The organism is Streptomyces sp. NPDC028305, assembly GCF_055569495.1.
Window position 1 is genome coordinate 830,114 of record NZ_JBVHTN010000003.1, and the last position, 57,671, is coordinate 887,784.

The 57,671-nt window shown below is 74.5% G+C and carries 16 protein-coding genes and 1 tRNA gene (2 of these 17 running past the window's edge); 10 read left to right on the plus strand and 7 right to left on the minus strand.

Annotated elements, in window-relative coordinates; genetic code table 11:
* A protein-coding gene (locus tag ACZ4WQ_RS15135) for a M20/M25/M40 family metallo-hydrolase (protein WP_311725254.1) crosses the window boundary here: on the minus strand, positions 1-528 show its beginning. 810 nt of this gene lie to the left of the window's left edge; the window shows 528 of its 1,338 coding nt (coding positions 1-528); its start codon is at positions 526-528; the stop codon falls past the left edge of the window.
* 255 nt (positions 529-783) lie between these two features.
* Between ACZ4WQ_RS15135 and ACZ4WQ_RS15140 the strand changes: the two genes are divergently transcribed.
* The 3 genes from ACZ4WQ_RS15140 (at position 784) to ACZ4WQ_RS15150 (ending at position 2,282) form a co-directional block, all read left to right on the plus strand.
* Positions 784-868 (plus strand) — tRNA-Leu (locus ACZ4WQ_RS15140).
* Between the two features lie 171 nt (positions 869-1,039).
* A complete protein-coding gene (locus ACZ4WQ_RS15145; RefSeq protein WP_398371892.1) occupies positions 1,040-1,678 on the plus strand; it encodes an ATP-dependent Clp protease proteolytic subunit in 639 nt (212 codons plus the stop codon).
* A gap of 1 nt (position 1,679) precedes the next feature.
* Positions 1,680-2,282 carry a ClpP family protease gene (locus tag ACZ4WQ_RS15150; protein ID WP_398371890.1) on the plus strand — a complete coding sequence of 201 codons (603 nt, stop codon included), beginning with the start codon at positions 1,680-1,682 and terminating at the stop codon, positions 2,280-2,282.
* Between the two features lie 84 nt (positions 2,283-2,366).
* Here ACZ4WQ_RS15150 and ACZ4WQ_RS15155 read toward each other — a convergent pair whose 3' ends face one another.
* Both ACZ4WQ_RS15155 and ACZ4WQ_RS15160 read right to left on the minus strand, forming a co-directional pair.
* Positions 2,367-2,798 carry a helix-turn-helix domain-containing protein gene (locus tag ACZ4WQ_RS15155; protein ID WP_398371888.1) on the minus strand — a complete coding sequence of 144 codons (432 nt, stop codon included), beginning with the start codon at positions 2,796-2,798 and terminating at the stop codon, positions 2,367-2,369.
* Between the two features lie 67 nt (positions 2,799-2,865).
* Positions 2,866-3,015, minus strand: a complete 150-nt coding sequence (locus ACZ4WQ_RS15160; RefSeq protein WP_385350233.1) for a hypothetical protein — start codon at positions 3,013-3,015, stop codon at positions 2,866-2,868.
* 348 nt (positions 3,016-3,363) lie between these two features.
* Here ACZ4WQ_RS15160 and ACZ4WQ_RS15165 point away from each other — a divergent pair, with 348 nt between their 5' ends.
* A complete protein-coding gene (locus tag ACZ4WQ_RS15165; RefSeq protein ID WP_311725241.1) occupies positions 3,364-4,008 on the plus strand; it encodes a DNA-binding response regulator in 645 nt (214 codons plus the stop codon).
* On the opposite strand, the gene ACZ4WQ_RS15170 is transcribed toward ACZ4WQ_RS15165, so the two are convergent.
* Together ACZ4WQ_RS15170 and ACZ4WQ_RS15175 are read right to left on the minus strand one after the other, a co-directional pair.
* Positions 3,914-5,113, minus strand: coding sequence for a hypothetical protein (locus ACZ4WQ_RS15170; RefSeq protein ID WP_311725240.1), 1,200 nt, complete (start codon positions 5,111-5,113; stop codon positions 3,914-3,916). The two genes, ACZ4WQ_RS15165 and ACZ4WQ_RS15170, sit on opposite strands and share 95 nt — an antisense overlap.
* Positions 5,106-6,296, minus strand: a complete 1,191-nt coding sequence (locus tag ACZ4WQ_RS15175; RefSeq protein WP_398371885.1) for a sensor histidine kinase — start codon at positions 6,294-6,296, stop codon at positions 5,106-5,108. Before ACZ4WQ_RS15175 ends, ACZ4WQ_RS15170 begins: the two co-directional genes overlap by 8 nt.
* Positions 6,297-6,611: 315 nt before the next feature.
* Between ACZ4WQ_RS15175 and ACZ4WQ_RS15180 the strand changes: the two genes are divergently transcribed.
* Positions 6,612-6,827: a DUF5988 family protein gene (locus ACZ4WQ_RS15180; RefSeq protein ID WP_311725238.1), complete on the plus strand. Its 216-nt coding sequence runs from the start codon at positions 6,612-6,614 to the stop codon at positions 6,825-6,827.
* A gap of 138 nt (positions 6,828-6,965) precedes the next feature.
* Here the strand turns inward: ACZ4WQ_RS15180 and ACZ4WQ_RS15185 are convergent, their stop codons facing one another.
* Together ACZ4WQ_RS15185 and ACZ4WQ_RS15190 are read right to left on the minus strand one after the other, a co-directional pair.
* On the minus strand, positions 6,966-7,706 hold the full coding sequence (locus ACZ4WQ_RS15185) for an AfsR/SARP family transcriptional regulator (protein ID WP_311725237.1): 741 nt from the start codon (positions 7,704-7,706) through the stop codon (positions 6,966-6,968).
* Between the two features lie 66 nt (positions 7,707-7,772).
* On the minus strand, positions 7,773-8,537 hold the full coding sequence (locus tag ACZ4WQ_RS15190) for an AfsR/SARP family transcriptional regulator (RefSeq protein WP_311725236.1): 765 nt from the start codon (positions 8,535-8,537) through the stop codon (positions 7,773-7,775).
* A 730-nt stretch (positions 8,538-9,267) separates the two neighbouring features.
* Here ACZ4WQ_RS15190 and ACZ4WQ_RS15195 point away from each other — a divergent pair.
* From ACZ4WQ_RS15195 to ACZ4WQ_RS15215, 5 genes are all read left to right on the plus strand, one after another.
* Positions 9,268-17,892 carry a type I polyketide synthase gene (locus ACZ4WQ_RS15195; protein WP_468022217.1) on the plus strand — a complete coding sequence of 2,875 codons (8,625 nt, stop codon included), beginning with the start codon at positions 9,268-9,270 and terminating at the stop codon, positions 17,890-17,892.
* Positions 17,893-17,906: 14 nt separating this feature from the next.
* A complete protein-coding gene (locus ACZ4WQ_RS15200) occupies positions 17,907-24,620 on the plus strand; it encodes an SDR family NAD(P)-dependent oxidoreductase (protein WP_468022218.1) in 6,714 nt (2,237 codons plus the stop codon).
* A gap of 188 nt (positions 24,621-24,808) precedes the next feature.
* Positions 24,809-36,805, plus strand: coding sequence for an SDR family NAD(P)-dependent oxidoreductase (locus tag ACZ4WQ_RS15205; RefSeq protein ID WP_468022219.1), 11,997 nt, complete (start codon positions 24,809-24,811; stop codon positions 36,803-36,805).
* 20 nt (positions 36,806-36,825) lie between these two features.
* Positions 36,826-48,519: an SDR family NAD(P)-dependent oxidoreductase gene (locus ACZ4WQ_RS15210; RefSeq protein ID WP_468022220.1), complete on the plus strand. Its 11,694-nt coding sequence runs from the start codon at positions 36,826-36,828 to the stop codon at positions 48,517-48,519.
* A gap of 45 nt (positions 48,520-48,564) precedes the next feature.
* Positions 48,565-57,671: the 5' portion of an SDR family NAD(P)-dependent oxidoreductase gene (locus ACZ4WQ_RS15215; protein ID WP_468022221.1), read on the plus strand. 2,767 nt of this gene lie beyond the right edge of the window; the window shows 9,107 of its 11,874 coding nt (coding positions 1-9,107); its start codon is at positions 48,565-48,567; its stop codon lies beyond the right edge, outside the window.

Sequence of the window (57,671 nt, forward strand, 5' to 3'; positions counted from 1 at the left end):
GAGGTCCCGGTGGTTGTCGACGAGGTGCCGCGCGCCGTACACCCCGCCCGCCTCCTCGTCGGCGAGGAAGGCCAGCACGATGTCGCGCGGGGGCTTGCGGCCGCTGCGCAGCCGGTCGCGTACGACCGCGAGCGTCATCGCGTCCATGTCCTTCATGTCCACCGCGCCACGGCCCCAGACGCATCCGTCCGCGATCTCGCCGGAGAAGGGGTGGTGGGTCCAGTCGTGGGCGTTGGCGGGGACGACGTCGGTGTGGCCGTGGATGAGCAGCGCGGGGCGCGAGGGGTCCTCGCCCGCGATCCGTGCGACCGTCGACGCCCGGCCCTGGTCCGACTCGAAGATCTGCGGCTCGAGCCCCACCTCGGCGAGCTTCTCCGCGACGTACTCGGCGGCCGCGCGCTCGCCCGGGCCCGAGTTGTCGCCGTAGTTACTGGTGTCGATCCGGATCAGGTCACGGCACAGGTCGACGACCTCGTCCTCACCACTGACCGTGCCGGTCGCCCTCGCGGCCGAAGTCGACTCGCTCACACTGCCTCCTCAAGGTTCTGCTGCCGGGCCCTGCCCGCGCGCGGGCAGGGCCCGCGACAGGGGTCCTCCGCCATCCTCCCCCGCACACCCGTCCAGCCCAAGGCGGAAATACCGCCGTCACACCCCGTCCACACTTCCCGCGCCCCGGCCCGCCGCGGGGGCCGCCCGGGGCGCGGGTACGCGTGATCGAGCACGTCCGGATGTTTGCTATGGTTTTCCCGTCGGAACGGCCCAGGGCCGGACGGCAGACACCTTGTCCGGGTGGCGGAATGGCAGACGCGCTAGCTTGAGGTGCTAGTGCCCTTTATCGGGCGTGGGGGTTCAAGTCCCCCCTCGGACACTCACCATATGTACATGGTTATGAGGGTTGTGATTCAACGATCACAACCCTCTTTTTTGTGTCGAAGACTCTGCCCGTGGCGAATCTGCGGCGGGCAGAGTAACCGCATCCGGGGATCTCCCGAGGTCAAGAGTGGAGTCGATGGCATCCCCACCTCGACAAGGAGACCAGATGACTCCACTCACCACGCTCCCGCCCCGCGCGGGGGAGGGCGAGACACCGCCCAGCCGCTTCGACGACCATCTCGCGGCACAGCTGCTCGCCCAGCGGATCGTCCTCCTCGGCACACAGGTCGACGACGTGTCGGCCAACCGGGTGTGCGCGCAGTTGCTGCTGCTGTCGGCGGAGGACCCGCGCACCGACATCAGCCTGTACATCAACAGCCCCGGCGGGGCGGTCACCGCGGGCCTCGCCATCTACGACACCATGCGGCTCATCCCGAACGACGTCTCGACGCTGGCGATGGGGTTCGCCGCCAGCATGGGCCAGTTCCTGCTCACCGTGGGGGCGCCCGGCAAGCGGTTCGCGCTGCCGAACGCGCGGATCATGATGCACCAGCCCTCAGCGGGCATCGGTGGCAGCGCCGCGGACATCGAGATCCAGGCGGAGAACCTCCAGTTCACCAAGAAGGCCATCGAGCGGATCACCGCCGAGCACACCGGGCAGAGCGAGGAGACGATCGCGCGGGACGGCGACCGGGACCGCTGGTTCACGGCCGAGCAGGCCAGGGAGTACGGGATCGTGGACCGGGTGGTGGAGTCGGTCGCCGACATCCGCCCGGCCGCGTCGCGCCGACGGATGGGGTTGTGACATGGGGTCGTACACGGTTCCCTACGTCATCGAGCGGACCGCGCAGGGCGAGCGGTCCTACGACGTCTTCAGCCGGCTGCTGAACGAGCGGATCATCTTCCTCGGCACCGAGATAGACGACGGGGTCGCCAATGTGGTCATCGCGCAACTCCTGCATCTGGAGTCGGCGAACCCGGAGCGCGAGATCTCGATCTATCTCAACTCGCCCGGTGGATCGTTCACTTCGCTGATGGCGATCTACGACACGATGACGTTCGTGCAGGCGCCGATCTCCACGTTCTGCGTCGGTCAGGCGGCCTCGACGGCGGCGGTGCTGCTGGCCGGCGGAGATCCCGGGCGACGGTTCGTGCTCCAGCACGCGCGGGTGCTGCTCGGCCAGCCGGCCAGCGGCGGCCGGCAGGGAACGGTCTCCGACCTCAGCCTCGCGGCCAAGGAGATGGTCCGCATCCGCTCGCAGGTGGAGGAGGTCCTGTCCCGGCACACGCGTCATGACGTGGCGACGCTGCGCGCGGACATGGACCGGGACAAGGTGCTCACCGCCGAGGAGGCCGTCGCCTACGGGCTCGCCGACGAGGTGCTGAGCCGACGGCTCGCGTTCGTCTGACCCCGCGAGGCCGTGGCCGAAGGCCGACGAGCCGGCCGGTACGACGGTGGTGCGCCCCGTCGTACCGGCCGTCGGTTCGTTCGGTCAGGCGGCGAGGCAGAGGCCGTCGTACCGCGCCGTGGGCGACGTGCGGCCCCGGCCCACGCGGCTCCGGGCGTGCCGGGCCAACTCGTCCTGGGCGAGCGAGAGCAGGTCGGCGAGGCCGAGCCCGAGGGCCTGGGCGGCGGCCGCGAGCACCTCGGAGGAGGCCTCCTTGCGTCCGCGCTCCAGCTCCGACAGGTACGGCATCGAGATCCGGGCCGCCTCCGCGACGTCCTTCAGCGTGCGCTCCTGGGCGAGCCGCTCGCGCCGCAGCGCACCGCCGACGAGGTCGCGCCACAGGGGTTCCCTCGGCGCGGGTGTCTGTGGGGCTCCCGCCGGTCGCTGCGGGGCGCGGGTCGCCTCGCCGGAACCGGGTGGCGAGGCCTGCGGGCGCAGGGGGATGACGTGGGCTTCGTTCGGCGCATGAGTGCTCACCTCCTCAGCCTAGGGATCCGGGGCGCCGGGGGAAGGGAGCGGCGTTCTGCCCTGGGTGAAGCCGTGCTCAGCAGATACCTGCTATCTGCGCATCGCCGCGGAGGACCGTGTCACCGAGAACGCTCTCGCCCGCCGCTATGACCTCCCGCCGGGCCAGCTGGCCCGGCTCCTGCGCCGCATCGCAGTCGATGGGCTTCAGCCACAACTCCTTCTTCATCGGCGTCGTCGTGGTGACGGCGCCGTTTTCACGTTCACCGGGACGTACGCCGGGATGTGCGCCGCGCGGCGGGCAGGGGGTGGACGGGACCGGGCACCGGCTCGACTCGGGCAAACGTTCCCATGCCGAACAAGCGTTCATTAACGGAATCTTTCGCCACGCTTCCGCATTCGAGGTGTAAAACCCGGGGAGCCTTTGGGCAGGCTCGGATCCGATTGCGCGGGAACCCCAAGCATGACGTGAAGCATCACAGCAAGCGAGTCCATTCCACACAACCTCAAGGCACATCAGTTTGTCTACTCCTTATACAGGTTCGTCACGAATAGGTAGGTGGGCGTGGAGTTAGGGATGGCCCTCAGCGTCGTGTTGGTCGATGATCACCCCGTGGTACGCGCGGGCATCGCGGCCTGGTGTGCCGCCGCCCATGTGCCGATCAAGGTGGTGGCCGAGGGGTCGGAGCTTTCGGTGGCCCTCTGCGGTCCGGGCCGGGGCGCGGACGTCGTGGTCATGGACCTGCTGTTGCAGAACGGGCGACCCGCGTACGAGGAGTTGCAGGTGCTGGTCGCGCAGGAGCGCAAGGTCGTCGTCTACACGATGCGGGACAGCCAGGAGGCGGCGTTGACCTGCATGGACCTGGGTTCGGCCACCTACATCACCAAGGCGGAGGGGCAGCGGCACCTGGTCAAGGCGATCCAGGCCGCCGCCGCGGACATCCCCTACACACCCCCGTCGCTGGCCGGCGCGTTCGGCAGCGACACCCGGCAGAGCCGCCCGGTGCTGTCCGTGCGGGAGGTGGAGGTGCTGGTGGAGTGGTTCCAGTCCGAGTCGAAGGCCATGGTGGCCAAGAGCCTGGGGATCTCGGAGCGCACGGTGAACACCTATCTGGACCGGGTGCGGATCAAGTACGCGAACGCCGGCCGCCCGGCGACCACGAAGGCCAAGCTGGTGGCCAGGGCGGTTCAGGACGGTCTGATCGCGCTGGACGAGCTGTGATCCGGCACGCGGCCTCCACGAGGAGACGGTCCTCCGCGCGGACCGTGCGCACCCGGATCCCGCTCGCGGCCGGCTCGGGCAGCCGATCCCGCAGCGCGTCCACCACCACGCCCACGCGTACCTGATTCTCGCCGCGCACCACGGTGACGCGCGCCGTCTGCCGGGCGGCGGCCAGTGCGGCGATGACCGGGTCCAGGAGCGCGCGGCGCAGCGGCAGCGGCAGTTCGAGGGGGTCGCCGCGGACGGCGAGCTGCACGGTGGTCCCGTTGCGCTCGGCGACGTCGATACAGGCCCGCATCTCGTGGACCAGCGGGTCGAACGTACAGTCGCTCTCCGCGAACAGCCGCCTCAGCCGGGCGGCTTCCAGCGCGCAGGCCCGCCGCACCTCGTCGTCCCGTGGGTCCAGGGAGCCGTTGGCGAGGCCGGTGAGCAGGGGCAGCACGGTCGCGTTCAGCTCGGCGTAGCGCCGGCGCTGGTCCGTCTGGATCTGGGTGGCGACGGCGATGCGGGTGCGCACCCGCTCCTGCACCTGGAGGGCCTCCCCGATGGCGGTGCTGCTGTTGAGCAGCAGCTTCGCGCCGGCGGCGATGGTCATCTGGAAGCAGCAGGCGGACAGGGCGCTCGCGGCCATGCCCGCGGCGATGGGCCGCGAGGGGACGTCGGCCGTCAGCAACTGGGCGGTGTTGACGGCCAGATGGCAGCCGATGAAGGCGCCGAACGCCATGGGTCCCCGGTGGCCGAGCAGGACGACGGCGAACCAGCCCACGAGGGTGAAGGACCAGTGGGAGGCGCCGACGAAGTACTGGCTCGCCGGCACCTGGGTGGTGGCGGCCACCGAGGCAGCGAAGGCGCCGGCCAGCGCCGTCGGCACCCAGCCGCGCGGCCAGGGGCGCCCGTCGAGGCCGAGGAGGACGCTGCCGCCGAGGATCACGGTGAGCAGTCCGTAGGCGGTCACAGGGACCCAGGGGTGCCGGTACTCCTCCAGGCTGCTCAGGAGGCCGGGCAGCGCGAGTGCGAAGTGGAGGGTGACCAGGATGACCAGTGCCCCGGCGCGGATGCCGCGGAGCTGGTGACGGGTGATCAGCTGACGCAGGTCCTCAGGCACGCGGCCACTCCAGACGTACCGTCGTGCCGCACCCCGGCCGGGACTCCACGGTGCCGCGGCCCCCCACGCTCGCCATCCGCCCGCGGATGGAACGCTGGATCCCGATCCGCTGGGCGGGAACGCGCCCGGTGTCGAACCCCACCCCGCTGTCCGTGATGGTCACGACCACGGTGTGGCGGGTGCGCACCGCCGTGACCCGCACGGCGCCCACCCCCGCGTAGCGCTCCACGTTGCGCAGCGCCTCGCCGAGGCCGCCGCGCAGCGCCGCCGCGGCGGGGCGCCAGACCGTGCCGAGATCCGGGTCGAACAGCGTGGTGGCCCGGAGGGGATGCGCGGCGATCTCGGCGGCCAGCTCGACGGTCAGGTCCACCTCCCCCGCGGCGGACTGCTCGGTGCGCAGTCGGACGAGGTCGCTCGCGGCCTGGGCGCGCAGCGTCTCCGGCCGCATCGACGCCCATGGCGCCGAGGCGATCAGCAGGGTCGCGCAGGCGGTGTCGTGGAGCGCGGCCAGGTGTTCCCGCTCCGCCGCGCACCGGGCCTCCGCCGCCTCGCCCTGCCGGCGCGCCCGCGCGGCCCGGTCGGCGGCCTCGTCGGCCGTCCGGCTCTCGCCGAACACCAGTCGGACCACGGCCTGGGCCAGGACGATGTTCACCAGCACCCAGCCCAGGCTGTACGCGACGTCGGTCAACTCCTGGCGCGGGTGCAGCGCGGCGCCCGCCAGGTCCGCGCAGCACAGCCAGAGCGTCGCCAGAATCGCGACGAGGGGCGGCTGCATGAGCTGGTAGGCCACGGCCGTGAAGTTGAGGGACACCAGGATCCAGGTGCTGCCGTGGCCGGTCGGCGCGTCGGGGACGGTGAGCCACTGGCTGAGACACAGCGCGGTCATGACCGCCAGGTCGAGGGCGAGCAGCCGCCCCGGCCGTAACGTCGAGGCGTTGGCGAGCCACAGGTGGATCCAGCTCCAGGCGAACGCGGCGGACGCGATCGCCGCCGCGACCGGCATCTTCCCCGCCGGCATGCCCACCACGGCCAGCACCGCGCAGGCGCTCATCACCCCGGCGCGGCCGTAGAGCGCCAACTGCCGGTTGAACGCGACGTATTCGCGCGCCCAGGGCCCGGATGACTCGGGTAAGCGCCTCAGGCCCGGCAGCTGGACGCGGAGCGGAAGTGAGGGAAGCGGCATGGGTCATCCATCCTCGGCGACCGTCTGTGTGACACGGCGATGGCGGGAACCTCACGATCCGTGAGGGGGGAACCTCTTTGTCGGTCGTTTCGTCGTCGTTTTGTCGGTCGAACGACCCTCACACCGCATGACCCTGCGCGTCTACGCTGGACCAGGCGCAGCGGGTCCGGGGGAGCAGGTCGGGGCGATCTGCCATCTCACCCAAGTCGGGCCCCCACAAGACCTTTGTGAACAAGGGGTTTGTCACACATCGGCGCGCTTTCACCTCATGCCAACCTTCTCTTGAAATGTATAGCGAAGGGAATGCAGTCGCTTATGTCCGCATCCGCACCCAATGCCATCCTGCGCGGGGGTCCCACGCAGCTGACCGATCAGTCGTGCGCGCGGTATGTCCACGACACCGACTCGACCTTGAAGCTCCTCGTCGGCAACGCCTACGAACACTTCCGGCCCACAGCTCGGTTCGAGGAGCACCAGGGGCAGCACCTGCGGGTCTTCGAGTGGATTCGCCGGACCTACGTCGCCGAATGACCCGGGGCCCGGAATCATCGCCGGTGGGCTCGCCCGCGCCGTGCGCGGGAGGCCCCCGGCGAGTTCGGGCCGGCCGGACAGACGGACCGACAGACGGACGGACGGGGCCGGGGCCCGGGTCACCGTCGGCCCGCTCCGTCAGGTCGAGGCGAGCACGGTGTGGCGGAGCTCTCTGAGCTTCCGCCCGGGTTCGAGCCCCAGCTCGCGGTCGAGGACGCGCCGGGCGGACTCGTATATGCCGAGCGCCTCGGACTTCCGGTCGGAGCGGTAGAGGGCCAGCATCAGCTGGCCGTAGAACGTCTCCCGGAGCGGGAACTCGTCGACGAGGGACCGCAGCCGGCCGACCAGCTCCCGGTGGCGGCCCAGTTCGAGCTGGGCCTCCGCGGACATCTCCGCGCACTCGATGCGCATCTCGGCCAGCCGCTTGAGGAAGCCCGCCATGATCGGTCCCGGCTGGACATTGCCGAACGCCGGGCCCCGCCACAGCGCCAGGGCCTGTTCGAAGCGGGTGGCCGCCGCCGCGGGCTCCCCGCCCCTGAGGCACTTGCGGCCGTCCGCGACCAAACGCTGGAAGACATCGAAATCACATTCGCTCGACGCCCGGCGCAGCATATATCCACCGGGACGCGTGACGATGGGATCCGGCTGGCCGGGCCGGCTCAGGAACTTGCGGAGCCGCGAAATGCAGACGTAGATGCTCGCGGTGGTCCGCCGCGGGGGCAGCTCGCCCCAGATCTCCCTCGTGAGCTGATCCGCCACGACAACCTGATCCGAGCGGATCAGCAGAACCGCGAGAACCGTGGCGAGTTTCTGCGCTCTGAGCAGTGAACTGCCCTTTTCATCGACGACGTGGAGAGGTCCTAAAATCTCGTACCGCACTGAATTTCCCCCTGCACTCGGTCGGCACTGAATTTACCTGGGCGCTACTCCGCACCACTTCGCCGGCTAGGCGGCTTCGAGCTCCGGCGCATCGACGAGCACGGCGTGATGCAGCCGCTTGAGAGTGGCGGACGGCTCCAGCCCGAGTTCCTCCCCCAGGACCGTCCGCGCCGACTGATAGACGCTCAGGGCGTCCGCTCTGCACCCCGAACGGTAGAGCGCCAGCATGAGCTGCCGGTAGAACGCCTCGTGCAGCGGAAGCTCCTCGATCCGCGCATAGAGATAGCTGACGAATTCACGGTGGCGGCCGATTTCCAGGCCGGCGTCCACGAACGACTCGACACATTCCAGCCGGGCCTGCTCGGCCCAGCACACGAAGCCGTTGACGATGGCCCCGTCACGCAGGTCCTCGAGCACCGGGCCGCGCCAGAGGTCGAGCCCCTCCTCGTACGCCTCGCACGCCTCCTGGGTGCGCCCGGCCTGCCGCGCGGACCGGCCCTGGCGCACCAGGTCCTGGAAGACGTGGAAGTCCAGTTCGTCCGCGCCGAGACGCAGCACATAGCCGCTGCGAGCGGTCACGATGGGGCTCTCGGTCCGGTCGGCGGAGCGCCTGAGGAACTTGCGGAGCTGGGACACGTAGACGTGGAGCGTGGCCACGGCTTGACGCGGTGCGCGAGTACCCCAGATCTCCTTCACGAGATCCTCACTGCTCACCACGTCGTCCGCACGCACCAGCAGAGCGGCCAGCAGCACCTCGATCTTCCGGGCGCTGAGCGAGGTCGTGGACGTGCCGTCCACGACGCGCAGCGGGCAGAGTATCTCGTACCTCATGACGCGCGACCCCCCACCGTGGTCGGCGCCATGCCGGCCCTGGGGCACTCACCATTGCGTTCGAATTTGGTCAGCATTCGAAATTCACCCCGATTTTATGTTCGAACCTGTCGACCATACACAAGACGGCCCGAAGCCTTTATGGTAGCGCTTCGGACCTCAGTGGTGACGTCTTACCCACGCCGTGGACAGCTTAGCCAGAGCGAAGCCACGTCTGCACTTTACACGCGGATACAACATTGCCCCCAGTTCGATATTGGCGTCGGGTGAGAGTGGGCTTCTCGGCTATGAAGATCGACGGACGCTTTGCGATCGGCGGGTGCGCTGAATCATCGTGCACCACTGCGGCCGGCGCCGGGGACGCCGATTGGCGCTGACGGCGGAACAATCGGCAACAGAGCTCGCAGAGAAAGCAGCATCGCCGCATCCTAACGGCGCACGGCGCGACAGTGTGAGGGTCGATCTACCGACAACCAAATGGGCATATACGGCGATTCATCGACCGGTGACCGTCGCCGCCCCGGTTGCTCGGGCCACGATCACCGGGTGTCGGGCCCCGGTGCGGCAGATCATCGACGCGATCTTTACCCCGGCGCGGTCAACCCCGTTGTCAACCCGCCCGGAGTGCTTTCGGTTAGATCAACTTTAGGCCGGATTCCCAGAATGAACACCGTTCGGGGCATGTCGCGAGCCATAACCAGCGGTTTTGCAATTCAGGTATGGGGGTTTCATGGCCGGGAGCAGCCCGACCCGCTCACCGCAGGCGAAGTCTCCCGTCGCGATCGTGGGCCTGGCCTGTCGACTGCCGAACGCCCCCGACCCGGAGGCGTTCTGGGATCTGCTGCGCACGGGTGGGAGCGCCGTCGTTCCCGTACCGGCCGGCCGCCTGCCCGCGCGGCCCGGCTCCGCGCCGTACTTCGCCGGGCTCCTGGAGCGCGTCGACACCTTCGACGCGCGGTTCTTCGGCATCTCGCCGCGCGAGGCCGTGGCGATGGATCCACAGCAGCGGCTGATGCTCGAACTGGCCTGGGAGGCCATGGAGGACGCCGGTTTCGGCCCCGACACCCTGGCGGACGGCCGCACCGCCGTGTTCACCGGCGCCATCTGGGACGACTACGCCACGCTCCTCCACCGGCACCGGCCCCATGACATCACCCGTCACACGATGACGGGTCTGCACCGCGGCATCATCGCCAACCGGATCTCCCACCGCCTGGGCCTGCGCGGCCCGAGTCTCACGGTGGACGCGGCGCAGTCCTCCGGGCTGGTCGCCGTGCACCTGGCCTGCGAGAGCCTGCGCCGGGGGGAGGCCGATCTGGCGCTGGCCGGCGGGGTGAACCTGATCCTCGCCGAGGAGAGCATGCGGGTGGCCGAGGCCCAGTTCCAGGGCCTCTCACCGGACGGCCGCTGCTACACCTTCGACGCGCGCGCCAACGGCTTCGTACGCGGCGAGGGCGGCGGCATGCTGCTCCTCAAACCGCTGGCCGCGGCCGTCAGGGACGGCGACCCGGTGTACTGCGTGATCGAGGGCAGCGCCGTCAACAACGACGGCGCCACCGACGGGCTGACCCGGCCGAGCGCCGAGGCGCAGGCGGATGTGGTGCGGCAGGCGTGGCAGGCGGCCGGAGTGGCGCCCGCCGAACCGCAGTACGTCGAACTCCACGGCACCGGCACACCCGTCGGCGACCCGATCGAGGCCGCCGCGCTCGGCGCCGCGCTCCGCGGGCGGCGCCCGGCGGACACCCCACTGCGGGTCGGCTCGGTCAAGACCAACGTGGGCCACCTGGAGGCCGCCGCGGGCATCGCGGGGCTGCTGAAGACGGCCCTGAGCATCCATCACCGGCGGCTTCCGCCGAGTCTCAACTTCGCCACCCCCAACCCGGACATCCCGCTGGACGAGCTCGGCCTGCGCGTCCAGACCGAGCTCGGGCCCTGGCCGGACGAGCGGCGGCGGCTCACCGCCGGGGTCAGCTCCTTCGGCATGGGCGGCACCAACTGCCATGTCGTCCTGGCCGAGCCGCCCGCCACGGCCACGGCCACGGCATCGGCGCGGCCGACGCCGCCACCGCCCGGGGACGCGTCCGCGCGCCCCGCCCCGCCCGTCACGCCGTGGGTCGTCTCGGCGGCGAGCGCGGAAGCCCTGCCGGCCCAGGCCGCCGCGCTGCGCGAACACCTGCGCGCACACCCCGGGCTGCACCCGGTGGACGTCGGCCACGCGCTCGCCACGACGCGGACGGCGTTCCCCCACCGGGCCGTCGTCCTGGGCACGGGCATGGGCACGGGCACGGGCACCGACGGCGGTGAACTCCTCGGTCGTCTCGACGCGCTGGCCGCCGGGGCGGACGCGACGGGGGTGTTCCGTGGCCGCGCGGGCGGCGGCCGGGTCGCGTTCCTGTTCAGCGGCCAGGGCAGCCAGCGCCCCGGCATGGGCCACGAGCTCTGCGCGGCGTACCCGGTCTTCGACGCCGCGCTGCGCGAAGTGTGCGCGCATCTGGACCCCTGGCTCGACACCCCGCTGCTGGACGTCATGTTCGCCGAGGCGAGGCCGGGTGCCGAGGCTCCGCTGGACCGGACCGAGTACACCCAGCCCGCGCTGTTCGCGTTCGAGGTGGCCCTCTACCGCCTGGTGACGTCGTGGGGCCTCACGCCCGACCATCTGATGGGCCACTCGGTCGGCGAGATCACGGCCGCGCACGTGGCCGGGGTGTTCTCGCTGCCCGACGCCTGCGCGCTGGTGGCGACCCGGGGCCGCCTCATGCAGTCGGTCGCCATCCCTGGGGCGATGGCCGCCTGGCAGGCGACCGCCGAGGAGGCCGGGCACGCGCTGGAGGCACACGGCGGACGGGTGGGCCTCGCGGCCGTCAACGCACCCGCCTCCGTGGTGGTCTCCGGCGACCGCGACGCCGTGGTGGCGGCCACCGCCGCGTGGCGGGAGCAGGGCCGCAAGGCCACCGTGCTGAAGGTCAGCCACGCGTTCCACTCCCCGCACCTGGACGGCGTGCTCGGGGAGCTGCGCGCGGTCGCGGCCGGGCTCGCCTTCGCCGCGCCCGCCATCCCCGTGGTGTCGAACGTGACCGGCCGGCCGGCCACCGACGCCCAGCTGCGCTCGCCCGACTACTGGGCCGACCACGCGCGGCAGGCCGTGCGGTTCGACTCCGGTGTGCGGCACCTGTGCGACGCGGGGGTCACCACCTTCCTGGAACTCGGCCCCGACGCCTCGCTGACGGGCATGGCGCGGGAGAGCGCCACGGCCTGGGCGGGCGACGCGCCCCGCCCGGCGGCGGTGGCGGTGCAGCGCCGCGAACGGCCGGAGGCGCACAGCTTCGTGGCGGCGATGGCACAGGCGCACGTACGAGGCGTGGCCGTCGACTGGGCGGCGGGCTTCGCCGGGCACGAGCCCCGGCGGGTGCCCCTGCCGACCTACGCCTTCCAGCGCGAACGCCACTGGCCCGACGACGCCTTGAACGACGCCCTGGACGAGGCCGCGGACGGGCGGCGGGCAGCTCCGGCTTTGTCATCGGGCCCGGCCGCCGCCCCGGCCGCCGCCTCCGCCGACAATGGAGGCTCCCCCGGCGAGCCGCTGGCCCTCGTCCGTACGCACGCGGCCCTGGTGCTGGGACACGACAGCCCCGACGGCATCGACCCGAGCCTGACCTTCAAACAGCTCGGCTTCGACTCGCTGGCCGCCACGGAGCTGAGCGAACGCCTCAGCACGGCCACGCGGATCCCCCTGCCCGCCACCCTCACCTTCGACCACCCCACGCCGAACGCCGTGGCCGCCTGGCTGCGCGCGGCCCGCGACGGGCGGCCGGCCACCGCCCCCGCCCCGACGCGCCGGTCGGCCACGGCCGACGACCCCATCGCCGTAGTGGCCGTCAGCTGCCGCTACCCGGGCGGGGCCGACTCCGGCGAGGCGCTGTGGCGGCTGGTGGACGAAGGCACCGACGCCGTGGGTGAGTTCCCGGGCGACCGGGGCTGGGACCTGGCCGACCTGTTCGGCCGAAACCCGGACAGCAGCGGCGGCAGCGGCGGCAGCGCGACGGGCCGGGGCGGCTTTCTCCACGACGCGGGGGACTTCGACGCGGAGTTCTTCGGGATCAGCCCGCGCGAGGCGCTGGCCATGGATCCGCAGCAGCGCATCCTGCTCGAACTCTCCTGGGAGCTGCTGGAACGGGCCGGCATCCCGCCGACCTCGCTGGGCTCCAGCGCGACCGGCGTCTTCGTGGGGGCGACGGCCGTGGACTACGGGCCACGGCTGCACGAGGCCACCGCCGAGATCGACGGGCATCTGCTGACCGGCTCCACACCGAGCGTGGCCTCCGGCCGGGTGGCCTACACCCTCGGCCTGGAGGGACCGGCGCTCACGGTGGACACGGCGTGTTCGTCGTCGCTGGTGGCGCTGCACCTCGCCGCGCATGCGCTGCGGCAGGGCGAGTGCGACCTGGCGCTCGCGGGCGGGGCCACGGTGATGGCCACGCCCGGCATGTTCACCTCCTTCTCCCGGCAGCGCGGCCTGGCCCCGGACGGGCGGTGCAAGCCGTTCGCCGCCGCCGCCGACGGCACCGGCTGGAGCGAGGGTGCCGGGCTCGTCCTGCTGGAACGCCTCTCCGACGCCCGCCGCAACGGCCACCAGGTGCTCGCCGTCATCCGTGGCTCGGCGGTGAACCAGGACGGCGCGAGCAACGGCCTCTCCGCGCCCAACGGCCCCTCGCAGCAGCGCGTCATCCGGCAGGCCCTGGCCACGGCCGGGGTGGACCCGGCGGACGTGGACGCGGTCGAGGCCCACGGCACGGGCACCACGCTGGGCGACCCGATCGAGGCCCAGGCCCTCCTCGCCACCTACGGACAGAACCGCCCCGAGGACCGGCCCCTGTGGCTCGGGTCCATCAAGTCCAACCTTGGCCACACCCAGGCGGCGGCGGGTGTCGCGGGCGTCATCAAGATGGTGATGGCCCTGCGCCACGGCCGACTGCCCGCCACCCTGCATGTCGACGCGCCCAGCCCGCACGTCGACTGGGCCACCGGAAACGTCCGCCTTCTCACCGAGGCCGCCCAGTGGCCCGACACCGACCGGCCGCGCCGCGCCGCCGTCTCCTCCTTCGGCATCTCCGGCACCAACGCCCACCTCATCCTCGAACAAGCCCCTGAGCAGCCTGGATCGCCCGCTACGGAGACCTCTTCCGAGGGTGGCGTGGTGCCCTGGGTGCTGTCCGCGCGTACCGCCGAGGCGCTGCGCGCCCAGGCCGGGCGCCTGGCCGAGTGGGTGTCCGACGGCGCCTCGCCCTCCCCGGTGGACGTGGGGTGGTCGCTTGCCACCACGCGGTCGGCGGACCGGCACCGCGCCGTGGTCAGCGGCGCGGACCGGGACGAGCTGCTGTCCGCACTGCGGGCGGTGGCGGACGGACCGCCGGCCGTCGCCGTCTCCGCGGAGGCCGCGCCAGGCCCGGTCATGGTGTTCCCCGGGCAGGGTTCGCAGTGGCGCGGCATGGGCGTGGAACTGCTTGACTCCTCCCCCGTCTTCGCCGCGCGCGTCGCCGAGTGCGAGGCGGCGCTCGGCGAGTTCGTCGACTGGTCGCTCACCGCCGTGCTGCGCGGCGCGCCGGGGGCGCCGGAGCCGTCCCGGGTCGATGTCCTCCAGCCCTGCCTGTGGGCGGTGATGGTGTCGCTCGCCGCTGTCTGGGAGAGCTTCGGCGTGACGCCCGCCGCGGTGGTCGGACACTCGCAGGGCGAGATCGCCGCCGCCTGCGTCGCCGGGGGCCTGTCCCTGCGGGACGGCGCCCGGGTGGTGGCGCTCCGCTCCCGGGCCCTGCGGGCGCTCGCCGGCCACGGCACCATGGCCTCGGTCGCGCTGAGCGCCGAGGAGGCCGAGCGCTTCCTCGCGGACCGGGGCGCGGCGGCCGCCGAGGTGACGGTGGCGGTGTTCAACGGGCCGTACTCCACGGTGGTGTCGGGGCCCGCCGACCAGGTCGCCGCGGTGGTGGCCGCGTGTGAGGCGGCCGGCCACCGGGCCCGGACGATCGACGTGGACTACGCCTCGCACGGCCCGCAGGTCGACCTGCTCGCCGACACGATCCGCGCCGACCTGGCCGACCTCGCCCCGCGCGCCTCGGGCGCCGCCTTCTACTCCGCCGTCACCGCCGCCCGGCAGGCGACGGAGGAGCTGGACGCCGACTACTGGTTCACCAACCTGCGGCAGCCGGTGCGGTTCGCCCCGGCGATCGACACCCTGCTGGACGCCGGATACCGCGTGTTCATCGAGGTCAGCCCCCACCCGGTGCTGATTCCCGCGCTACGGGAGTGCTTCGAGGAGGCCGATGTCGCGGCGGCCACCGTGCCCACGCTGCGCCGGGACCAGGGCGGCCCGGATCAGGTGGCGCGGGCGCTGGGGGACGGCTTCGCGGCGGGACTCGCGGTCGACTGGAGCCGCTGGTTCGCCGATGGCGAGGGCCACCGGCCGCGTACGGTCGAGCTGCCCACCTATCCGTTCCAGCGGCGGCGTTACTGGCTGACGCCGGACCAGGGCCGTCGCGAGCGGCTCGCCGCCGGGGCCGGGACCCGCCCGGCCGGACACCCGCTGCTGTCCTCGGCGGTCGAACTGGCCGACGGCGGCCTGGTGCTCAACGGGCGGCTGCCCGACGACACGGCCTGGCTCAACAGCCACACCGTGGCGGGTGTCGGGCTGGTGCCCGGCGCGGTCCTGGTCGACTGGGCGCTGCTGGCCGCCGACGAGGCGGGCGGGGCGTCGCTGGAGGAGCTGCTGCTGCGTGCGCCGCTGGAGCTGTCGGGTGCGCCCGGGGGCGTGTTGGCGCAGGTCGCGATCGCGGCGCCGGACGGGTCCGGCCGCCGTGGGATACGGATCTCGTCCCGGCCCGCCGACGCCGGTGGCGGTGTCGGCACCGGTGGGGAATGGACGTGTCACGCGGTGGGGTCGCTGGTCCCCGGGGGCCGGTCCGGCCCGGCGGCGGCCGGAACGCCGGTCGTCCCGTGGCCGCCCGCGGGCGCCGAGGCCCTGGATCCGGCGGAGCTGTACGAGCGGGCCGAGCGGCGCGGCTACGGCTACGGGCCCGCGCTGCGCGGCGTACGGGCGCTGTGGCGGGACGGCGCCGACCTGGTCGCCGACGTGGCGCTGCCCGACGATGCCGGTGATAGCGGTGACAACGGTGGAGGTGGTGAGGACACGGCCGGGTTCGGCATCCACCCGGTGCTGCTGGACGCCGCGTTGCAGCCCGCGCTGCTGACCGCCCCCGACGACGCTGAGGCCCGGGTATGGCTGCCGTTCGCGTGGAGCGGGGTCCGGCTGTGGGCGACCGGGGCGCGCGCCGCGCGGGTCCGGGTGTCGCCGTTGGACGAAGCAGACGAAGAACGCGAGCTGCGGATTGAGGTGTCCGACCCGGCCGGGGCGCCCGTGCTGAGCATCGAGTCGGTGGTGCTGCGCCCGCGTGGCGTACGGCAGATACGCGAGGCGAGCGGGGCCGCCGCGGGTGGTCTCTTCGCCGTCGACTGGACCGCGGTGGCCCCCGCGGAGCCCTCCGGCGCCGAGGACGACACGGGGCGGGTGGCCGTGTTGGGCGAGGCGCTGACGGAGTCGGAGTCGGAGACGGAGTCGGCCGACGCGAACGCCGATCGGTACGCGGACCTTCCGGCGCTGCTGGCCGCGCTGGACGCCGGAGCGCCCGCGCCGTCCTTGGTGCTGTGGCGCACACCGGCCGCTCACCCCGGGGCCGCGCCGGACGAGGCGGCGCTGTCCGCCATACGGGGCGTCGCGGCGCTGCTGCGCGGCTGGTGTGCCGAGCCGCGGCTGGCGGTCAGCCGGCTCGCGGTGCTCACCCGGGGCGCGGTGGCGCCCGACGGCTCCGAGGGCGATCCGGTGGACCCGGCCGCGGCGGCGGCCTGGGGGTACGCAAGCGGTGTCCAGGCCGAACATCCCGGCCGCTTCCTGCTCATCGACACCGACACCGACACCGGCATCGGCGCCAAGGCGGGTCCGGCGGCCGTGGCGCGGGTGGCCGCGCTCGACGAGCCGAGGGTCGCGCTGCGCGGGGACACACTGCTCGCGCCACGCCTGGCGCGCTCCGCCGCGGCCCCGGGCGACGGGGCGTTCGACGCGGAGGGCACGGTCCTCGTCACGGACGCCGGAAGCCCGCTCGCCGAGGCTGTCGCCGAGCATCTGGCCCGCGCCGAGGGCGTCCGGCGGCTGCTACTGGTCCGCTTCGGCGGCGCGGAGAGTACGGACGACGGCGGGAGCGGTGAGGAGCGGTGGGGCGCGCGGGTGCGCGTGGTCACGGTCGACCCGCTCAACGCCGCCGCGCTGGAACGGGTGGTGGCGCGGGTCGAGCCGGCCCATCCACTGACCGGCGTCGTCCACGTCGCGGGGCTGTCGTCCGCCATCGAGCCGGTCGCCGTCGAGTCGGCGGGTGACACGGTACGAGGGTGGGCCGCGGTGGCCGGGGCGGTGACGGCGTTGCAACGGGCCACCGCCGGACTGCCGTCGGTCCGGTTGGTCACCCTGTCGGACGCCGCCGCGACCTGGGGCGGTCCGGTGTCGCCCGAACGGGCCGCGGCCGGTGCGTTCTGCGACGCCGTGATGGCGGCGCGGCGCCGGGCCGGGCTGCCCGGCCTCGCGGTGGCGTTCGGGCCGTGGGCCGCTGCCATAGGCGCCGATGCCGGTTCCGGGGCTGGCTCCGGCGGGCGCTGGGCGGGGGTGCTCGGCGCGGACCGCGGGGCGGCGCTGTTCCGGGCCGCCTGCCACGCCGACCGCCCCGGGCTGGTGGTGGCCGACATCCGGGTCCGGGCCCTGGCCGCCCGTCCGGGCCACGAGCTGCCGGCCGCGCTGCGCGCACTCGCCGCGAGCGCGGGTGGCCGGGCACCGGTCCGGCCGGTGGCCGCGGCCCCGGGCCGCACCGCCGACTTGGCGAGCCGGCTGGCCGGCCTCGGGCCCGCCGAACGGCGCCGCGCCGTCCTGGAGCTGGTGCGCGACCACGCCGCCGCGGTGCTCGGGCAGAGCGACCCCAAGGCCGTGCGCGGCGACTCGTCGTTCAAGGAGCTGGGCTTCGACTCGATGACCGCCGTCGAGCTGCGCGACCGGCTGGTGGCGGCCAGCGGGCTGCGGCTGCCCGCCGCCGTCATCTTCCGGCACCCCACGCCGGAGGCGCTGGCCCGGCGTATCGAGCAGCAGCTCGCTCCCGACACCCCGAACAGCGCACAGGACACTCCGCACAACGGCAACGGCAACGGCAACGGCTCCACGCTCGACGCCGCGGACAAGCTGGCGTCCGCCACGGCCGCCGAAATCCTCGACTTCATCGACAACGAGCTCGGCGTGCTCTCCGACGCACGTCCGCGCCCCTCCCACTGAAGGCAGGTGACGACATGGTCAGCGAAGAGAAACTGGTCGAGTACCTGCGCCGGGTCACCACCGAGTTGCACGACGCCAGGACCCGTCTGCGGGAGCTGGAGGAGGGGGAGCAGGAGCCGGTCGCGGTGGTCGGCATGGCCTGCCGCTTCCCCGGCGGGGTGCGGTCCCCCGAGGACCTGCGGCGCCTCGTGCTGTCGGGCGGCGACGCGATCGGCGACTTCCCCACCGACCGCGGCTGGGATCTGGACGGCCTCTTCCACCCGGATCCCGCCAACTTCGGCACCAGCTATGTGAGCCAGGGCGGCTTCCTGCACGACGTCGACCGTTTCGACGCGGGGTTCTTCGGGATCAGCCCGCGCGAGGCGCTGGCAATGGACCCGCAGCAGCGGCTGCTCCTCGAACTGTCGTGGGAGGCGCTGGAGTCCGCCGGGGTGGTGCCCGGCGCCCTGCGCGCCAGCCGGACCGGCGTCTACGTGGGGGTGTCGAGCGAGGACTACATCTCCGGCCTGCCGCGGATCCCGGAGGGCTTCGAGGGCTACGCCACCACGGGCAGCCTCACCAGCGTCATCTCCGGCCGCGTCGCGTACACCTTCGGTTTCGAGGGACCCGCGGTCACCGTGGACACCGCGTGCTCGTCGTCGATGGTGGCCATCCATCTGGCGGGGCAGGCCCTGCGGCAGGGCGAGTGCTCCCTGGCGCTCGCGGGCGGGGTCACCGTGCTGTCCACGCCGCTGATGTTCACCGAGTTCTGCCGGCAGCGTGCGCTGACCCCCGACGCACGGTGCAAGCCGTTCGCGGCCGCCGCCGACGGCACCGGCTTCTCCGAGGGCGCCGGCGTCCTGCTGCTGGAGCGCCTGTCCGACGCGCGGCGCAACGGACACCGCGTCCTGGCCGTGGTGCGCGGCTCGGCCATCAACCAGGACGGCGCGAGCAACGGGCTCACCGCGCCCAACGACGTCGCCCAGGAGAACGTGATCCGGGACGCGTTGGCGCGAGCCGGCCTGTCCGGCGCGGACGTGGACATGGTCGAGGCGCACGGGACCGGCACCCGGCTGGGCGACCCCATCGAGGCGGAGGCGCTGATCGCCACGTACGGGGCGGACCGCCCGGCGGACCGGCCGCTCCACCTCGGCTCGATCAAGTCGAACATCGGCCATACGCACGCGGCGGCCGGGGTCGCGGGCGCCATCAACACCGTGATGGCGCTGCGGGACGGCAAGCTGGCCCGGACCCTGCACATCGACGAGCCGACCCGGCACGTGGACTGGAGCGGTGGCACGGTGCGGCTGCTGACGGAGCCCCGGGACTGGCCGGTGGCCGAGCGGCCGCGCCGGGCGGCGGTGTCGTCGTTCGGCGTCTCCGGCACCAACGCGCATGTGATCCTCGAACAGGCCCCGGACGCCGACGGTCAGACAGATGAGCAGCGGGTCAACGCCGAGAGCGGCGTGGTGCCCTGGCTCGTCTCGGGGCGCACCGAGGCGGCGCTGAGGGACCAGGCCGCGCGACTGGGCGCCTTCCTGACGGCGGACGGGGCGGCGAGTGGCAGCGTCGACGTGGGGTGGTCGCTGGCGACGCGCCGCACGGCGTTCGAGCACCGGGCCGTCGTGGTGGGCCGTGACCGGCCGGACCTCCTGGCCGCTCTCGACGGGCTGGCGGCGGGCGAGCCGGGCCCCGCGGTGGTGCGGGGCGTGGCGGCGGACGTGGGCGCGGGCCCGGTCATGGTGTTCCCCGGGCAGGGGTCGCAGTGGCTCGGTATGGGCGTGGCGCTGCTGGACTCCTCCCCCGTCTTCGCGGCGCGCGTCGCCGCGTGCGAACGGGCTCTGGCCGCGCATGTCGACTGGTCGCTGACCGATGTGCTGCGCGGCGCGGAGGGCGCGGCCGACATCGGCCGGGTCGATGTGGTGCAGCCGGTGCTCTGGGCGGTCATGGTGTCGCTGGCCGCGGTGTGGGAGGCGCACGGCGTGGTACCGGCCGCCGTGGTGGGCCACTCGCAGGGGGAGATCGCGGCGGCGTGTGTCGCGGGCGCGATGACGCTGGAGGACGGCGCCCGGGTGGTGGCGCTGCGGGCGCGGGCGCTGCGGGCGCTGGCCGGGCACGGCGCCATGGCCTCGATGGGCTGTGGCGTCGAGCGCACCGAGGAGCTGACCGCCCTGCACGCGCCGGACGTGGCGGTCGCGGCGGTCAACGGCCCGTCGTCCACGGTGGTGTCCGGGCCGCCGGAGCAGATCGCGAAGCTGGTGGCCGCCGCCCGGGCCGACGGGTTGCGGGCCCGCGCGATCGACGTGGACTACGCCTCGCACGGCCCTCAGGTGGACGGCATCGCCGGCGTGTTGGCCGAGGTGCTCGCCGGGGTGTCCGGCGCCGCGTCCGACACCGCGTCCGATGTCGCCTTCTACTCGACGGTGACCGGTGCCCGTATGGACGCCGTCGGCCTCGACGCCGGCTACTGGTTCACCAACCTGCGGCAGCCGGTGCGTTTCGCCGAGGCGGTCCAGGCGCTGCTGGCGGACGACTACCGGGTGTTCATCGAGGTCAGCGCGCATCCCGTGCTGCTGCTCGGCCTTCAGGAGTGCATCGAGGCGGCGGGCTCCCCGGCCGCGGCCATCGGCACGCTCCGCCGCGACGAGGGCGGCCCGGAGCGGCTGTGCCGGGCGCTGGCCGAGGCGCATGCCGCGGGCGTGGCGGTCGACTGGGCGAGCTGGTACGCCGGGGCGCCCGCGCCCACGGCGGTGCCGCTGCCGTCGTACGCCTTCCAGCGGGAGCGGTACTGGCTGCCGACCGGCGGCGGCACCGGTCCCGGCGATGTGGCGGGGGCCGGGCTCACCGCGGTCGGACACGCGCTGCTCCCGGTGGCCGTGGGTCTGGCCGACGGCGGCCTGCTGCTCAGCGGGCGGCTGCCGGAGGCGGCGCGCGGCGGCTGGCCGGCCGAACACATCGTCGCGGGCCTGCCGTTGCTGCCCGGCGCGATGCTGGTCGAGTGGGTGCTGCGGGCGGCCGACGAGGCGGGCTGCGGCGGCGTCGAGGAGCTGGCGCTCCAGGTCCCGGTGGCGCTTCCCGCCTCGGGCGGGCTGGTGGTCCAGGTGGTCGTGGACGCCACGGAGGTCGACGGGCGCCGTCCAGTGCGGGTCTTCTCCCGGCCCGAGGGGGACTCCGGCGGGCCGGACACCTGGATCTGCCATGCCGTGGGCACGCTGCTCCCCGGCGCGGACGGGCCGCTCCCGGCGCCGGAGCCGGGCGGGGCGTGGCCGCCGCCGGGGGCACGCCCGGTGGCGATCGAGGGTTTCTACGAGCGGGCCGCGGCGGCGGGTTACGGCTACGGGACGGTGTTCCGGGGGCTGCGGAGCGTATGGCGCGACGGCGAGGACACGCTGGCGGAGGTGGTGCTGCCCGAGGAGGCGGCGGACCAGGCGGGCGGCTTCGGTATCCACCCCGCCCTGCTCGACGCGGCGATGCAGCCGGTGCTGCTGACCGGTCACCTGGACACCGCCGCGCCGGGCGCCGACGCGGGGCGCGCGGCGGTGCTGCTCCCGTTCGCCTGGAGCGGGGTGCGGCTGTGGGCGGGTGGCGCCACGCGGCTCAGGGTCCGGCTGTCGCCGCGGCCGGGCGGGCTGCGGGTGCTGCTGGCCGACGCCACGGGCTCCCTGGTGCTGACCGCGGACGCGGTCGCGCTCCGCGAGACCGACGGCCGTCAGCTGCGCGCGGCGAGCCGTGCGCGGGGGCCGCACGGGCTGTTCGCGGTGGAGTGGACGCCCCTTCCCGCTGCGGCGGTTGAAGAGGCCGGGGCTGTTCCGGTGACACTTGCGGTGGTGGGCAATGACGCCCAGGGCCCCCCGGGCCTGGCCGATGCCGCCCGTTACGCCGATCTCGACGCGCTGTGCCACGCCGTGGACGGCGGCGCCCCCGTCCCGGATGTCGTCGTCGCCCCGGTGCGGACCGGCCCGGACCCGGCGGGGGCGGACACGGGCCTGGCCACCGCGCGCCGGACACTGGCGCTCGCTCAGCGGTGGCTGGCCGCCGGGAGCATGGCCGAGGGCGCACGGCTGGCCGTGGTCACGCGTTCTGGGGTGCGGGCCGGTGGCGCCGGCGAGGAGCCGGTGGACCCCGCCGCGGCAGCGGTGTGGGGGCTCGTACGCAGCGCCCAGACGGAACACCCGGGGCGTTTCCTCCTCATCGACACCGGCTGCGACACCGGCTGCGACGCCGACACCGGACTGGCCGAAGCGGTACGGGAGGCAGTACGCGCCGACGAGCCGCAGCTCGCGCTGCGGGGCGGGCGGGCCCTGGTGCCCCGCATGGCCCGGGCGGACACGGAGCCGGAGCTGACGGCCCCTCCGGGCGAGCGGGCCTGGCGTGTGGTGGCCGGAAAGACCGGCCCGGACGACCTCACCACGGCCCCCAGCCCCGGGGCCTCGGCCCCGCTCGCGCCCGGCGAGGTGCGGATCGCCGTGCGCGCCGCCGGTCTCAACTTCCGCGACGCGCTGATCGCCCTGGACATGTACCCGGACGCCGAGGCGTCGATCGGCAACGAGGGCGCCGGGGTCGTCGTGGAGGTGTCCGACGGGGTGACCGGCGTGGCCGTGGGCGACCGTGTGATGGGCCTGTTCGACGGTGCGTTCGGCCCTGTGACGGTGGCCGATGCCCGGATGGTCGCCCCCGTGCCGCACGGCTGGAGCCTGCGGGAGGCCGCGGCCGCCCCGGTGGCCTTCCTCACCGCCTGGTACGGCCTGGTGGAGCTGGGCGGGCTGCGCCCGGGCGAGACCGTGCTGATCCACGGCGCGACCGGCGGAGTGGGCATGGCCGCCGTCCAAGTGGCCCGGCATCTGGGCGCGGAGGTGTTCGCCACGGCGAGCCCCGCGAAGCACCCGGTGCTGGAGGGCATGGGCGTGGACGCCGCACACCGGGCGTCCTCTCGGGACCTGGAGTTCGAGGCGGTGTTCTCGGCGGCGACCGGCGGCCGGGGCGTCGACCTCGTCCTCAACAGCCTGGCCGGGGAGTTCACCGACGCCTCGCTGCGGCTGCTCGCGCCCGGCGGCCGGCTGATCGAGATGGGCAAGACGGACGTACGCGACCCGGAGCGGGTCGCGCGGGACCACTCCGTGGCGTACCGGGCGTTCGACCTGATCGCGGACGCCGGTCCGGAGCACATCGGGCGGCTGCTGGCCGCCGTGGGCGAGCGGTTCGCCGCCGGCGCGTTCACGCCCCTGCCCGTCACCGCGTGGCGGCTCGGCCAGGTCAGGCAGGCGCTTCGGCAGCTCAGCCAGGCCCGGCACACCGGCAAGCTGGTGCTGGACGTGGCGCCCGCGCCGGACCCGGACGGCACGGTGCTGATCACGGGCGGCACCGGCACCCTCGGCGGCCTGATCGCCGAACACCTGGTGCGCTCGGGCGGGGTTCGGCATCTGCTGCTGCTCGGCCGGCGCGGCCCCGACGCCCCGGGCGCGGCGGAGCTGACGGCCCGGCTCACCGAACTCGGCGCACGGGTGCGGGTGGCCGCGGTGGACGTCGGGGACGCCGACGCGCTGGGTGAAGCAATCGCGGGGATCGACCCGGCGCATCCGCTCACCGGGGTCGTCCACGCGGCGGGTGTGGTGGCGGACGCGATGCTGCCCGCGCAGGACGAGCAGCGCATGGCCGAGGCCTGGGCGGCCAAGGCCGCGGCGGCGGCCCATCTGCACCGCGCGACGGCCGGGCTGCCGCTGGGCATGTTCGTGTTGTTCTCCTCGTTCGCGTCCACCCTCGGCACCCCTGGGCAGGCCAACTACGCGGCCGCCAACGCCTTCTGCGACGCCCTGGTCGAGCGGCGCCACGCCGAGGGTCTGCCGGGCGTGTCGGTGAGCTGGGGCCTGTGGTCCACCGCGAGCGGGCTCACCGGAGGGCTGACCGAGTCGGACGTGGCGCGGATCGCCCGGCAGGGCATCGTTCCGAACAGCGCCGAGCAGGGGCAGGAGCTGTTCGACGCGGCGGTGGAGCACGGCCGGCCGGCGCTGCTCGCGCTGAACCTGGACACCCGGGCGCTGGCCGCGCAGCCCCTCGCGGCCCTGCCCGTGCCGCTGCGCGCCCTGGCAGCGGAGGCGTCGGCGGCGGGGGCCCGCTCCGGCGGGCCGGGGGGCGCGGCGCGGCCGACCGCGGCGGCGGGCGAGGAGCCCGGCGGCTGGGCGGCCCGGCTGGGCGGTCTCGCCCCGGCCGAACAGCGCCGCCTGCTCACCGATCTGATCCGCAAACACGCCGCCACCGTGCTCGGACACGCCGACCCCGACGCCGTACCGGCGGACGCGGCGTTCAAGGAGCTCGGGTTCGACTCGCTGACCGCCGTCGAGCTGCGCAACCGCGTCACGGCCGCCACCGGGGTACGGCTGGCCGCCACCGTCGTCTTCGACTACCCGGAGCCGGTGGCGCTGGCCGAGCATCTGCGCGGCCGACTGGCCCCCGAGGAGGCGGCGGCGACCGCGCCCGACCTCTACGCGCCCGTGCTCAGTCGGCTGACGGGTCTGGAGGAGACGCTGACGGCGCTCACCGCGTCCGGTGCGAACGGCGGCGCGAACGGCGGTGTGAACGGCGCCGGAGGGGCCGACCCCGGCGCGGTGACGGCGCGTCTGGAGTCGCTGCTGGCCGCCTGGAAGGCGGCCCACGCCCCGGGCCGGAACGGCGGCAGCGCGGCCGAGCGGCTCGAAGCCGCGACGACCGACCAGGTCCTCGACTTCATCGACAAGGAACTCGGAGTGCAATGAGCCCGGTCTGGCACGAACGCCGAGAGAGCCCGAGAAGCCTCGACGAGCGCGGCAGGCGAAGTGAGCGTGTCTTGGCGCGCTGTGCGGGCTGGACTGAGGAGCCGCGCAGCGACGAAGGAGCGAGCAGTGACGAAGGAAGCCCGCGCGTTGAAGCGCGCCAAGACTGAGCGGGTGGGGAGGGACATGCCGTGACCGCAGAGACCAACGAAGAGCGGCTGGTCGACTACCTCAAGCGGGTCGCCGCCGATCTGCACGACACCCGGGCGCGGCTGCGCGAGGTCGAGGACGGGCAGCGGGAGCCGGTGGCCATCGTGGCGATGGCCTGCCGCTACCCCGGCGGGGTGGCCTCGCCCGAGGACCTGTGGGACCTGGTCGCCGCCCGCCGGCACGCGATGACCGCGTTTCCGGACAACCGCGGCTGGGACCTGGAGCGGCTGTTCCACCCTGACCCCGACCACCCGGGCACCAGCTACGCCCGCGAGGGCGGCTTCCTGCACGACGCCGACCTGTTCGACCCGGAGTTCTTCGGCATCAGCCCCCGGGAGGCCGCCGCGATCGACCCGCAGCAGCGGCTGCTGCTGGAGGTGGCCTGGGAGGCGCTGGAGCGGGCGGGCATCGCGCCCGGGTCGCTGAAGGGCGCGCCCGTCGGCGTGTACGCGGGCACCGCCCTGCCCGGCTTCGGCACCCCGCACATCGACCGGGCCGCGGAGGGCTATCTGGTCACCGGCAACGCGCCCAGTGTGCTGTCCGGCCGGGTGGCGTACACCCTGGGTCTGGAGGGGCCCGCGGTCACGGTGGACACGGCGTGTTCCTCGTCGCTGGTGGCGATGCACCTCGCCGCGCAGGCGCTGCGTCAGGGCGAGTGCGAACTGGCGCTGGCGGGCGGGGTGACGGTCATGACCACTCCTTACGTGTTCACGGAGTTCGCGCGGCAGCGGGGGCTGGCGGCGGACGGCCGGTGCAAGGCCTTCTCCGAGGGGGCCGACGGCACCGCGTTCGCCGAGGGCGTGGGGCTGCTGGTGCTGGAGCGGCTGTCGGACGCCCGGCGCAACGGTCACCGCGTCCTGGCCGTGGTGCGCGGCTCGGCGATCAACCAGGACGGCGCGAGCAACGGGCTGACCGCGCCCAACGGACTGTCGCAGCAGCGCGTCATCCGGCAGGCGCTGGCCGGCGCCCGGCTCGCTCCGGCGGACGTGGACGCGGTCGAGGCACACGGCACCGGCACGACACTGGGCGATCCCATCGAGGCCCAGGCGCTGCTGGCCACGTACGGTCAGGAGCGGCCCGCGGACCGGCCGCTGTGGCTGGGCGCGGTCAAGCCGAACATCGGACACACCCAGGGCGCGGCGGGTGTCGCGGGCGTGATCAAGATGGTCATGGCGCTGCGGAACGCCTCGCTGCCCGCCCTCCTGAACGCCGACCGGCCCACGCCCGTGGTCGACTGGGACGGCGGAGCGGTGCGGCTGCTGGCCGAGCCGGTCGCGTGGCCGACCGGGGAGCGGCGGCGCCGGGCCGGTGTGTCGTCCTTCGGCATCAGCGGCACCAACGCGCATCTGATTCTCGAAGAGGCACCGCCCCTGCCGGACACGGACACGGAGCTGCCCGCGGGTACGCCGCCACGCCCGGAGGGCGCCGCCGTGCCGTGGGTGCTCTCCGCGCGCGGCGCGGCGCCGCTGGGCACGCAGGCCGCAGCGCTCGCCGAACACCTCGCCGCGCGCCCGGACCTCCCGGTCGACGCGGTGGGCTGGTCGCTGGCCGCCACCCGGTCCGCGCTCGACCACCGCGCCGTCGTCCTGGGCACGGACCGCGAGGAGCTGTGTGCCCGGCTCGCCGAGCTCGCCGAGGGGCGTACACATCCCGATGTGACGCGGGCGTCCGCCCCGGCGCGGCTCGGTGGCAGCGCGTTCCTCTTCACCGGGCAGGGCAGCCAGCGCCCCGGCATGGGCGCCCGGCTGTACCGGACCTATCCGGTGTTCGCCGCCGCGTTCGACGAGGCGTGTGCGGCGCTGGACCCCCACCTGGGGCGTTCGCTGCGGGAGTTGGTGTTCGCGCCCGCCGACGGGGACGGGGACGAGGCCGGTCCGCTGGACGCGACGGGGGTGACGCAGGCCGCGCTGTTCGCGGTCGAGGTCGCCCTGTACCGGCTGGTGGAGTCGTTCGGCGTGGTGCCCGGCTATCTGGCGGGGCACTCGGTCGGCGAGCTGGTCGCCGCGCACATCGCCGGGGTGCTGTCGCTGCCGGACGCGGCGCGGCTGGTGGCCGCCCGCGGGCGGCTGATGCAGGCGCTGCCGGAAGGTGGCGCGATGATCGCGCTGGAGGCCGCCGAGGAAGAGGTGGCGCCGCTGCTCGCCGGACGGGCCGACCGGGTGGCGCTGGCGGCCGTCAACGCGCCGACGTCGGTGGTGGTGTCGGGCGACGAGGAGGTGGTCGAGGAGGTCGCCCGCGCGATACGGGAGCGCGGACACCGGACCCGGCGGCTGCGGGTCGGCCACGCCTTCCACTCGCCGCGGATCGATCCGATGCTGGAGGAGTTCCGGCGGGTCGCCGCCTCGCTGACGTACGCCCCGCCGCGGATCGCGGTCGTCTCGAACGTGACCGGCGCGCTGGCCGGCGCCGAGCAGCTGTGCGACCCCGACTACTGGGTGCGGCACGCGCGGCAGCCGGTGCGGTTCCGCGACGGCATCGCCGCCCTGCGCGCGGAGGGCGTCACCCGCTTCCTGGAACTCGGCCCGGACGCCGTGCTCACCACCATGGCCCGCGACTGCCTGGCAGCGGAAGGTGCCGGCGGAGGATCGGGGGGCGCGGGCGCGCCGGTGCTCGCCGCGGCGCTGCGCGGCGGCCGCGAGGAGTCCCGTACGCTGCTGACCGCGCTCGCGCGGCTCCATGTGGACGGCGAGACCGTCGACTTCGCCGCCGCCTTCCCGCCGGGGACCCCGGCCACCGACCTGCCCGGCTACCGCTTCGACCGCCGCCGCTACTGGCGGGACGCCCCGCAAGCGGAGGCGGACGTACGGGCCGCCGGGCTCGAGGCGAGCGACCACCCTCTGCTGCGCGCCGCGCTCGAACCGGCGGACGGCGGGTTGCTGCTGACCGGCCGGCTGTCGCTGCGCGGTCAGCCCTGGCTGGCCGACCACGCCATCGTGGACGCGGTGCCGCTGCCCGGCACGCTCTTCGTGGAACTCGCGCTCCAGGCGGGCGAACGGACCGGCTGCGACCGGATCGCGGACCTCACCCTGGAGGCGCCACTGCTGCTGCCCCCGGTGGGGGCGGTGGATCTCCAGGTCGCCGTCGGGGCCGCCGACCAGGCCGGCCGGCGGGCCGTCACCGTCTACTCGCGCCCGTCCGGCGGCGGCGCCGAGGCGTCGGACGGTGCCGATGAGCCGTACGGACCCTGGCACCGGCACGCCACCGCCACGCTGACCGCCGCGGGGACCAGTGCCACTCCCGAGCCCGCGGCGCCGCCTGCCCCGTGGCCACCGGCCGGGGCGGAAGAGGTCGACGTGGCCGGGTTGTACGAGCGGCTGGCCGACGAGGGCTACCGCTACGGACCTGCGTTCACCGGGCTGCGCGCGGCGTGGCGAGTCGGCGAGGAGATGTTCGCCGAGGTGAGCCTGGACCCCGGCCTGCGGAACGACGGCCGGGCGTACGCCGTCCACCCCGCCCTCCTCGACGCCGCCCTGCACCCGATCGGCGCGCTGTTCACCGGCGAGGACCAGGCGGGCGGCGCGCCGGGCACGGTCCGGCTGCCGTTCTCCTTCGGCGGTGTGCGGCTGTCGGCGCGCGGCGCGTCCCGGCTGCGGGTCCGCATCACGCCGACCGGGCCGGACAGCGTGGCCATGCGGCTGTCCGACGACGCCGGCGCAGAGGTCGCCACGGTCGACGCCCTCACGCTGCGCACCGTCTCCGCCGAGCGGTGGCGGTCCGGGGCGGCGCAGGCCGACCGTTCGCTGTACCGGCTGGACTGGGAGCCCTTCGCGCTGCCCGCCGCCGTGCCGACGGCGACGGCGGGCCGCTGGGGCGTGGTCGACGCGAACGGCACGGACCGGACCGACGGCGCCACCGCCGCGCTGCCCGACGAGCACGTGGCGCGCCATCCGGACCTCGCCGCGCTGAGCGCCTCGGTCGCCGCCGGGGCCCCGGCCCCCGACCTGATCGCCATGGGCTGCCTCTGCGCCCCCGATGGCGACGCGCCGCCCGCCCGGGTGCGCGCAGCCACGCACCACGTACTCGCGTGGCTGCGGGAGTGGCTGGCGGACGACGCCCTCGCCACCGGCCGTCTGGTGGTGCTCACTACGGGAGCCATCGCCGCCGACCCGGCCGACGCTCCGGCCGACCTGGCGGGCGCCGCGATGCTGGGCCTGCTGCGCGCCGCGCAGGCCGAACACCCGGGGCGGATCGTGCTGGTGGACACGGATGACAGCCCGGCGTCCCGGGACGCGCTGGCGGCGGCGGTCGCGGCCGCCACGGCCGCGGGCGAGTCGCAACTGGCGCTCCGCGACGGGCGGGTGCTGGTGCCCCGGCTGGTCGCGGCGCTCCCCGACGAGGACACGGCGCCGACGGCGTTCGACCCCGAGGGCACCGTACTGGTGACCGGCGGCACCGGCTCGCTCGGCCGGCTGCTCGCCCGGCACCTCGTCGAAACCCACGGTGTCCGGCATCTGCTGCTGGTCAGCCGCAGCGGTCCGGCCGCCGAGGGCATCGACGCGTTCGCGGCCGCGCTCGGGGCCGACGTACGCGTCGAGAGCTGTGACACCTCCGACCCCGAGGCGCTGGCCGCGCTGCTCGCCACCGTCCCCGCCGAGCACCCGCTGACGTCGGTCGTGCACACCGCGGGCGTGCTCGACGACGGCGTGGTCACCTCGCTGACGCCCGGCCAACTCGACGCCGTCCTGGCGCCGAAGGTGGACGCGGCCTGGCATCTGCACCGGCTGACCGAGGGCGCGGGCCTCGCCTCGTTCGTGCTGTTCTCCTCCGCCGCCTCGGTGCTCGGCAGCGGCGGGCAGGGCAACTACGGCGCGGCGAACGCGTTCCTCAACGCCCTCGCCGAACACGTGCGCGCGGCGGGCGGCCGGGCGACCTCGCTGGCCTGGGGCCTGTGGGGGGTGGACGAGGGGATGACCGAACACCTCGCCACCGCGGATCTGGCCCGGATGGCGCGTTCGGGCACCGCCGCGATGTCCGGGGAGCAGGGCCTGGCCCGGTTCGACGCGGCGCTCGCCACCGCGCCGCCCGTGCTGGTCCCGGCCAGGTTCGAACTCGCCGTGCTGCGCGAGCAGGCCGCCGCCGGAACGCTGCCCCCGCTGCTGCGCCGCCTCGTGCGCGTCCCGGTGCGTACGGCGCGTACGGCCGCGCCGGACGCCGTGTCCCCCTCCTGGGCCGGGCGGCTGGCCGGGCTGCCGGAGGCCGAGCAGGACCAGGTGATCGGCGAGCTGATACGCGACCGGATCGCCGCCGTCCTGGCCCTCCCCGAGCCGGAAACCCTCGAACTGGGCCGGACCTTCCAGCAGCTCGGCCTCGACTCGCTGACCGCGCTGGAGCTGCGCAACGCGATCCACGAAGCCACCGGCGTCCGCCTGCCGGCCACCGCGGTCTTCGACTACCCGACGCCCGAGACCCTGGTGAGCCATCTGCGCACCGAACTGCTCGGCGCCACCGCGGCCGCCGCGCCGCTGCCGCCGGGAGCGGGCGCGCCGACCCGGGCCGGAGACGCCGACGACCCCGTCGTGATCGTCGGCATGGCCTGCCACTACCCGGGCGATGTGCACTCCCCGGACGGGCTGTGGCGGCTGGTCGCCGACGGGGTGGACGCGATCGGGCCGTTCCCCGAGGACCGCGGCTGGGACGTGGCCGGGCTGTACGACCCCGACCCCGAGCGGACGGGCAAGAGCTACGCCAGGGAGGGCGGCTTTCTGCACCAAGCCGCCCTTTTCGACGCGGAGTTCTTCGGGATCAGCCCCCGGGAGGCGCTGGCCACCGACCCGCAGCAGCGGCTGCTGCTGGAGACGGCGTGGCAGGCGTTCGAGCACGCCCGCATCGATCCGGTGGCGCTGCGCGGCAGCCGGACGGCGGTGGTCACCGGCATCATGTACGACGACTACGGCGCGCGGTTCCTCGGCCGGATCCCGGAGGGGTACGAGGGCCAGATCATGACGGGCTCCACGCCGAGCGTGGCGTCCGGCCGGGTGGCCTACACCTTCGGTCTGGAGGGGCCGACGCTCACGGTGGACACGGCGTGTTCGTCGTCGCTGGTGGCAATGCACCTCGCCGCGCAGGCGCTGCGGCAGGGTGAGTGCGATCTGGCGCTCGCGGGCGGGGTGACGGTGATGGCCACGCCGAACACGTTCGTCGAGTTCTCCCGGCAGCGCGGCCTGGCCCCGGACGGGCGGTGCAAGCCGTTCGCCGCAGCCGCCGACGGCACCGGCTGGAGCGAGGGCGCCGGGCTGCTGGTGCTGGAGCGGCTGTCGGACGCCCGGCGCAACGGGCACCGGGTGCTCGCGATCCTGCGGGGCTCGGCGATCAACCAGGACGGCGCGAGCAACGGCCTGACCGCGCCCAACGGCCCCTCGCAGCAGCGCGTCATCCGCCAGGCCCTGGCCACGGCCGGATTGGATCCGGCGGACGTGGACGCCGTCGAGGCCCACGGCACGGGCACGACCCTGGGCGACCCGATCGAGGCACAGGCCCTCCTCGCCACCTACGGACAGAACCGCCCCGAGGACCGGCCCCTGTGGCTGGGCTCGATCAAGTCCAACATCGGCCACACCCAGGCCGCCGCCGGTGCCGCCGCTGTCATCAAGATGGTGATGGCCCTGCGCCACGGCCACCTCCCGGCCACCCTGCACGTGGACGAGCCCAGCCCGCACGTCGACTGGGCCACCGGAAACGTCCGCCTCCTCACCGAGGCCGCCCAGTGGCCCGACACCGACCGGCCGCGCCGCGCCGCCGTCTCCTCCTTCGGCATCTCCGGCACCAACGCCCACCTCATCCTCGAACAAGCCCCCGAACAGCCCGAGCCGGAGCGCACCTCCCGGCCCGGCGTCCTGCCCCTCGTGCTCTCCGCGCGCACCGCCGAAGCGCTGCGCGCCCAGGCCTCGAACCTGGCCACACGACTCCCCCACACCGAGCCGGCCGAGGTGGGCTGGTCGTTGGCGACGACGCGGTCGTCGTTCGAGCACCGGGCCGTGATCGTGGGCGACGACCGGGACTCGCTGCTGGCCGGGTTGGAGAGGCTGGCCGCCGACGAGCCCGACCCGGCGGTCGTGGCGGGAACGGCCATCGCGGCGCCCGCCGGCCCGGTGTTCGTCTTCCCGGGCCAGGGGTCGCAGTGGCGGGGCATGGGCGTGGAGCTGCTGGACGGCTCACCGGTGTTCGCGGCGCGGATCGCGGAGTGCGAGCGAGCCCTGGCGCCGTACGTGGACTGGTCACTCACCGCCGTGCTGCGCGGCGCGGACACCGACACCGACACCGACCCCCAGCGCGTCGATGTCGTCCAGCCCACCCTCTGGGCCGTGATGGTCTCCCTCGCCGCCCTCTGGCAACACCTCGGGGTCACCCCCGCCGCCGTCATCGGCCACTCCCAGGGCGAGATCGCCGCCGCCTGCGTGGCCGGAGCCCTCACCCTCGACGACGCCGCCAAGGTCGTGGCCCTGCGCAGCCGGGCCCTGCGCGCCCTGGCCGGCCAGGGCACCATGGCCTCCCTCACCCTCGGCGCCGACGACACCACCCGGCTCCTGGAGGAGCTGGGCGACCAGGCCGACGATGTCACCCTGGCCGCCGCCAACGGCCCTGCCACCACGGTCGTCTCGGGCGCGATGGCGCAGATCGCCACCGTCCTGGCGGCCGCCGAGGCCCGTGGCGCGCGGACCCGCACCATCGATGTGGACTACGCCTCCCACAGCCCCCATGTCGACCGCATCCGCGAGGACATCGTCTCCGCCCTGGGCGAGCTGACGCCCGCCGCGTCGGACATCGCCTTCTACTCCACGGTGACCGCCGAGCGTCTCGACACCGCCGGGCTCGACACCGACTACTGGTTCACCAACCTCCGCAGGCCGGTCCGCTTCACCGACACCCTCGCCGCCCTCCTGGACCGCGGACACCGCCACTTCGTCGAGGTGAGCCCGCACCCCGTCCTCGCCCCCGGGATGCAGGACGCCTTCGAGGCGGCGGACATCTCCGCCGCCACCATCCCCACCCTCCGCCGCGACCAGGGCGGGCCCCGCCGGCTCGCCCAGGCCGTCGCCGCCGCGCACACCGCCGGGCTCGCCGTGGCCTGGGACGTCTGGTATCCCGCCGACCCGCCACCGCGCACCACCGACCTGCCCACCTACGCCTTCCAACGGCGGCGCTACTGGCTGGGCATGGACGGCGGCCCGGGCGATCTGCGGAGCGCCGGGCTCACCTCGGTGGCGCACGCCCAGCTCGGCGCGGCGGTCGAACTGGCCGACGGCGGGCTGGTGATGACCGGGCGGCTCCCCGCCGCCGGGGGCGGCGGCTGGCTCGCCGACCACGTCGTCGCCGGCACTCCCCTGGTGCCGGGCGCGGCCCTGGTGGAGTGGGTGCTGCGGGCGGCCGACGAGGCGGGCTGCGGCGGAATCGAGGAGCTCGCCCTCCACATCCCGATGACGCTGCCCGCGTCCGGCGGGCTGCGGGTCCAGGTCGTGGTGGACGCGCCCGGCGAGGAGGGCCGCCGCGAGGTGCGGGTGCACTCCCGCCCGGACGCGGACGACGGCGCGTCGCCCTGGACCTGCCACGCCACCGGACACCTCGCCCCGACGACCCCGACGGCGCCGGGCGTGCCGGACGCGGCGTTTACGGGGACGTGGCCGCCACCCGACGCCGAGCCGGTGGACGTGTCCGACTTCTACGGCCGCGCCGAGGCGATCGGCTACGGCTACGGCCCGGCCTTCCGGGGCCTGACCGCCGCCTGGCGGCAGGGCGCCGACCTGCTCGCGGAGGTCGTGCTGCCCGAGGCGGCCCACGAGGGCGCCGACGGGTTCTCCCTCCACCCCGCGCTGCTGGACGCTGCCCTGCACCCCATGGCGCTGGACGGCCAGGGCGACGACGGGCAACTGCGGCTGCCGTTCGCGTGGGGCGGCGTGTCGCTGTGGGCCACCGGCGCCCGCGCGGTGCGGGTCCGTATGTCGCCGCTCGAGCACGGCTTCCGGCTCATGGTGGCCGACGCGGCCGGCGATACGGTGCTCAGCGCCGACTCCGTGGTCGTACGCCCGACAAGCGCGCGGCAGTTGCGCGAGGCGGGCGCGCGGCGGGTGGACGGGCTGTACGAGGTGGCGTGGGCGCCCCTGCCGCCCCTGGAGGCGGAGTCGGACGCGATGGCGCCGGGGTGGGCGGTCTTGGAGGGCGGCCCGCTCCCGTTCGACTCGGCAGATTCTGAGCTGCCCCACTACGCCGACCTCGACGCCCTGTTCGCCGCCCACGACGCGGGCGGGGACACGCCCCACACGGTGCTCGTCGGCGTGCCCGCGGCCGAGGGCGGCGACGAGCCGTCCGCCGCCGCGCCGGCCGTGGTGACGGGTGTGCTGGCGTCGGCGCGGCGGTGGCTGGAGAGGCCGGAGCTCGCCGAGGCTCGGCTGGTGCTCGTCACCCGTGGCGCGGTGGCGGCCGGGGATGCCGACGACGGCCCCGGGGCCGCCCGGCCCGACCCGGCGGCGGCGGCCGTGTGGGGCCTGGTGCGCAGCGCCCAGGCGGAGAACCCGGGCCGCTTCGTGCTGTGCGACATCGACGACGACGCGGGGCCCGAGCAGGTACGGGGCGCCGTCACGCGGGCTGTGGCGCTCGACGAACCGCAGGTGGCGGTGCGCGGAGGAGGCGTGCTGGCGCCACGGCTGGAACGGGCGGCGGCAGCGGAGTTGGCGCCGCCGCCGGGCGAACCGGCCTGGCGGTTGGCGTCCGACGGCACCGGCACCGTCGACAGCGTGTCGGTCGTGGCCTGCCCCGAGGTCTTGGAGCCGCTGGCGCCGGGTCAGGTGCGCATCGGCGTGCGCGCCGCGGGCATCAACTTCCGCGATGTGCTGATCGTGCTCGGGATGTACCCGGACGAAGGGGTGTTCCGCGGCAGCGAGGGCGCGGGCGTGGTGCTCGACGTGGCGCCGGACGTCACGTCGGTGGCCGTCGGCGACCAGGTGTTCGGGCTGTTCGAGGGCGCCTTCGGACCGGTCGCCGTCGCCGACGCGCGCGCCGTGGTGCCGATCCCGCCCGGCTGGACGGACCAGCAGGCCGCGGCCGTCCCGACGACGTTCCTGACGGCCTGGTACGGGCTGGTGGACCTCGCTGGACTCACACCGGGCGAATCGGTCCTCATCCACGCCGCCACCGGCGGCGTGGGCACGGCGGCCGTGCAGATCGCCCGCCACCTGGGCGCCGAGGTCTACGCCACCGCGAGCCCCGCCAAACACCACGTCCTGGAGGCCATGGGCATCGACGAGACCCACCGCGCCTCCTCCCGCGACCTCGACTTCGAGGACACCTTCCCGACCGTCGACGTGGTCCTCAACAGCCTGGCAGGCGAGTTCACCGACGCCTCCCTGCGGCTGCTGGGCGACGGCGGCCGGTTCATCGAGATGGGCAAGACCGACAAGCGCGACGCCGAGGAGATCGCCGCAACGTACCCGGGTGTCCGCTACCGCTTCTACGACCTGGTTCCGGACGCCGGTCTGGACCGGGTCGCGGAGATGCTGGGCACGCTGGCCGACCTCTTCACCCAGGGGACCCTGACCCCGCCCCCGGTGCAGGCATGGCCCCTGACCAGGGCGCGTCAGGCGCTGCGCCATATGAGCCAGGCCAAACACACCGGCAAACTCGTCCTGGACATCCCCCGCACCCTCGACCCCCACGGCACGGTCCTGATCACCGGCGGCACCGGCACCCTCGGCGCCCTCATCGCCGAACACCTCGTCACCACCCACCACATCACCCACCTCCACCTCCTCAGCCGACGCGGCCCCCACGCCCCCGGCGCCCAACAACTCACCGACAAACTCACCGCCCTCGGCGCCACCGTCCACATCACCGCCACCGACACCTCGGACCTCCCCGCCCTGCGGCAGATCATCGACACCATCGACCCCGCCCACCCCCTCACCGGCGTCATCCACACCGCGGGGGCTCTGGACGACGCGGTGCTGACCGCGCAGACCGCAGAGCGGCTGGCGCCGGTCTGGGCGGCGAAGGCGACGTCCGCGGCTCATCTGCACCGGGCCACCGAGCACCTCCCCCTCGCCATGTTCGTCGTCTTCTCCTCCGCCGCAGGCACCCTCGGCACCGCCGGGCAGGCCAACTACGCCGCCGCCAACGCCTACTGCGACGCCCTCGCCACCCGGCGGCGCCACGCCGGTCTCACCGGCGTGTCCATCGCCTGGGGCCTGTGGGCCGCCACCAGCGATATGACGGGCCGGCTCACCGAGGCCGACCACGCGCGGATGAGCCGCACCGGCTTCACCCCGCTGTCCACCCCGATGGCGCTGGCGCTGTTCGACGCCGCCCTGCGACACGGCGGCGCGGCTCCGCTGGCGCTCGACCTCGATCCGCGTACGCTCGGCGCCCAGCCGTCCGACGCCGTGCCCGCCCTGCTCCGCACGATCGCGGCGGCCGGAGCGCCCGTACGGCGCACCGCGGCCGCCGCCCGGTCCACCGACTGGGCGGGCCGTCTGGCGGCGCTCTCCGACGCGGAGCGCCACCGCGAGCTGGTGAACCTGGTGCGTACGCACGCGGCGACGGTGCTGGGCCACAGCGACCCGGCTGCCGTGCGGGCGGACACCTCGTTCAAGGAGCTGGGGTTCGACTCGCTGACCGCCGTCGAGCTGCGCAACCGGCTCTCGGCCGCGACCGGGCTGCGGCTGCCCGCCGCCCTCGTCTTCGACTATCCCGACGCGGAGACCATGGCCCGCTATCTGGACCAGAAGCTCGCCCCCGCGGACCGGACGCCCGGCGCGGCGGTGGACCGTCTCGGTTCCGTGCTGGGCGACTTGGCAAGGCTCGAGTCCACCTTGACCGGCCACGCCATGGACGGGAAGGCCCGCGAGACGGTCGCGGGCCGGCTCCACGCTCTGCTGTCCCTGCTGGAGGGCGGCACGGCCGGGGCCAAGGACATCGACGGCGAGGCGCTGGAGTCGGCCTCGGACGACGAGATGTTCGCGCTCATCGACCAGCAACTGGGCTCGTCCTGACGAGGAGTGGGGGAGGACCAATGCCGTCCACGGAAGACAAGCTGCGCCAGTACCTCAAGCGGGTCACCCTCGACCTGGGCGAGGCCAGACAACGCCTGCGCGAAGCGGAGCAACGCCACCACGAGCCCATCGCCATCACCTCCATGGCCTGCCGCTACCCCGGTGGCATCGCATCCCCGGAGGCCCTGTGGGACCTGGTCGACACCCGCGCCGACGCCATCGGCCCCTTTCCCACCAACCGCGGCTGGGACCTCGCCGCCCTCTACCACCCCGACCCCGACCACCCGGGCACCAGCTACATCCAGGAGGGCGGCTTCGTCCACGACGCGGATGAATTCGACGCCTCCTTCTTCAACATCAGCCCTCGTGAAGCCCTCGCCATGGACCCCCAGCAGCGGCTCCTCCTGGAAACCGCCTGGGAACTCCTCGAACGCGCCCATATCGACCCCACCGCCCTCAAGGGCTCTTCCACCGGCGTCTACACGGGCTGCGGCGTGCCCGGCTTCGGCACCCCGCACATCGAGAAGAGCGCGGAGGGCTTTCTGCTGACGGGCAACGCGCTCAGCGTGGTGTCCGGCCGGATCGCCTTCACCCTGGGCCTGGAGGGTCCGGCGGTCACGCTGGACACGGCGTGCTCGTCGTCGCTGGTGGCGATGCATCTGGCGGTCCAGGCGCTACGGCAGGGCGAGTGCGATCTGGCGCTGGCCGGCGGTGTGACGGTCATGTCGACCCCGAACGTGATCACGGAGTTCTCGCGGCAGCGCGGCCTGGCCCCGGACGGGCGGTGCAAGCCGTTCGCCACGGCGGCCGACGGCACGGGCTTCTCCGAGGGCGCGGGCCTGGTCCTGCTGGAACGGCTCTCCGACGCCCGCCGCAACGGACACCACGTGCTCGCCGTCATCCGGGGCTCGGCCGTCAACCAGGACGGCGCCAGCAACGGGCTGAGCGCCCCCAACGGGCCCTCGCAGCAGCGGGTGATCCGCCAGGCTCTGGCCAACGCCGGGCTGGCCGCGGTCGAGGTGGACGCGGTGGAGGCGCACGGCACGGGCACCACGCTCGGCGACCCGATCGAGGCGGAGGCACTGCTGGCCACCTATGGCCAGGAGCGGCCGGAGGACCGCCCGCTGTGGCTGGGCTCGATCAAGTCGAACATCGGCCACACCCAGGGGGCCGCCGGGATCGCGGGTGTCATCAAGATGGTCATGGCACTGCGCCACGGCACCCTGCCCGCCACCCTCCACGTCGACGAGCCCACCTCGCATGTGGACTGGAGCAGCGGCGCGGTGCGCCTGCTCACCGAGCCGGTCGACTGGCCGACCGCGGAACGCCCGCGCCGGGCAGGCGTCTCGGCATTCGGCATCTCCGGCACCAATGCCCACGTCATCCTGGAAGAGGCCCCTGAGGCACCGGAACCCGACACGGATGCGGCCGAACCGGTCGTCGTGGGCGGCGTGTTGCCTTGGGTGCTCTCGGCCCGTACCCAGGAGGCGCTGGCCGAGCAGGCGCGCCGACTGGCGGGGGCCATCGCGGACACTCCGGGTATCTCGCCGACCGAGGTGGCCTGGTCGCTGGCCACCACCCGCGCCACCTTCGACCACCGCGCCGTGGTCACCGGAACCGACCTGCCGGGGCTCACCGCCGCGCTGGAGGCCCTGGCCACCGGCGGCGGACACCCCCACCTCGTGCGCGGGGCCGCCCTGGACATCCAGGACGGCCCGGTGTTCGTCTTCCCTGGTCAGGGCTCCCAATGGGCCGGCATGGCCGTCGGCCTCCTGGGCTCCTCCCCCGCCTTCGCCAGCAGGATCGCCGCCTGTGAAAAGGCCTTGGCCCCGTACGTCGACTGGTCGCTCACCGCCGTGCTGCGCGGCACGGACACCACCACCGACCCCCAGCGCGTCGATGTCATCCAGCCCACCCTCTGGGCCATGATGGTCTCCCTGGCCGGTATGTGGCAGGACTTCGGTGTCACTCCGGCCGCCGTCATCGGCCACTCCCAGGGTGAGATCGCGGCCGCCTGCGTGGCCGGAGCCCTCACGCTTGAGGACGCCGCCAAAGTCGTGGCCCTGCGCAGCCAGGCCCTCCGCGCCCTCGCCGGACACGGCACCATGGCCTCCCTCACCCTCACCGCCGACCACACCGCAAGCCTCCTGGCCGACCTGGGTGAGACTGCCGAGGACGTCGCCATCGCCGCCCACAACGGCCCCCGCTCCACCGTCATCTCCGGACCCCCCGACCAGATCGCCACCGTCCTCACCGCCGCCGAGACCCAGGGCGCCCGAACCCGCACCATCGACGTCGACTACGCCTCCCACAGCCCCCACGTCGACCGCATCCGCGACACCATCCTCGACCGGCTCTCCGGCCTCGCCCCCGCCACACCCACCATCCCTTTCTACTCCACCGTCACCACCGAGCCACTGGCGGACACCCCGCTGGACGCCGAGTACTGGTTCACCAACCTCCGCCACCCCGTCCGCTTCGCCGACACCCTCACCGCCCTCCTGGCCCACCGCCACCGCCACTTCGTGGAAGTGAGCCCGCACCCCGTCCTCACCCCCGGCATCCAGGACACCATCGACGACGCCGACATCCCCGCCACCACCATCCCCACCCTCCGCCGCGACCACGGCACCCCCCACGACCTCGCCGACGCCCTCGCCCACGCCCACACCACCGGCCTCACCATCGACTGGCGGCCCTGGTATCCCGTCACCCCGTCCACCACAGCCGACCTGCCCACCTACCCCTTCCAGCGGCAGCGCCACTGGATGGCGGCCGGCCGCCCGGCAGGCGACGTCAGCGCCGCCGGACTGCGGCCGGTGGCACACCCTCAGCTGTCGGCCGCGACGGGCCTCGCCGACGGCGGGCTGCTGCTCACCGGGCGGCTTCCGGCGGCCGGTGACGCGGGCCGGCTCGGTGAGCAGACGGTCGGCGACACCGTCCTGCTGCCCGGCACGGCGCTCGTGGAGTGGGCCCTGCGGGCGGCCGACGAGGCGGGCTGCGGCGCGGTCGAGGAGCTGACCCTCCAGGTCCCCCTGGTCCTCTCCCCCGCCTTTGAACTGCGCGTCCAGGTCGTGGTTGACGCGCCCGACGGGGATGGGCGGCGCGGCATACGCGTCTGTTCCCAGCCCGCGTCCGGCACACCGGAGGGGCCCGAGGGGCGGGACGCCTGGACCTGCCATGCGACGGGCACCCTCGCCCGCGAAACAACGAACGGGACGGAGCTGACCGGCGCCTGGCTCCCGGCCGGGGCCGAGCCCGTGGACACCGCCGACATCGCCGAGCTGTACGCGCGCGCCGAGGCCGAAGGTCATCGGTTCGGCCCCGCGTTCCAGGGCGTCCAGGCGGTGTGGCGGCACGGCTCCGATCTCTTCGCCGAGGTGACCCTGCCCGACGGGGCCGAGGAGAGGGGCGAGGAGTTCGGCATCCATCCCGCGCTGCTCGAAGCCGCCCTGCACCCGGTGGCGCTGCACGACCTTCACTCCGACGCCCCGCGGTGGCTGCCGTTCGCCTGGCGCGGTGTGTCCCTGCACGCGGGCGGCGCACGGAGTGTCCGGGTCCGGATCCGGTCGCTGGGGCGGGAGGACAGCGGGGGCCGCGAGTTGGGCGTCGTCGTCGCGGACGCGACCGGCGCCCCGGTGCTGGACGTGGATACGGTCGCGCTGCGTCCCGCCGACGGCGACTGGCTGAAAGCCGCCGAACGACACGCCGCGGGCGGCCTGTTCACGGTGGAGTGGACGCCGCTGCCGCCGTCGGAGGACCGTCCCGAGCCGGAGGAGGCCGAGGCCGGCTGGGCCACGCTCGACGCCCTTCCTGCCGCGGCGCGCCCCTTCGGCGGGCGCCGGTACGCCGACCTGGCCGCGCTGCTGGCCGCGGTGGAGGGCGGAGAGCCCGCGCCGCCCGTCGTCCTCGCCACCGTGGCCCCGAATCCCGACCCCGACGCGGACCTGTCCGCGGTCCGGCACACGCTGGGCCTTGTCCAGGGCTGGCTTGCGGAACCTCAGTTGCGGGACTCCCGGCTGGTGCTGATCACCTCCGGCGCGGTAGCGGTCGGCGACGGCGAGGGGCCGGTGGACCCGGCAGGCGCGGCCGTCTGGGGCCTGGTCCGGGCAGTCCAGAACGAACACCCGGGCCGGTTCACCCTGGTCGATGCCGACGCGGACGGGGACGGGAAGTGGGCCGAGGCGGTCCGCCGGTCGCTCGACGCCGACGAGCCGCAGATCGCGGTCCGTTCGGGCGCGGTGTCGATCCCCCGTCTGCGGCGCGCCGTCGAACCGACCGACGCGGCCGCCGAGGTCGATCTGTCCGGTGGCACGGTGGTGGTGTCGGGCGGGACGGACCCGCTGGGCGGCGCGGTCGCCGAACACCTGGTGCGGGCGTACGGCGTGGCGCGTGTGCTGCTCCTCTCCCCCGGGGGCGGCCAGGATCCCGAAGCGGCCGCGCCGGCCGAGCGGTTGACGGCGCTGGAGGCGGAGGCGAAGACCGCCGCCGTCGATGTGGCCGACCGCTCCGCGCTGGCGGAGGTTCTGGCCTCCGTACCCGAAAGCCGTCCGCTGGTGGGCGTGGTGCATCTCGCCGGGGCGGCCGACGGCGGGCCGGTGGAGTCCTGGGACGACGAGCGGCTGACGCGGGCCTGGGCGCCCGCCACCGAGGCGTGGCATCTGCACACCCTCACCCGCGATCTGCCGCTGCGGCTGTTCGTGGTGGTCTCCTCGGCCGCCGACCTCGTAGGCGGCCCCGGCCGGGCCGGTCACGCCGCCGCCAACGCCCGCGCCGACGCCCTGATCTCCCATCGGCGAGCCGCCGGGCTCCCCGGCCTGAGCGTGGCCTGGGCCCTGGAGGAGCGGGCCGCGTCCCACGCCCCGCGCCTGCTCGACGCGGCGTTCTCCCTCCCACACCCCGCGGTCGTGGCCGCCGACCTCGACACCGCCCGGTCGACCGCCGCGGCCAACTCGGCCGCCGTGGTCCCCGCGCTGCTGCGCGCGCCCGTTCGGTCCGGCCGGCGCCGCGCCGCGGAACGCCAGTCGGCGTCCCCCGCCCTGGCCGCACGCCTCGCCGGTCTCGACGCCTCGGGACAGCGCGATCTGCTGCTGGAGATGGTGCGTCAGATGGCCGCCGTGGTCCTGGGCCACTCCTCCGACACGTCCATCAGGCCCGAGGCCGCCTTCAAGGAGCTGGGCTTCGACTCCCTCATGGCCGTCGGGCTGCGCAACCGGCTGTCCGATGCCACCGGGCTGCGCCTGCCCTCCACCCTCGTCTTCGACTACCCCACCCCCCAGGCCCTCGCCGGCCATCTCCTGGAGCGGCTGACCGCCACCGCGTCCGCCACCGCCTCGCCCCTCATCGGGCGGGGCCGGTCGGCTCGCGCCGCGGACGACGACCCCATCGCGGTGGTGGCGATGGCGTGCCGCTTCCCTGGTGGCGTGACCTCGCCCGAGGGGCTGTGGGACCTGGTCTCGGCGGGGGAGCATGTGGTCGGGCCGTTCCCCACCAACCGCGGCTGGGATCTGGCCAATCTGTTCCACCCCGACTCCGACCACCCCGGCACCAGCTACGCCTCCGAGGGCGCGTTCATCTACGACGTCGAGGGCTTCGACGCGGCCTTCTTCGGCATCAACCCCCGTGAGGCCCTGGCGATGGACCCGCAGCAGCGGCTCGTCCTGGAGACCGCCTGGGAGGCCCTGGAGCGCGCCGGGATCGACCCGCACACCCTCAAGGACAGCCTGACCGGCGTCTACACGGGCGTCATCTACCACGACTACGCCACCGGCCTGCCCGCGGGCGACCCGCGTCTCGACGGCTACACGATGCTCTCCACCATCGGCAGCATCATCTCCGGCCGCGTGGCCTACACCCTGGGGCTTCAGGGCCCCGCCGTCACCGTCGACACCGCGTGCTCGTCGTCCCTGGTGTCCATGCACCTGGCCGCCCAGGCGCTGCGGCAGGGCGAGTGCGACCTGGCGCTCGCGGGCGGCGTGACCGTCATGGCCACCCCCGATCCGTTCACCGGCTTCTCCCGGCAGCGCGGCCTGGCGCCCGACGGACGGTGCAAGCCGTTCGCCGCCGCGGCCGACGGCACCAGCCTGAGCGAGGGGGCCGGGCTCGTCCTGCTGGAACGCCTCTCCGACGCGCGCCGCAACGGCCACCGGGTGCTCGCGGTGGTGCGCGGCTCGGCGATCAACCAGGACGGCGCGTCCAACGGGCTGACCGCCCCCAACGGCCCCTCCCAGCAGCGCGTCATCGCCCAGGCCCTCGCCGGAGCCGGCCTGACCACCGCCGACATCGACGCCGTCGAGGCCCACGGCACGGGCACCACGCTGGGCGACCCCATCGAAGCACAGGCCATCCTGGCCACCTACGGACAGGACCGCCCCGACGACCGGCCGCTGTGGCTCGGCTCGGTCAAGTCCAACATCGGCCACACCCAGGCGGCCTCCGGCATCGCCGGAGTCATCAAGATGATCTCCGCCCTGCGCCACGGCCAACTGCCCGCCAGCCTCCACATCGACGAGCCCAGCCCGCACATCGACTGGGCCGACGGAAACGTCCGGCTTCTCACCGAGCCCGTCGACTGGCCCGAGACCGGCCGCCCGCGCCGGGCCGCCGTCTCCTCCTTCGGCGCCTCCGGCACCAACGCCCACCTCATCCTCGAACAGGCCCCCGACCTCCCCGAACCCCGGCCGGCGAGCGACACTCCCCCGCCCGGACCCGTGCCCTGGCCGCTGTCGGCCCGCGACGACCGGGCCCTGCGCGAACAGGCCGCGGCGCTCGCCGAACACCTCGCCGCGCGCCCCGATCTCCCGGTCGGCGAGGTGGGCTGGTCCCTGGCCACGACACGGGCGGTGTTCGAGCGGCGGGCCGTGATCGTCGGGGACGGCCGCGAGGAGCTGACCGCCGCCCTGGAGGCGCTGGCCGGCGGGGAGCCCCACCCCGGCCTCGCCACCCCCGGCGGCGCAGCCCCGGACACCCCGGGCAAGACGGTGTGGCTGTTCTCCGGGCAGGGCAGTCAGCGCCCCGGCATGGGCGCCGAGCTCCACCGGCGATTCCCCGTCTTCGCCGGGGCCTTCGACGAGGTGTGCGCGCTCCTGGACCCCCACCTCGACCGCCCGCTGCGCGACGTGGTCTTCGCCACCGACCCCGAACTCGGCGACCTGATCCACCACACCACCTACACCCAGGCCGGGCTGTTCGCCCTCCACATCGCCCTCGCCCGCCTTCTGACGGCCATGGGCCTGGCCCCCGACGCCGTCGCCGGACACTCCATCGGCGAGATCTCCGCCGCCCACCTCGCGGGCGTCCTCTCCCTGGAGGACGCCGCCCACCTCGTCGCCACCCGCGCCACGCTCATGGGCAACCTGCCGGCCGGCGGCGCCATGGCCACCGTCAACGCCGACGAGGAGGAGGTCGCTGCCACGCTGGCCGACTTCCCGGAGCTGGCCATCGCGGCGATGAACACCCCCGGCCACACGGTGATCTCCGGACCCGCCGACCAGGTCGCCACCGTCACCGCCGTCTGGCGGGACCGGGGCCGCAGGACCCGCTCCCTCCCGGTCTCCCACGCCTTCCACTCCCCCCAGATGGAGCCCATCCTCACCCCGTTCGCCGAGGCCATCGGCCACCTGGACTTCCGCCTGCCCCGTATCCCCCTCATCAGCAACCTGACCGGCGAACCCGCGGACGAGGACATCGCCACCCCCGACTACTGGGCCCGGCACATCCGCCGCCCCGTCCGCTTCCACCAGACCATCACCCATCTCGCCGCGGACACGGCCGTCTTCCTGGAGCTGGGCCCGGCCCCGGTGCTGACCCACGCCGTCCACCACACCCTCCCCGAGGAGACCACCGCCACGGCGCTCGCCACGCTCACCGGCAAGCAGTCCGACGTCCGGGCGCTGGCCCACGGCCTGGCGTCCCTGCACACCACCCGGGCCCCGCTGGACTGGACGCCCTGGTATCCCACCGACCCGGCCCCCCGAGTGGTCGAGCTGCCCACCTACCGCTTCCAGCGCAGGCCGTACTGGATCGCTCCCCGCATCTCCTCCGTCGCCGCCACCGGCGGCACCGGCCTGGACCATCCGCTGCTGGACGCGGCGGCGCCGCTGGCGGACGGCGGCCTAGTTCTGGGCGGCCAAATCCCGGCGGCGGACCACGACGGCTGGCTCACCGAACACACCATCGCCGGGACCGTGCTGCTGCCCGGCACCGCACTCCTCGAACTCGCCCTCAGCGCGGCCGAGCACACCGACAGCCCGCACGTCGAGGAGCTTCTCCTCCAGCACCCGCTCGTCCTCCACCCCACGGGCCCGCTCGACCTCCAGGTCGTCGTCGGCGCCGACGACGACGACCGCCGGAGCCTCGCCGTCTACACCCGCCCGCAGTCCGGCCCGGCGGCCGAGTGGACCCGGCACGCCACCGCCACGCTCTCCGGCGAACCCGCGGTCGACCGGGCGGCGCCCGAAGCTGAGACGGCCTGGCCGCCCCCGGGCGCCGAGCCCGTCGACATCACCGGCTTCTACGACCACGCCGCGGCGGACGGCTACGACTACGGACCCGCCTTCCAGGGGCTTCAGGCGCTGTGGCGCCATGGCGACGACCTCCTCGCCGAGATCGCCCTGCCCACCGCGGACGCCACGGACGCCACGGGCCACCCCGCCGAAGCCCTCGCCGTCCACCCCGCCTTCCTCGACAGCGCGCTCCATCCCCTCGTCGCCGTCACGGACACCTCGGACGGCAAGGTCTGGCTGCCGTTCTCCTGGAACGGCGTCACCCTCCACGCCACCGGCGCCACCCACGCCCGCGTCCGCATCACCTCCCGCGACAGCGAGCACAGCCTGACCCTCACCGACGCCACCGGCCGGCTCATCCTCACCGCCGAGGCCGTCACCACCCGGCCCATGGCCCTCGATGCTCCGCAAAAACTCTCGTCCGAAGGCCTGTTCACCCTGGAGTGGACGCCCGCCTCGCCCCTGGCCGACGAGGCCACACCGGCCTCGCGAGCGGTCTTCGCCGAGGCACCGGTCGCGGAGGGCGACGGTGAACTGGAGGCCGTACAGGCGGCGTTGACGCAGCTACAGGAGTGGCTGGCCGAGCCGCGCCCCGACGACGCCCGTCTGGTGATGGTGACCCGTAACGCCGTCGCCGTGGACGAGGAGACGGACGTCGACCCCGTCGCGGCGGCCGTCTGGGGTCTGGTCCGCAGCGCCCAGACGGAGAACCCCGGCCGCTTCGTCCTCCTGGACACGGACACGGACACAGACACGGATCCGGAGTCGGACAGCCAGGTGGCCGACGCGGTCCGCTGCGCCGTCGACCTCGACGAACCGCAGGTGGCGCTCCGCGGCGGCCGGATTCTGGTGCCCCGGCTCGTCCGCGCCACCGCCTCGGCCACGCTCGTACCCCCCGTCGGCCAGGGGGCCTGGCGGCTGGACGCCGCAGGCACCACGGGCACCGCGACGCTCGACTCCGTGGCGCCGGTGCCCTTCCCCGAGGCGGAGGAGGAGCTGGCGCCCGGACGTGTGCGCATCAAGGTGCGGGCGGCCGGTGTCAACTTCCGCGATGTCCTGATCAGCCTCGGCATGGTGCCCGACCAGACCCGCATCGGCGGCGAGGGCGCGGGCGTCGTCCTCGAAGTGGCCCCGGACGTCACCACGGTGGTCCCGGGCGATCGCGTCCTGGGGGTCTTCGACGGCGCGTTCGCCCCGGTCACCGTGGCCGACGCGCGGATGGTGACCCGGATGCCGGAGGCCTGGGACTTCTCCCGGGCGGCGGCCGTCCCCGTGGCGTTTCTGACCGCCTGGTACGGCCTGGTGGAGCTCGGCCGCCTGAGGGCGGGCGAGTCGGTCCTCGTCCACGCGGCGGCGGGCGGCGTGGGCATGGCCGCCGTGCAGATCGCCCGCCACCTGGGCGCCGAGGTGTACGCCACGGCCAGCCCCGGCAAACACCATGTCCTGGAGGCCATGGGCATCGACGAGACCCACCGCGCCTCCTCCCGCGACCTCGACTTCGAGAACGCCTTCCCGAAGGTCGACGTGGTCCTCAACAGCCTCGCCGGTGACTTCATCGACGCCTCCCTGCGCCTGCTGGCCGACGGCGGCCGCTTCCTGGAGATGGGCAAGACCGACCTCCGCGACCCCGAGCAGGTGGCCAAGGACTTCGCCGGGGTGGACTACCGCGTCTACGACCTGGTCTCGGACGCCGGGCCGGAGCGCGTCGCGCGGATGCTGGCGACCCTGGTGGCCCTGTTCGACGCGGGGGCCCTGACCCCGCCCCCGGTCCAGACGTGGCCGCTGCCCAAGGCGCGTCAGGCGCTGCGCCACATGAGCCAGGCCAAGCACACCGGCAAACTCGTCCTGACCATCCCGCCGGCCCTCGACCCCAACGGCACCGTCCTGATCACCGGCGGCACCGGCACCCTCGGCGCCCTCATCGCCGAACACCTCGTCACCACCCACCACATCACCCACCTCCACCTCCTCAGCCGACGCGGCCCTGATGCCCCCGGCGCCCAACAACTCACCGACAAACTCACCGCCCTCGGCGCCACCGTCCACATCACCGCCACCGACACCTCGGACCTCCCCGCCCTGCGGCAGATCATCGACACCATCGACCCCGCCCACCCCCTCACCGGCGTCATCCACACCGCCGGCACCGTGGACGACGCGATGATCACCTCCCAGACCCCCGACACGCTCCACCGTGTCTGGGCCGCCAAGGCGACCGGCGCCGCCAACCTCCACCGGGCCACCGAGCACCTCCCCCTCGCCATGTTCGCCCTCTTCTCCTCCGTCTCGGGCACCCTCGGCAACCCGGGGCAGGCCAACTACGCCGCCGCCAACGCCTACTGCGACGCCCTCGCCTCCCGGCGGCAGCACGCCGGTCTGCCCGCCGCCTCCATCGCCTGGGGCCTGTGGGCCGCCACCAGCGATATCACCGGGCAGCTCAGCGAGGCCGATGTGGCGCGGATCGGCCGCACCGGCGTCACGGCGCTGGCCACCGACCACGCGCTGGCGCTCTTCGACGCGGCACACCGACACGGCGACCCGCAGCTCGTGGCGCTCAACCTCGACGTACGCGCGCTGGCCGCGCAGCCGATCGCCGGTCTGCCGCCCGCGCTACGGGCCCTGGCCGCCCGCCCGAGCGGGGCCACGCGGCGCGCCGCCGCGGCCACCCAGCGCCCCGACGACTGGACGCGCCGGCTCGCCGGGCTCCCGGAGGCCGAGCAGCGGCAGCAGCTGCTCACGCTGGTGCGCGGCCATGCCGCGACCGTGCTCGGCCACGCCGACGCCGAAGGCGTACGGGAGGACGCGCCGTTCACGGATCTGGGCTTCGACTCGCTGACCGGCGTCGAGCTGCGGAACCGGCTCTCGGCGGCGACCGGGCTCCGGCTGCCGGCCGCGCTGGTCTTCGACTTCCCCTCGGCCAGGGCGCTGGCCGACCACCTGCGCGGCCTGCTCGTGCCGGACGGGGGGTCGGCGGCCCGGGGCGGGGTGGACCCCGTGCTGGGCGAGCTGGCGAAGCTGGAGTCCACGCTGTCGGCGCTCGAGCTGCCCGAGGCGGACGCGCGGGCGGTGACAGATCGGCTTGAGGGTCTGCTGGCCCAATGGAAGGCGGCGTCCGCGCCGTCGGCCGAGGACAGCGCGGCCGACCGGCTCACGCTCGCCACCGCCGACGAGGTGCTCGCGTTCATCGACAACGAGCTCGGCACCTCGTGACAGCTCAGTTGCCCGCCCCGACACGTATGAAGGTCGTGACTTCACATGCCGGATGAAGACAGGCTTGTCGACTACCTCAAGCGTGTGGCGACGGACCTGCACGACACGCGGCGGCGCCTGCGCGAGGTGGAGGAGCGGCACCAGGAGCCCATCGCCATCACCGCGATGACGTGCCGGTTCGCCGGCGGGGTGGATTCGCCCGAGGCGTTGTGGGACCTGGTGGCCTCGGGGGTGGACGCCGTCGGGCCGTTCCCCACGGACCGCGGCTGGGACCTGGACGGTCTGTATCACCCGGACCCCGACCACCCCGGCACGACGTACACGCGCGAGGGCGGGTTCCTGCACGACGCCGACACGTTCGACGCGGGCTTCTTCGAGATCAGCCCGCGCGAGGCACTGGCCATGGACCCGCAGCAGCGCAAGCTGCTCGAAGTGGCCTGGGAGCTGTTCGAGCGCGCCGGTCTCGACGCGACGAGCCTTCGGGGCAGCCAGACCGGTGTCTTCGTGGGCGCGGCGACCATCGGTTCCGCCACGTCGGGCGTTCCCGTCCGCAAGGAGACCGAGGGGTACGCGGGCGTCGCGCCCAGCATGCTGTCGGGCCGTTTGTCGTACGCCTTCGGCCTGGAGGGTCCCGCGCTGACGGTGGAGACGGCCTGCTCGGCGTCGCTGGTGGCCATGCATCTGGGGATGCACGCACTGCGGCGGGGCGAGTGCCGGCTGGCGGTGGCCGGTGGTGTGACGCTGATGGCCTCGCCCGCGGTGTTCACCGGCTTCGCCCGTCAGCGCGGCCTGGCGCCGAACGGGCGCTGCAAGCCGTTCGCGGCCGCCGCCGACGGCACGGGCTGGGGCGAGGGCGTCGGGCTGGTCCTGCTCGAACGGCTCTCCGACGCCCGCCGCAACGGACACCCGGTGCTGGCCGTCATCCGGGGTTCGGCCGTCAACCAGGACGGCGCGAGCAATGGCATCACCGCGCCCAACGGGCCCTCCCAGCAGCGGGTCATCCGTCAGGCGCTCGTCAACGCCCGCCTGTCGTCCGCCGAGGTGGACGCGGTGGAGGCGCATGGCACGGGCACCCGGCTCGGCGACCCGATCGAGGCCGACGCGCTGCACGCCACGTACGGCCACCAGCGCCCGGCGGACCGGCCGCTGCTGCTGGGCTCGGTCAAGTCGAACCTCGGTCACACCCAGGCGGCCGCCGGGACGGCGGGCGTGATCAAGATGGTGATGGCGATGCGGCACGGGGTGATCCCCGCGACGTTGCACATCGACGAGCCGACGCCGCACGTGGACTGGGGCTCGGGCGCCATCCGTCTGGTGACCGAGCCGGTGGACTGGCCGGAGACCGATCACCCGCGCCGGGCCGGGGTGTCGTCGTTCGGCGTCTCCGGGACCAACGCCCACCTGATCATCGAGCAGCCGCCCGAACCCGCCGAGGCGGTCCAGGGCGAAAGCGACCCGGAAGGCACGGAAGGCACGGGAGAGGCGGAGGTGGCGCCGCGGGCCGTGGTGAACGGCGGCGTGGTGCCGTGGTTGCTGTCCGCGCGGGACGAGGCGGCGCTGGCGCAACAGGCGCGGCGTCTGGCCGAGGCGGCGGAGCGCGATCCGGCCGCCGGTGCGGCGGAGGTGGGGTGGTCTCTGGCGACGGCGCGGGCCCGGTTCGAGCACCGGGCCGTGGTGGTGGGCGCGGACCGTGCGGCGCTGCTGGGCGGGCTGGCGAAGCTGGCCGCCGACGAGCCGGATCCGGCGGTCGTCACCGGTACGGCGGGCCCGGTCGGCGCGGGCCCGGTGTTCGTGTTTCCCGGCCAGGGCGCCCAGTGGCCGGGCATGGCGCGCGAACTCCTGGACTCCTCGCCGGTCTTCGCCGCCCGGATCGCCGAGTGCGAGCGGGCTCTGGCGCCGTATGTGGACTGGTCGCTGACCGCCGTGCTGCGCGGCACGGACCGGGCGACGGACGCCGGCCGGGACGATGTGGTGCAGCCGGTGCTGTGGGCCATCCACGTCTCGCTGGCCGCCCTGTGGCGGAGCTTCGGGATCGTCCCGGCGGCCGTCGTCGGGCACTCCCAGGGCGAGGTGGCCGCGGCGTGCGTGGCCGGGGCCCTCTCCCTCGACGACGCCGCCAAGGTCATCGCCCTGCGCGTACAGGCTCTCCGTCCCCTGATCGGACACGGCGCCATGGCCTCGGTCTCCCTCGGCGCCGAGGAAACCGCCGGGCTCCTCGCCGAGCTGGGCCCCGACGCCGGGGACGTGGCCGTCGCCGCCGTCAACGGCCCGCACGCCACGGTGGTCTCCGGGTCAGCGGACCGGGTGGCCGCCGTCCTGGACACGGCGCGGGAGCGTGGCGCGCGCACTCGCGCCATCGACGTCGAATACGCCTCCCACGGCCCTCATGTGGACCGCATCCACGAGGATGTGGTGTCCGCCCTGCGCGAGGTGACACCGGCCGAGTCCGAGATCGCGTTCTACTCCACCGTCACCGCGGAGCGGCTGAACACCGCGCGGTTGGACGCCGAGTACTGGTTCGAGAACCTCCGCCGGCCGGTCCGTTTCGCCGACGCGGTGGGCCGTCTGCTGGGCGACGGATACCGGGCCTTCATCCAGTGCAACCCGCACCCCATCCTGTCCACGAGCCTCCAGGACATCTTCGAGGAGTCCGGCACCCCCGCCGCCTCTCTCGCCACGCTGCGCCGCGACCACGGCGGCGCACACCAGCTCGCCCTCGCGCTCGCCGATGCCCACACCGCGGGTCTCGAGGTCGACTGGCGCCCGTGGTTCCCGGCCGGGCCCGCGCCCCGCGCCGTCGAGCTGCCCACCTACCCCTTCCAGGGGCGGCGGTACTGGATACCCGCGGACGGCAAGGGCACAGGGGATGTGTCCGCCGCCGGGCTGCGCGCCGTCGACCATCCGCTGCTGGCCGCCGCGGTGAGCCTGCCGGACGGCGGCATGGTGCTGACCGGACGCCTCTCGGCGGCCGCGGGCGGGGGCTGGCTCGCCGACCACGTCGTCGGCGACACCGCGCTGCTGCCCGGGGCGGCCATGGTCGAGTGGGCGCTTCAGGCCGCCCACGAGGCGGGCTGCGCCGCGGTGGAGGAGCTGGCCCTCCAGGTCCCGTTCGTCCTGCCCGCCTCGGGGGCGCTGCGCGTACGTGTCGCGGTGGGGCCCGCCGACGACGAGGGCAGGCGGACGGTCGATGTGCACTCCCGCCCCGACGAGCTCGACACGGAGGCCCCCGACGGGTGGGCGTGCCACGCCATGGGCGTCCTCGCGCCCGAGGGCGGTGAGTCCCCGTCGAACGCCACGGCCGCTCTCTGGCCACCGCCGGGCGCGGAACCGCTGGACGTCGCGGACTTCTACGAACGGGCCGTGGCCGGCGGCTACGGCTACGGGCCCGCGTTCCGCGGCCTGTCCGCGGCGTGGCGGGACGGCGCCGATCTGCTCGCCGAGGTCGCGCTGCCCGAGGCGGCCGGTGAGGGCGCCGACCGGTTCGGCGTCCACCCGGCGCTGCTGGACGCCGCCCTGCACCCGACGCTCCTCGACGGCGGCCGCCAGGACGCCTCGGACACCGGACAGGTGTGGCTGCCGTTCGCCTGGAGCGGTGTGTCGCTGTGGGCCACGGGGGCGCGCCGCGTACGGGTCCGTATCTCCCCGGAGGGCAACGGGCGGCGGATCTCCCTGACCGACGAGACGGGCGCTCCGGTCCTCGACGCCGCGTCGGTCGCCGCTCGCCCCACCGGCGTCGCCGAGCTGCGGGCCCTTGGGAAGCGCGCGGCCGAGGGCCTGTTCGTCGTGGACTGGGTGCCCGCGCGGGGCGGGACCGGCGACGATTCGGCCCCGCCGGACGCCGATTGGGCGGCGGTGGGCCATGGTGGCGCACCGCTCGCCGGGGTGGCGGAACACGCCGGCCTCGGCGCGCTGCTCGCCGCGGTGGACGATGGGACCCCGGTGCCGACGGTTGTCCTCCACCCGGTGACAGCGACGGCCACCCCCGACGACGGCCTCGCCGCCGTCGGGGGCGTGCTGGCTCTGCTCCAGGAGTGGCTGGCCGAGCCGCGGTTGCTGGACTCCCGGCTGGTCCTGGTCACTTCCGGTGCCGTGACCGCGGGCGGGGACGAGGGGGCGGTGGACCCGGGTGGCGCGGCCGTGTGGGGTCTGGTCCGTTCGGTCCAGGCCGAGCACCCGGGCCGGTTCACCCTCGTCGACGTGGGCGATGGCGACGCGGACGGTGAAGCGGGCCTCGTCGGGGCCGTACTCCACTCCTTCGACGCGGACGAGCCGCAGGTCGCCGTGCGCGCGGCCGGGGTGCTGGCGCCACGTCTGGTCCGCGCCTCTCCGACGTCAGGGGCCGGAGCCCCGGAGCTGTCCGGTAGCACGGTGCTGGTGTCGGGCGGTACGGGGGTGCTGGGCGGCGCGGTCGCCGAACATCTGGTGCGCGCGCATGGCGTGGAGCGGGTGCTGCTCCTTTCCCGCAGCGGCCCCGAGAGCCCCGAAGCGGCCGAACTGGTCGAGCGGCTCGCCGCGCTGGGCGCCCACGCGGAGGTGGCGGCGGTCGACGTGGCCGACCTCGACGCGCTCGCCGGGGCGCTGGCGGCGATCCCCGACAGCCACCCGCTGCTGGGCGTGGTTCACTCCGCCGGGGTGACCGAGGACGCCCTGGTGGAGTCCTGGGACACCGGCCGACTCGGCCGCGTATGGGCGCCCAAGGCCGTCGGCGCATGGCATCTGCACACCCTCACCCGGGAGTTGCCGCTGCGGATGTTCGTGGTGTTCTCCTCCGCCGCCGGCACGGTCGGCAACTCCGGCCAGGCCGGATACGCGGCGGCCAACGCCTGGACCGACGCCCTGATCGCGCGTCGGCGCGCCGACGGACTGCCCGGCACCTCGGTCGCCTGGACCCTGTGGCAGCAGACCTCCGCCATGACCGAGCACCTCACCGAGGCCGACCTGTCCCGCCTCGGCGCCCTCGGCATGCGCCCCCTCGCCACGGCTCGTGGCCTGGGGCTGCTCGACGCGGCACTCCATGTCACCCACCCCCTGGTGGTGGCCGCCGACCTCGACGCCACCAGGCTCGGCCCCGACAGCCCCGCCATGCTGCGCGCCCTGGCCAGGCCGGCCCGGCGCCGTGCGATGGAACACCGCGCCACCGGCCCCGCACTGGCCGGCCGGCTGGCCGGTCTCGACGAGCCCGCACGGCGCGAACTGCTGCTCCAGACGGTGCGGCAGCTGGTCTCGGTGGTGCTGGGCCACTCCTCCGACGCGTCGATCCGGGCCGAGGCCGCCTTCAAGGAGCTGGGCTTCGACTCCCTGACCGCCGTCGAGCTGCGCAACCGCCTGGCCACCGCCACCGGGCTGCGCCTGCCCGCCACCCTCGTCTTCGACTACCCCACCCCCCGGGCCCTGGCCGACCACGTCCTGGAGCGCCTGACCGCCACCGGCTCCCCCGCGCCGCGCCGTGCCGGCCGGTCCGGGACCGGCGCCGCCGACGAGCCGGTCGCGGTAGTGGCGATGGCGTGCCGCTTCCCCGGCGACGTGACCTCGCCCGAGGGGCTGTGGGACCTGGTGGCGTCCGGGCGGCATGTGCTCGGCCCGTTCCCCACCAACCGCGGCTGGGACCTGGCCAATCTGTTCCACCCCGACCCCGACCACCCCGGCACCAGCTACGCCTCGCAGGGCTCGTTCATCTACGACGCCGACGGATTCGACGCCGCCTTCTTCGGCATCAACCCCCGCGAGGCCCTGGCCATGGACCCCCAGCAGCGTCTCATTCTGGAGACCGCCTGGGAGACGCTGGAGCGCGCCGGCATCGACCCGCACACCCTCCGGGACAGCCTGACCGGCGTCTACGCGGGCGTCATGTACCACGACTACGGAGCCGGACTGCCCCCGGGCGACCCCCGCCTGGACGGCTACGCCGGTCTCTCCGGCACCAGCAGCATCATCGCCGGACGCGTGGCCTACACCCTGGGCCTCCAGGGCCCCGCCGTCACCGTGGACACCGCCTGCTCGTCGTCCCTGGTCTCCATCCACCTCGCCGCCCAGGCCCTCCGCCACGGCGAGTGCGACCTGGCGCTCGCGGGCGGCGTCACGGTCATGGCCACCCCTGACGTGTTCGCGGGCTTCTCCCGGCAGCGCGGTCTGGCCCCCGACGGACGGTGCAAGCCGTTCGCGGCCGCCGCCGACGGCACCGGCTTCGGCGACGGCGTCGGCCTGGTCCTCCTGGAGCGTCTGTCGGACGCCCGGCGCAACGGACACCGGATTCTGGCCGTCGTCCGCGGTTCGGCGGTCAACCAGGACGGCGCGAGCAACGGGCTGACCGCGCCCAACGGCCCGTCACAGCAGCGGGTGATCCGCCAGGCCCTCACCACCGCCGGACTCGGCCCGGCGGACGTGGACGCCGTCGAGGCCCATGGCACGGGCACGACGCTGGGCGACCCGATCGAGGCGCAGGCCCTGCTGGCCACCTACGGCCAGGACCGCCCCGGCGGCCACCCGCTCCGGCTCGGCTCGATCAAGTCGAACATCGGGCACACGCAGGGCGCCGCCGGTGTCGCCGGTGTCATCAAGATGGTGATGGCCCTGCGCCACCGTACGCTGCCCGCCACCCTGCACATCGACGAGCCCAGCCCGCACGTCGACTGGGCCGACGGGAACGTCAGGCTCCTCACCGAAGCGGCCGACTGGCCCGAGACCGGCCGCCCGCGCCGCGCCGCCGTCTCCTCCTTCGGCGCCTCCGGCACCAACGCCCACCTCATCCTCGAACAGGGCCCGGACCTGCCCGAGCCGCGGCCCGCGACCGACGCTCCCCCGCCCGGCCCCGTGCCCTGGCCGCTGTCCGCCCGCGGCGACCAGGCCCTGCGCGCCCTGGCCGCCTCCCTCGCCGACCGGCTGGGAGCCGACGACACCACGCCGGTGGCGGACGTGGGCCGGTCGCTGGCCACGGCGCGCGCGGTGTTGGAGCGGCGGGCCGTGATCGTCGGCGGCGACCGCCGGGAGATGACCGCCGCTCTCGACGCCCTGGCCCAGGGCCGTCCCCACCCGGACCTGATCACCCCGCCCTACGCCGCGCCCGCGGCGGGGCAGACCGTGTGGCTGTTCTCCGGGCAGGGCAGCCAGCGCCCCGGCATGGGCGCCGAACTGCACGCGCGCTTCCCGGTCTTCGCCGACGCGTTCGACGAGGTCTGCGCGCTGCTCGACCCCCACCTGGACCACCCCCTGCGGGACGTCGTCCTCCACGGCCGCCCAGAACCCACCCTGCTCAACCACACCACCTACACCCAGGCCGGACTCTTCGCGGTCCAAGTGGCCCTGGCACGGCTGCTGGAGACCTTCGGCGTACGGCCGGACGCCGTGATCGGCCACTCCATCGGCGAAATCACCGCCGCGCAGGTGGCCGGAGTCCTCTCCCTGGAAGACGCCTGCCGGCTGGTCGCCGCCCGTGCCACCCTCCTCGGCAACCTCCCGCCCGGCGGCGCCATGACCGCCGTCGAGGCCACCGCCGACGAGATCACCGAGCACCTCGCCCCGTACGACGGCCGGGTCACCATCGCCGCCCTCAACGCCCCCACCAGCACCGTCATCTCGGGCCCCGCGGAACTGGTGGCCGAGGCGGGCGCGGCCTGGAAGGAACGCGGCCGCAGGACCAAGGCCCTGACCGTCAGCCACGCGTTCCACTCCCCGCTCATGGAACCCGCTCTCGAAGACTTCCGCCGCGCCATCGCCGACCTGGAGTTCGCCCAGCCGAACACCCCGCTGATCAGCAACCTCACCGGCGAACCCGCGGGCGAGGACATCGCCACCCCGGACTACTGGGTACGGCACATCCGCAGGCCCGTACGCTTCCACCCCGCCGTCGCACACATCGCGCCGAGCGCGGCGGTGTTCCTCGAGGTCGGCCCGGACGCCGTACTGATCCCCGCCGCCCAGGCCACCCTCGACGCGCTCGATGACGCGCTCGATGACGCGCCCGCGCACGCTCCTCTGCTCGTCCCGGCGCTGACCCGTAACCAGCCCGACGTCCAGGGTCTGGCGCACGCCCTGGCCCGGCTGCACACCCACACCCCAGTCGACTGGCGCCCCTGGTTCACCGGCCGGCCCGCCCCGGACACCGTCGACCTGCCCACCTACCCCTTCCAGCACCGGCCCTACTGGCTCACCGGCGGGGCCTCGGGCCCGGCCGCGGCCGGTTCCACGAGCCTGGACCACCCGCTGCTGCGGACCGCCGCGCCGCTGGCCGACGGCGGCATGGTGGTCACCGGCCACATCCCTCCCGCCGACCACGCCGGATGGCCCACCGAGCACACCATCGCCGAGACCGTCCTGCTGCCCGCCACCGCGCTCCTCGAACTCACCCTCCACGCCGCGGACCACACCGACACACCCCACATCGACGAGCTCCTCCTCCAGCAGCCCCTCAGGCTCGACCCCGCCCGCCCGCTCGCGCTCCAGGTCATCGTCAGCCCGCCGGACGACACCGACCACCGCACCGTCCACGTCTACACCCGCCCGGAGTCCGACCCCACGGCGGAGTGGACCCACCACGTCACCGCCACTCTCACCGGCGAGCCCACGGCCGAGCCGCCGACCGCCGAAGCAGGGGCGGCCTGGCCGCCCCCGGGAGCCGAACCCGTCGACATCGACGGCTTCTACGAGCGGGCCGCCGCGCGCGGCTACCGCTACGGAGCCACCTACCAAGGGCTGCGAGCCGCCTGGCGACACGGCGACGAACTCCTCGCCGACATCGCCCTCCCCACCTCCGACACCGCCGATCACACCCCCGACACCCTCACCGTCCACCCCGCACTCCTCGACGCCGCGCTCCACCCCCTCATCGCCACCGCCGACAACCCGGCCGGTGAGATCTGGCTCCCCTTCACCTGGAGCGACGTCACCCTCCACGCGACCGGCGCCACCCACGCGCGGGCCCGCATCACTCCCCGAGGCGGCAACGAGTACCGCCTCACCCTCACCGACACCACGGGCGCGCTCGTCCTCACCGCCGACACCATCACCACCCGGCCGCTCGACACCGCGCGCCTGCGGAGCGCCGACCCGAACGACGGTCTGTACGAGGTGCGTTGGACCGCCTTGCCCACCCCGGCGGGACCGGAGAGGACCACGGCGGGCGACTGGGCGGTGCTCGGCGACGGCGGACCCACCAA

What these genes read in the sequence shown, in the direction of transcription:
- ACZ4WQ_RS15150 (WP_398371890.1), top strand. Translation starts at nt 1,680, where the DNA reads ATGGGGTCGTACACGGTTCCCTACGTCATCGAGCGGACCGCGCAGGGC.
- ACZ4WQ_RS15160 (WP_385350233.1), bottom strand. Translation starts at nt 3,015, where the DNA reads ATGAAGAAGGAGTTGTGGCTGAAGCCCATCGACTGCGATGCGGCGCAG.
- ACZ4WQ_RS15175 (WP_398371885.1), bottom strand. Translation starts at nt 6,296, where the DNA reads ATGCCGCTTCCCTCACTTCCGCTCCGCGTCCAGCTGCCGGGCCTGAGG.
- ACZ4WQ_RS15165 (WP_311725241.1), top strand. Translation starts at nt 3,364, where the DNA reads ATGGCCCTCAGCGTCGTGTTGGTCGATGATCACCCCGTGGTACGCGCG.
- ACZ4WQ_RS15180 (WP_311725238.1), top strand. Translation starts at nt 6,612, where the DNA reads ATGTCCGCATCCGCACCCAATGCCATCCTGCGCGGGGGTCCCACGCAG.
- ACZ4WQ_RS15200 (WP_468022218.1), top strand. Translation starts at nt 17,907, where the DNA reads ATGGTCAGCGAAGAGAAACTGGTCGAGTACCTGCGCCGGGTCACCACC.
- ACZ4WQ_RS15145 (WP_398371892.1), top strand. Translation starts at nt 1,040, where the DNA reads ATGACTCCACTCACCACGCTCCCGCCCCGCGCGGGGGAGGGCGAGACA.
- ACZ4WQ_RS15195 (WP_468022217.1), top strand. Translation starts at nt 9,268, where the DNA reads ATGGCCGGGAGCAGCCCGACCCGCTCACCGCAGGCGAAGTCTCCCGTC.
- ACZ4WQ_RS15210 (WP_468022220.1), top strand. Translation starts at nt 36,826, where the DNA reads ATGCCGTCCACGGAAGACAAGCTGCGCCAGTACCTCAAGCGGGTCACC.
- ACZ4WQ_RS15190 (WP_311725236.1), bottom strand. Translation starts at nt 8,537, where the DNA reads ATGAGGTACGAGATACTCTGCCCGCTGCGCGTCGTGGACGGCACGTCC.